We start from the raw sequence: 57671 nt of genomic DNA, 5'->3' as shown, positions 1-57671 counted from the left end.
ATTATAAAATGTAATAAATGAGCAAGAAATTCGATCGTTTATTTTAAGCTTTGAAATCAGTAAATCGGCTTCATATAGACTTAAGTAATTTAAACTTAAACCGATAAGCGAAATAACGTATATTTCGCTTATTTTAAACTAAAAAAAGGGGGATAAATTGTCTTCTTTATCACTGTTAGACCATGAATGGATTCCTGTTGTTTATTTTGATGGTCATATTAGTAAAATTAAACCCAGTCAGTTAGTTGACGAAACCATTTCCGACTTAGCCTATTTTAGACCGGATTTTCAAGGTGCTGCTTATCAATTCCTTATAGGTTTACTGCAAACTACCTTTTCCCCTGAGGATAATGATGAATGGTTAGATTATTGGCATGAAGGTATAACTCAAGCACAACTCGACGAGGCATTTGAACAAGTTAAACCAGCAATGCAATTTGGTGCAGCTAAACCGGCCTTTATGCAAGACTTTACACCATTAAATGGTAATAAAGTGCCTATATCAGGTTTATTGGTTGAAGCACCGGGTGAAAATGCACTAAAGAAAAATACCGACCATTTTATTAAGCGGGATTTTGTTAACGCTATCTGTCCTCATTGTGCGGTTATAGCTCTGTTTACTTTACAAACTAATGCCCCATCAGGGGGACAAGGACATCGAGTGAGTTTGCGAGGTGGCGGACCAATTACCACTTTAATGATGCCAGAGTTAAACACCTCAACACCATTATGGAAAAAATTATGGTTAAATGTAGTGCCACTTGATGATGACGAAAAGCCACAATGCTATGATGAAACTGTCTTCCCTTGGTTAAACAAAACCATAACCAGTGAACCACCTAAAAATTTAAGTGTATTTCCTGAACAAGCTAATTGTTGTCAAGCATTTTGGGGTATGCCTCGTCGCATTGAGCTAGATTTTGAAAATACAACACAAGGCCATTGTGATCTTTGTGGCGAAGAGTCGTCTGAGCTTATTAGCCATTATCAAACTAAAAATTATGGTGTTCAATACCAAAACTGGCGCCATCCTTTATCGCCATATCGAACTGATAGCAAAACAAATGCACCCATTGCGATTAAAGGGCAACCTGGTGGGTTAATTTACCGCGATTGGCTAGGCATGGTTAGCACTAATGATGAAACCCAATCAGCTCAGGTGGTAGGTGTTCATTATAATCGAGGATTGAAATCTGCTGAAAAATATCACTTGTGGTGCTTTGGATACGATTTTGACAATATGAAGGCACGCTGTTGGTATGAACACACTTTTCCAGTATATCCTGCATTAGCTGATCCTGACAGCGATCTTAAAGAGCTGATTGAACAAGCATTAGAATTTAGCAAAGACGCTTTATCATTACAGCGTAAAGCCTTGACAGCTATCAATAAACAGTCCAGTTCAGTGGATATTGCTTATTGGAAAGAAACAGAAATGCCTTTTTACCAATTTGTGAAACAACTTATCAAAGAAAAAGAGAATCCTAATGGACGTTTTCATCTGTTGTTAGATTGGACAAATACCTTATTAAAATATATTACTCAAATCTACGATAAAGCGGCTTTTTCTGACCCAGATCAACAGATGATAAGTTCCGAAAAAATTACAACCAGAGAAAAATTACTTAAAGATTTTAACAAACTTAGAAATATCAAAAAGATTAAACTTAATAAAACGTCTTGATTGCATGTAGGGAGAACAACATGTCAGACACTATCCAAAAAAAGCTGATGATCTTAAATGATAGCCACAAAAAGATTATCGATGAATGGTTTTCTATATTGCAGCAACGGCAATGTAAATTTAATGGTATTAATTACAATGGACGAAAATTACGTGCTGAATTACGCCGGGTTTCATTGTCTGAATTAATAATTCTACAGGATGGCTATACGATTTTAGCTAATAAACTTCTTAATAACGACAGTAAGTTAGCGCAAACGGATATTCATTATCATGCATTACAGATATTGGTTAATGTGGCTGTTTTTGCAGAGTTAAATAATGATAAGGCACCATTTGCTGCGCAACTGAGTGAAAAAGTAAAAGGTGGAGAACGTAATTATTTATCTAAATTGCGATTTGAACGTCTTCTTGCCAGTGAAACTCCAGAAGAATTTTGTCAGCGTTTAATTCGTGCCGTTAAGTTACGCGGTGAAAAAGGCGTTAATCTAACTTCTCTTGCTGACGGCATCTTTCTATGGATGCAAGAGTGGTATGCTCGTGAACATAACTGGCCAGCTAATACTAATCCGTTTAAACGCTTTTCTACTCGTTGGGCTATGGACTATTTTTCAACTAAAAATAATACTAAGGAATAATCATCATGACTACATTTATTCAATTACATCTATTAACCGCTTATGCTCCTTCAAACTTAAACCGTGATGATTTAGGTCGACCAAAAACCGCTAAAATGGGAAATACTGACCGTTTGCGTATTTCGTCACAAAGCTTAAAAAGAGCGTGGCGTACTTCTGACTGTTTTTATCAATCATTAAGTGATCATATTGGTGTTCGTTCACGTCGTTTTGCTCGAGATTGGGTATACAAACCACTGATTGATAATGGTATATCTGAAAAAATAGCTAAAGAAAGTGCAATTAAAATAGCTAGTCAGTTTGGTAAAGTCAAAAATGAGAAATCACCAAAAGATCCATTGAGTAATTTAGAAATTGAACAATTAGTACATATTAGTAGCAATGAACAGCAAGCAATTAAACAATTAGTTGATGTACTAATTAGTGAAAAACGCGAACCTAGCGATGATGAAGTTAAATTATTACGTAAAGAAAATAGTAGTATTGATATCGCCTTATTTGGCAGAATGTTAGCAGATAGCCCGGCATTTAATATTGAAGCTGCCTGCCAAGTTTCTCATGCATTAGGCGTAAGTACAGTAACCATTGAGGATGATTTTTTTACTGCTGTTGATGATTTAAATAATAATGATGTTGATGCTGGTTCAGCGCATTTGGGCGAACGTGGATTTGCTTCGGCGCTGTTTTATACTTATGTATGTATTAGCCGAGATTTACTTCTCGAAAATTTAAATGGTGATGAAGCATTGGTTGAAAAAACCTTAAAAGCTTTAACTGAATCAGCCGCCAAAGTTGCACCAACAGGAATGCAAAATAGTTTCGCTTCACGAGCATATACTTCCTATCTTTTAATAGAAAAAGGAAGTCAACAACCGCGCTCTTTAGCGGTAGCTTATTTTAATCCAATTCGTAGTCAAGATATGGTAAATGATGCTATTAGTCGTTTGGAAGAGCAACGAGATAAATTTGATAAAGTTTATGGTCAATGTGCTGATAGTCGCTATGTTCTCAATAGTGAAACTGGAGAAGGAACCCTTAGTGCTGCATTAGATTTTGTTGCGCAAAAATAGGGGGGCGGACAAGATGATCAACCATCTTATTTTTCAGATTTATGCCCCATTTACCTCTTGGGGCGAACCTGCTGTTGGCGAAGTTCGCCACAGCAATATTATTCCCTCTCGCTCTGCTTTATTGGGATTAGTTTCGGCTGCACTCGGCATTCGTCGTGATGATAATCAGATTGATCATTTTAATCAGCATTATCATTTTGCGATTCGTCCTTTTATTGCTAACAATAGTTGGTTTCGAGATTTTCATACCGTCCAAGCTCCTCGGGCTAATAAAAAGCAAGTCTGGTATACACGCTTTGATGAAATACGACAAAACCCTCTTGAACTAGAGACGTTATTATCACAGCGTGAATATTATAATGACGTTTATTATCAAATAGTCATGACTGAGACTGAGAATGCACCTTATAGTTTAGAACAAATTCAGCAAGCATTACTTAAACCTGTTTTTCCTTTATACGCAGGAAGAAAAAACTCACCTTTATCGTTACCGTTATCGCCTATCTTGTATCAAGGAACATTGCGTGAGGCTTTTAGTTTTGCCGATAAACACTATCAAGAGTGTCATCGTCAAGATCCGGTTATTGATAAACTATTAAAAGGTATTGCTGATGAATATTATTGGGAACAGGCCAATCAAGAAGATCACTTTGAGGTAATTAAAATTCAGCGACGTCAAGATCAACCAATAAGCCGTCACCGTTGGCAATTTAGTGATCGTCAGCAGTTTTCCGGCCATTTGAAAGGGAGTGAATAGATGTATTTTTCTCGAGTTACTTTAAAATTAAATCGACTTCCTTATGTTATGCAACAGAAAATGCAAAATTCAGGACCTTATGCTATTCATCAATGGTTATGGCAACTCTTTCCTAATCAAGAAAAACGTTGCTTTTTATTTCGTGAAGAGAGAATTGGCAAAGGCTATCAATACTATCTATTATCGGAAATAGCACCGCTAACCAATCATGAGCTATTTTTAGTAGAAACTAAACCATACCAACCAAAATTAACCGTTGGTATGAAATTGATTTTTTCCCTGCGAGCAAATCCAGTGGTGTTTAAAAATGGTAAACGTAGTGATGTGATGATGAATGCTAAATATCTGGCTAAACAACAAGGTTTAGATAATGAGATAAAAATTCGTCAGAATGAAGCTGCCATAAATTGGTTAATTAAACAGAGTGAATCCAGAGGATTTTCATTATCAACAACTGATGGACAACAACTGGATTGCACAGTAATTAATTATACCCAAGAGCAATTTATTAAAAAAAGCAATTTTAAACCCATTACTTATAGCAGAGTTGATTATCAAGGGGTGTTAACCGTAACGGATGTTGACTTATTTTTAAATACCATCTATCAAGGAGTTGGCAAAAGTAAAGGATTTGGTTGTGGTTTATTTTTGCTAAAACATTATCAATAGGATGCGCGATTATGGTTTATGTTCCACTTAATCCGATTCCTTTAAAAAATAGAACGTCAATGATTTTTTTGCAATATGGACAAATTGACGTTCTAGATGGAGCGTTTGTATTAATTGATAAAACCGGCATCCGAACGCATATTCCAGTGGGCTCGATAGCTTGCATAATGTTAGAACCCGGAACTAGAGTTTCTCATGCCGCTATCAAACTAGCGGCAACGGTTGGCACTTTGCTCGTTTGGGTCGGTGAAGCTGGCGTCAGAATGTATTCATCGGGTCAACCAGGTGGGGCAAGATCAGATAAATTACTTTATCAAGCTAAATTGGCTTTAGATGATGATTTACGTTTAAAAGTGGTCAAAAAAATGTTTGAGTTACGATTTGGTGAACCGGCACCGAGTCGTCGCTCTATTGAACAGTTACGAGGCATTGAAGGATCACGAGTACGTGAAACTTATTCATTACTGGCTAAACGTTATCACGTTAAATGGCATGGAAGAAAATACGATCCCAAAGATTGGCAAAAAGGAGATACGGTTAATCAATGTATAAGTGCTGCCACGTCTTGCTTATATGGTATCACCGAAGCAGCTGTTTTGGCGGCTGGCTATGCTCCAGCAATCGGATTTGTGCATAGTGGAAAACCACTCTCATTTGTTTATGATATTGCTGATATTATTAAATTTGATACCGTTGTTCCTAAAGCTTTTGAAATAGCTGCAAAAAACAAAGCTGATCCCGATCGGGAAGTTCGTGTGGCCTGCCGTGAAATTTTTAGAAGCCAAAAAACATTAGCAATATTGATTCCGCTTATCGAAGAAGTTTTGTCTGCTGGTGGTATTGAACCGCCCCCAGCTCCAGATGATGCCCAACCACCAGCTATCCCAGAACCTCAATCTCTTGCTGACAGTGGCTTTAGGAGTCGCTAAAAATGAGTATGTGTGTTGTAGTAACTGAAAATGTCCCTCCAAGGTTACGAGGTCGTTTAGCAATTTGGTTACTTGAAATTAGAGCCGGGGTTTACATCGGTGATATATCAAGACCAATAAGAGAAATGCTATGGCAACAAATCACTAAACTTGCTGAGGAAGGCAATGTTGTCCTTGCTTGGGCGACTAATACTGAGTCAGGATTTGACTTTCAAACTTATGGTGCAAATAGAAGGGTTCCGGTAGATTTAGATGGACTAAGGTTGGTCTCTTTTTTACCTATTGAAAATCAATAGGTTAATGTTCTTTAAAAATTAGAAAAATTTGGTAGATTTTAACTAACTAAAAAATATTATATAAAACAAATATCTATATTTAGAGAGTTCCCTGTAGGTACAGGGATATACCGGTTTAAAATTTCATTTTTTGGGTTTTTTACCAGAGTTCCCTGTAGGTACAGGGATATACCGCTGGTTGTGCAGCGATGTGTATTTCATCAAAAGAGTTCCCTGTAGGTACAGGGATATACCGCTTGAAGAAATAAAACGACGATTTGGTTTTAGGAGTTCCCTGTAGGTACAGGGATATACCGCGACATCTGCGGCAACTACTGCGACTCAAATCGAGTTCCCTGTAGGTACAGGGATATACCGAAGTTTGTATAGGGAATTTAATTTAAGTTGTAGAGTTCCCTGTAGGTACAGGGATATACCGATAAAATAATTGTTGACTAATGACGCGCGCCAGAGTTCCCTGTAGGTACAGGGATATACCGGTTAATAGCTCTAATTTTATTGAAATCTCATCGAGTTCCCTGTAGGTACAGGGATATACCGACCTTCAATCTCAGGTTAAGAGCCAAAAGGATGAGTTCCCTGTAGGTACAGGGATATACCGAAAATTGGGAATCATATGTTGGTACCGCTGTTGAGTTCCCTGTAGGTACAGGGATATACCGTCAGTCAAAACAATTATCCCGACATTGTCAGGGAGTTCCCTGTAGGTACAGGGATATACCGCCTTTTTTTAGATCGTCGATCTCGTTATCTGTGAGTTCCCTGTAGGTACAGGGATATACCGAATTTAACAAATTCATTAATGAAAACATTTTTGAGTTCCCTGTAGGTACAGGGATATACCGATATTCGCCAGTGCAATATTTGGGCTCTGATTGAGTTCCCTGTAGGTACAGGGATATACCGCAAGTGGTAATTCCCGCACGTCCTTGGCTTGGGAGTTCCCTGTAGGTACAGGGATATACCGGCAAATTATAACGTCGATGTGTATAGCAATTAGAGTTCCCTGTAGGTACAGGGATATACCGAAACAGACCTAACACCTGATTTTCTGAAACAAGAGTTCCCTGTAGGTACAGGGATATAACTTTATTAGCTAATAAAATTACATCCAAATGGTTTTAAATTATCTACCTTTATGTGAGTAGATGGTATACACTCCTCAATATTTTTTACAAGGCTGTAATGATAGCGTTTTATAAAAATAAAAACTAATAATCATATGTATAGATAATATGAAATAGAGGTTTTTTAGTTAAACTAAAATAATTATTAAAAATAGCGTACAATACTCAACATTAATCATCAATTCATTATCAATCATTTAGGAATTTTGTATGACAGGTAAATTTATTGTCATCGAAGGTTTAGAAGGTGCAGGCAAAACAACAGCCATCAATACTGTTGCTCGTATTTTAAAACAACATCATATTTCTGATTTACAATTTACTCGCGAACCTGGCGGTACTCCAATTGCAGAAGCATTACGAAATATTATTAAAAATGGTTTAGATAATGAGCCGCTAACTGATAAAGCGGAATTGCTAATGCTTTATGCTGCTCGTATTCAATTGGTTGATAATGTAATTAAACCGGCATTAAAAATGGGGAAATGGGTTATTGGCGATCGACATGATTTATCAACTCAAGCTTATCAAGGTGGTGGGCGACAGATCGACAAGGTTTTTATTGAAACATTACAAGCTCAGGTTTTGGGTGATTTTAAACCTGATTTAACATTGTACTTAGATATTGCGCCAGAACTCGGTTTAATGCGGGCCAGATCGCGCGGGCAGCTTGATCGCATTGAACAACAATCATTACCTTTCTTTGAGCGTATTCGTCAGCGTTATTTACAATTAGCTGAGCGTGATAATACTATTGTTACCATTGATGCCAATAAATCTATAGAAGAAGTGACAACTCAAATTGAAACTATTTTGAATTCATGGCTAATAAATTAGGTTTTAGTTTTATGATTTTTAATAAATATCCTTGGCTTGCATTACCTTTTCAGCAACTTGCTGATACGATTGTTAATAATCGGGCGCATCATGCCTTGTTAATTAATTATATTCAGGGAAGTGGTGAAGAAGAATTGATAAATCTATTGATTAATCGATTAATTTGTCAATCTTCACAACAATTAGAGCCTTGTGGTAATTGTCATAATTGCCAGTTGTTTTTATCTCAGCATCATCCTGATTATTACGTTATTACACATGAGCAAGGTAAACAATCAATTGGTATTGATCAAATACGTAGTATTTCGACTAAAGTTTATGAAAAATCACAACAAGGTGGTAATAAAATAATTTGGATCAAACATGCGGCTTCAATGACCGAGGCGGCAGCTAATGCACTGCTAAAAACTTTAGAAGAGCCACCCGAAAATACCTATTTTATTTTGAGCGATGAGCATAATAGCCAATTTTTACCCACGATTCACAGCCGTTGTTTTTGTTATTTTTTGCCTATCCCAAAATTAGAAGAATCTATTGTTTGGTTAAAAAAGCAACACAATCATTTATACAGTGATAATGAACTTGCCACTGCATTATTATTGAGCGAAAATGCGCCAATAAATGCAGCAACATTACTACAACCTGAAAAATGGCAGCAGAGAAAATCATTTTGTGAAAATTTAACAGAAGTCTTACCACGAAATAATTTTTGGCAATTAGCGAAAACTTTTAATCATGAAGGTTTTTTTGAGCACATTACTTGGTTTTGTGCATTATTAAGCGATGCATTAAAAGCCAAACAAAAAGTAGGTCGATACATAATTAATCGTGATCAAGTGCCTTTAGTCAGGCTACTTGCGACAAAAAATAATGATGAATTAGCTTCGTTGTATCAAATTTGGTTACAAGCGAGGAATTTATTGTTATCGGTGACTGGATTAAATAAAGAATTGATTATCTATAATGTTTTAGCTCAATCGCAACTAATAAGCTATCAGCAGCAGAATTAATATAGTGATAATGTAGTAATAAAGTTTTTGGTCAACGATATATTTACAGATGAAAGGATTGCAGTGAGTTATTTATCGATTGAATTTGGTCTAATTTTTGTGGTTTTCTTTGCGATATATTGGGCTTTTAGATTATTACCAAAATTTCAGAATAAATTACTTTTGATTTCAAGTTATCTTATTGTTGGTAGCTATAGTTTACAGTTTGCTGTTATTCTTTTTATTTATACCTGTGCGATATATTTCTTTTCCTTGATGATTGCTGCCTCCAAACATCATGCCAATCGATGGTTGATTTTAGGATTGGTTGCTTCAATCATCAATTTAGCATTATTTAAATATTTTGATTTTTTTCGATATGAGTTACAGTCATTATGTAATTATTTAAACTTATCAATTTTAATACCTGTTGTTACTGTTCTTATTCCAATAGGCATTTCATTTTATACCTTCCATTCAGTAAGTTATTTGGTATCAATTAAAAAGAGAGAATTACCCGTAGCGAAATTTTGGGATTTCGCCTTATTTTTAGCTTTTTTTCCTAGTTTAATTGCTGGGCCAATCAATCGAGCAAAAACGTTTCTGCCGCAAATTGCGGTAAGTCAACCTAGAGATATTTTAGAACCTTTCCGAGCTTTTACATTAATTATTCTAGCAGTCATAAAAGTTTATTGTCTGGGCGGATTAATTAGTGAAAATTGGGTAACACCAATTTTTTCAAACCCTTTAGAATATAGCTTTATTGATTTATTAGTTGGCCTATATGCTTATGCTATGCAAATTTATCTTAACTTCTCTGGTTATACTGACTTAGTGACTGGGATTGCGCTTTTATTAGGTTTCCGGCTGCCGATTAACTTCAATTTTCCTTATTTAGCTTCTAATTTACGTGAGTTTTGGGATCGCTGGCATATTAGTTTATCTCATTGGATTAGAGATTATATTTATATTCCATTAGGTGGAAGTCGTCGTGGATTTGTTCGCACTCAAATTAATGTGATGTTAGCTATGTTACTGTCTGGATTATGGCATGGAGCAGGGATTAATTTTATTATTTGGGGCGCTTGTCACGGTATAGGCATTGTCTTTCTTAATATTTTAGACCGTTATATAGGTCGAGGATGGATAACAGAACGTTCGCCAATTGTTGCTCGATTATTAACTTGGCACTATATCTGTTTTACTTGGCTATTTTTCTGTTGTGAGAGTTTAGCGGATGCGTTAGATTATCTAAATGCACTATGCCATAATTTTACAGTCGAACCACATTATATGGCGGCATTTATAAGTATATGTGTCATATTTTTTATATATCCATTATGTAAAAATATTCCTACTTGGTGTACGGTACAGCTTAGTAGAATAAATAGTATTTACCTGCCAGTTTTATTTATCTTTATACTATGGCTAACAATCTATTTAGCACCTTCTGGTGTACCAAACTTTATTTATGCTAATTTTTGATTATGATGAAAAATTAAAATGACATACAAAAAAACATTTTCGAAAAATAGAAGAAATAGGTCCAGAAAAAATGGACAGCAAAATAGAGTATTAAAAAATAATACTTCTAATAATAACAAAAGAACTAAAAACAATTTTAAAAAATCAGATTGTTTACTAAATAATCATGATACGCTTTCTGCAAAAAAAATTTTTTTCCTATTATTTATTACCGGTATTGCATTAATTGCAATTTATCACAGATCAATTTTAATCTATTGGCAACAAACTTATCATTCCGATCTTTTTAATTCAGGAGGTGTTACTCAAGACTTCATAAAAGAAGATTCTGACGAAGCTATAGATGAAATTTTGTTAGGATCACAAGCAACAATTATCGATCATGATGACGATGTGGAAGATACCAATATTCATTTAATTAAAGATATTCTAATTATTCCACAGCCAGATATTGTTAAAAAAAATCAAACGAATAAACCAGAAAACAATCAAGCATCTTTATTAACTGACCTTGAAACACCTAAGATACCAAAGCATGATATCCCATTAATTCATGAACCATTACCAATAGTATTAACCGAAAATGATAAGGTTTTTTTTGCCGGTGATTCATTAATGCAAGGCGTTGCACCATATGTTAAAAAAATGTTATTCAAACAATATAAAATAGAAAGTATTGATCTTAGTAAACAAAGTACGGGACTTGCTTATCCAAAAGCCTTTAATTGGCCAAAAACAATTAGTGATAACTTAATTACCGATCCTTCTATTAAATTACTTGTGGTATTTCTAGGGCCTAATGATCCGTGGGATTTTCCCGTAAAAGGATACCCTAAATACGTTAAATTCAAATCACCTATATGGGAAGAAGAATACCGTTTGCGTATAGCTGCTATTTTAAATAGTGCTTATGAGCATGATGTACAAGTCCTTTGGCTAGCTGCACCTTGTATGCGTAAACCAAAACTCAATGATGGCATGGTATATTTAAATATGTTGTATCAATCTGAAATAGAAAAAGTACAACAACATTTTTTAACTACTAATCAGTTATTAGGTTGTACTTATGAGAACTTTACAAGTTTTGTTGAATCCGATAAAGGAAAAATAAAAGTAAGGGTTGATGATGGCGTCCATTTTACCTCCACCGGCCAGAAAATTTTAGCCACGGCTATTATGGAAAAAATTATCTTTAAACAATTAGAGGACAATGATAGTGATTAAACTTTTAAAGTATATTTTTACTGTAATGATTGTCACTGTTTCTGTTGGTTGCAGTGTTGCTGAAAGTAGAACAAGTACACTATCAAGTATTGTTGACTTTGGCGATCCCAATAGCAAACAATTTATCCAACATTTAAATTCATTGTCTAAAAATAGTAATCAAGTTGTGAATATTACTCAGCTTGGCGATTCTCACTCAGCGGCCGATTTTTTTACTGGTGAATTTCGAACATTGATGCAACAAAAATATGGTAACGCGGGGATTGGCTGGGTCACTCCGGTTGCGATAAAAGGTCAAAGCCATGCCGGGGTAAGTTGGAAAACAAAAAACTGGAATGTATTAAGTAGCCGTACATTAAGTAATTTAGATTTTCCAATGGGAGGATTTATTGCTAAGCCAACCAAAGATGTAGCGACTATTCAGCTGATGCCTAAAAATGCTGGCAATAAAAATTGGCAAATACAATTAACCGTTAAAGCTTTAAAAAATAATCCTAATTTGCTGAATATTTATGATGCTAATGATAAAAAAATAGATATTAATTATTCATCCAAAAGTAATGTCTGGCAGACAATATCTTTTATCACTAAAGCACCTTTTTCTATCAAAGCAACTAGCGATATTGAAATCGGTGGTATATGGTTAAATCGTTACCAACAATCTGGTGTTATTGTTTCTTCGATTGCAACTAATGGCGCCAAACAGACAATATGGCAGAAATGGGGCCCTAACTGGTTAAATGAATTATCGGCCTCAAAAAGCGATTTGATTATTCTTGAATATGGTACAAATGAAAGTTTTGATGAAACCTTAGATGCGAACGCTTATCGTAAAAACTTGGTGAAAAATATTCGTCAAATTCGCAAATCATCACCAAATTCGGTAATATTATTAATGACGCCACCAGATACGATGTTAAATGAAAAGAGTTTTCCAAAATCTTTTGCTAAAGTAATGAGTATCCAAAAACAAGTCGCTAAATCAGAGAAAACGCTATTTTGGGATTGGCAACTAGCTATGGGCGGCCCTCATTCTATTAAAGATTGGCGTAAACGAGGCCTTGCTCGTCCAGATTTAGTACATCAGACATTACAAGGCTATAAAGAAAGTGCTCGTATATTCTATGCTGATTTAAGTGAATTTATTAAAAAGAATAGTTAAAAAATTTATAATTAAAAGGAATAACTAAGTTATGTCATCTCCAATTATTGTTGCTGTTGATTTTTCTGATACAAAGTCCGCGTGGAATTTTATTGATAAAGTTGAACCTAAAGATTGCCGTCTTAAAATTGGTAAAGAATTATTTACTCATGCTGGCCCTGATTTTATTAAACAGATAAAACAAAAAGGTTTCGATATTTTTTTAGATCTCAAATTTCATGATATACCTAATACGGTAGCCAAAGCAGTAGCTGCTGCCGCTGAACTAGGTGTCTGGATGACAAATGTTCACGCCAGTGGTGGAATTCGTATGATGGAGGCGGCAAAAGATGCGCTTTACCCATTTGGAAAAGATGCACCTTTATTAATTGCGGTCACTGTACTAACGAGTATGGAATCTTCAGATCTTAAAGAAATTGGTATTGAGGTATCGCCATTAGAACAAGCAACTCGTTTAGCATTATTGGCCAAAAATTGTGGGCTTGATGGTGTAGTTTGTTCTGCCAAAGAAGTACAGAGTTTTAGAACACGGCTTGGTAGTGATTTCAAATTGGTTACACCTGGTATTCGTCCAGCAGGTTCTACTCCTGATGATCAGCGACGAATTATGACTCCACAGCGAGCGCAAGCAGCGGGTGCCGATTATTTAGTCATAGGCCGTCCTATAACGCAAGCGGAGGATCCAAGCAAAGCATTACAGACTATTTTATCAACTCTTGATTCATCTAAGAGCAATTAGTATGACAGATAATCCAATTGTTTATTCAACTGAGCATGGTCGAATAACGCCTGAAAAAGCCACTAAGCCTCGGCCTAAAGGTGATGGTATCATTCGTATTTCACGTCAGACATCGGGCCGAAAAGGGAAGGGTGTTTGTGTGATTGATGGTTTTGACTTAGATGATAGTCAATTACAGCAATTAGCTGCCGATCTTAAAAAACGTTGTGGTTGTGGTGGTTCGGTTAAGGATGGAAAAATTGAGATTCAAGGTGATAAACGCGATCTATTAAAATCACTAATAGAAGATAAAGGATTTAAAGTTAAACTTGCTGGAGGTTAGTTAACCAAAAAATAATACCCTTTTGAAAAGGGTATTATTTGAAAAAAAATTAATTAGAGCGGTAACCACGCATTTTTTTACTGATATCGCGACGTTCCTTAGAAATTTCAGCATTTTTGATGATGTAATCATCAACACGATCATCGTAATCGCTTTTCATGTTGGCAATAATAGCTTGAAGCTCTTCGTAAGTCATATCAGGTTTAATATAATCACTTAAATTTTCAAGTAATAATACGCGCTTTTGGTTGTCACGAATTTTTTTCTCGTTATCTGAGATTTCGCGTTTTAATTTGTTTAAACGGCGTGACAAACGAATGTATTCAAGAACATCTTGAAATGATGGTGCGGCTGATTTTTCCTTGTCCATCTATAACCCCTTATTTCTGAAAAGATGAAAAACAATTATTCTTTAATTATATACTAATAATTTTTTGTGGTCATATTAAATATAGTTTCATTTGTTAAATGATAAATTTAACAATTAACATAGATGGTTATTTTTGTTTTATCTGAACTTTTTTAAAGTTTGGTTGTATATTATTTTTGTGTAGTATCAAAAACGTTATCTAATTACGGATAAATTGGAATAAAAGCAAAAACAAGTATTAAGAATTATTGCAAAGTATTATACAATACGTTGTTAATTGTAAAGAGTACCGAATGAGAGAATCATAATGAGCTGGATTGAAAAAATTCTGAGTAAAAATAATATATCGTCAGATCATAAAAAGGCGAATATTCCAGGTGGTGTTTGGACTAAATGTAGCAATTGTGAGCAGGTCATTTATCAAGCTGAACTTGACCGAAATTTAGAGGTTTGTCCGAAATGTGATCACCACATGCATATTCCTGCCCGAGTTCGCTTATATCGTTTCTTAGATGAAGGATCTGATGTCGAAATTGGTGCTGAACTTGCTCCGAAAGATATTTTAAGATTTAAAGATACTAAAAAATATAAAGATCGTTTAACTGCTGCGCAAAAAGAAACTCACGAAAAAGAAGCTATGGTCGTTATGAAAGGAACACTACTAGGCATTCCGGTTGTCGTAGCTTGTTTTGAATTTGCTTTTATTGGTGGGTCAATGTCATCGGTGGTTGGTGCTTTATTTACTCGTGCTGCTGAGCAAGCAATTGCAGATAAATGTCCATTAATTTGTTTTTCAACCAGTGGTGGTGCTCGTATGCAAGAAGCATTATTCTCATTAATGCAAATGGCAAAAACGAGTGCTATTTTAGCCAAAATGCAAGATGAAGGGTTGCCATATATTTCAGTAATGACCGATCCAACAATGGGCGGTGTATCAGCAAGTTTAGCTATGCTAGGCGATATTAATATCGCAGAGCCTAAAGCATTAATCGGTTTTGCTGGCCCTAGAGTAATACAACAAACTGTGCGTGAAACCTTACCAGAAGGATTTCAACGTAGTGAGTTTTTACTTGAAAAAGGCGCAATTGATATGATTATTCATCGTCGAGATATGCGACCAAAAATTGCTGGTTTATTGGCTAAGTTAATGAAACTTCCTAACCCTTTTGATAATATCGCTAATGATGAGACAATTTAACTGATCATGCAAAATAAAATCCCAGATGCCATGTCAGATCTTAAGACATGGCTTTGTTATTTGGAACAGTTACACCCTTCAAGTATTGAACTAGGGCTGGAAAGGGTAAAGTCAGTTGCTGAGCGATTAGACCTATTACAACCAGCTCCTTATATTTTCACTGTAGCAGGAACTAATGGCAAAGGGACAACTTGTCGTACCTTAGAAATGATTTTACTTGCTGCTGATAAGCGTGTTGGTGTCTATAGTTCTCCACATTTATTACATTTTACTGAGCGAGTTAGAATCAATAATCAAGAGTCAACACCATCAGATACTGTTAAGGCATTTGCTGCGATTGAAAAGGCCAGAGGCGATATTTCATTAACTTATTTCGAATATGCAACACTGGCAGCTTTATATCAATTTAAGCAAGCCCAACTAGATGTTGTTATTTTGGAAGTTGGGCTAGGTGGTAGACTTGATGCCACCAATATTGTTGATGCTGATATAGCAATTATAACGACAATCGGTATTGATCATGTTGAATATTTGGGAAATACAAGAGAAAGTATTGGTCGAGAAAAAGCCGGTATTTTTAAACCGAAAAGTATTGCTGTTGTTGGTGAACCTGAAATACCATCGACCATTTTAGATGTTGCTCATGCCGTAAATTGCCCGCTCTTTGCTGTAAACAAAGATTGGTCTTATCAACAAATTGATAAATTAACATGGCAATTTAATTCTTCAATAAAGCAATATCAAAATCTGCCGATTCCGCAAGTCCCTCTAGCTAATGCCGCAACAGCAATTGCTGCCCTTAGTCATTCACCATTTTCTATCACTCAAAAACAAATAGACAGTGCTCTTGAAAAAACTAGTTTAATAGGACGTTTTCAAATTATCCAAGCATCACCAACTGTAATCGTTGATGTTGCGCATAACCCTCATGCGGCCAGTTATTTAGTCAAGCAAATTGAGTTATTAAAACAGCAACAATCAAAAGTTGGAAAAGTGAGATTTGTGATAGGGATGCTTAAGGATAAAGATATTAAAAGTACTTTATCTATATTTAATGCTGATCAGTGGTATTGTGCTTCACTTTATGGTGAGCGCGGATGTAATGCTGATATATTAAAGCAGTTTTTACAAGAGGGAAATGTAGAGAATATCGCAACATTTGATTCGGTGAATGAAGCATATCAAAAGGCTATGCAAGAAGCAAAAGAAGATGATATTATTGTCGTTTGTGGCTCATTTCATACCGTTTCTGCCGTTTTGGATATAGTAGGCAACTAGGTAAATGTGAACATGGATAATAATCAAGAGAAAATTAAATGTAGCTCAAATAAAGTTAGAAATCAACTTGTTGGTTTTGCTACATTTTTGTTAATAATTGCTATTATTGCCCCTAATATAATCACTGATAAATCTAATTCGCAAACATCAACAGTTCCTATATTACAATCAGGTGTAATAGATGGACAAAACCAAGATGTTGCAGTGAAAAATGAATCTTCTTATACACCTGATTCAGATCAATATCCTAGCCCTTTAGCTTCACCTGATATTATTGATGATAGTGTTGATTCTCAAATAACGACATCTTCTGAACAAACTGATAAACCCTATATGATTCAGCTTGGTGCATTAAAAAATAAGAAAAAAATTGAGGAACTAGTTGCCTTATTAAGGCTGAATAACTATAACGTTAGAGTGATACCAAATAATCCAGGACCAAATCAACTAATAAAATTACAAGTAGGTCCTTATGCGAAAAGAGAACAAGCTGAACAGTTGATTAGTAATTTAAATAATTTAACTAAGTTAAAAGGTGTAATTGTTGTCAATTAATAATCATTTTATGATTTATCAAAATTAAAAAATATTAATGTAAAAATTGTGAGTTATTATGATGAATTGGGTTGATTTTACGATTATCGGTGTGATTATTTTATCTGCACTGATTAGTATTATTAGAGGCTTTGTCAAAGAAGCGCTATCTTTAATTAGTTGGGTGTTAGCTTTCTTTATAGCTAGTCGTTTTTATATGTACATCACTAGTTATTTGACTTATTTTGATAGTGATGTCATTCGGATTGCAGTTGCTATTGCGATACTTTTTATTTCGACATTAATTGTTTGTGCAATCGTCTCTTATCTTATAGGACAATTAGTTCAAAAAACGGGACTATCAAGCACCGATCGAGTATTGGGAATTTGTTTTGGGGTATTAAGAGGTATTTTAGTTGTTGCAGCAGTGCTCTTTTTTGTTGATACCTTTACGCCTTTATCCCAATCTCCGTATTGGGTGCAATCACAACTTATCCCGCATTTCCATTTTATCATTCGCTGGTTTTTTGATTTTATACAGCAGTCGTCTTCATTTTTAGTTCAATAAGTTTGAGGTAATCATTGTATGTGTGGTGTTGTTGGTATTGTAGGATGTAGTACTGTTAATCAATCTATTTATGATGCTTTAACTGTTTTGCAACATCGTGGACAAGATGCAGCTGGGATTGTAACCATTGATGAACAAAATCGCTTTCGTTTACGTAAAGCAAATGGTTTGGTGAAAGATGTATTTCAAGAACATCATATGCAACGATTACAAGGTAACCTAGGTATAGGTCATATTCGTTATCCAACCGCGGGTAGTTCAAGCCCTTCAGAAGCTCAACCTTTCTATGTAAATTCGCCATATGGTATCGCACTGGCTCATAATGGCAATTTAACTAATACTGATCAGTTACGAGATAAAGTGTTTGAATTAGCAAGACGTCACATAAATACTAGCTCAGATTCAGAAGTGTTACTTAATATTTTTGCTAGTGAGTTGGATAAATTTCCGACTTATCCTTTAACTGCAGATAATATCTTTAGTGCAGTTCATCAAGTTCATCAAATTATTAAAGGGGCTTATGCTTGTGTTGCTATGATTATTGGGCATGGACTGGTTGCTTTTCGTGATCCATTTGGTATTCGACCATTGGTTATTGGCAAAAAAGTCATTGATGAGCAAAAAACAGAATATATGGTTGCCTCTGAAAGTGTCGCTTTAGATATCCTCGATTTTGAATTTATGCGAGATGTCGAGCCTGGTGAAGCTATTTATATTACTCAAGATGGCCAGCTTTATTCTAAGCAGTGTTCTGATAATCCTCAATATTATCCATGTATTTTTGAATATGTCTATTTTGCCAGACCTGATTCGTTTATGAATGGTGTATCTGTTTATCAGTCACGGATATTAATGGGGCAAAAACTGGGACAAAAAATAGCCAGAGAGTGGAACGATATTGATATTGATGTCGTCATTCCTATTCCAGAAACATCCTGTGATGCTGCTCTTGAGATTGCTCGTATTTTAGGAAAACCTTATAGACAAGGATTTGTTAAAAATCGTTATGTAGGGCGTACCTTTATTATGCCAGGACAAAATGCCAGAAAACTCTCAGTAAGAAGAAAACTTAATGCTAACCGTATTGAGTTTGAAGGCAAAAATGTGCTTCTTGTTGATGATTCTATTGTACGAGGGACGACTTCTGAAAAAATTCTTGAAATGGTACGTTCTGTTGGCGCTAAAAAAGTTTATTTGGCTTCGGCAGCGCCAGAAATTAGACATCCTAATGTTTATGGAATCGATATGCCTGTTGCGAGTGAATTAATTGCTTATAATCGATCAGTTGATGAGATTGCAAAAGAAATTGGAGCAGATAAATTAATATTTCAAGATCTTTCTGATTTAATTGATTCTATTCGAGAACAAAATCCCAAAATTCACCATTTAGAATGTTCTGTATTTAATGGCAACTATATTACAGAAGATGTTGATGATAATTATTTTAATCAATTAGAGAATAATAGAGCTGAAACGAAAACATCTTTATCAATTAAAGAATCTGAAAATCTTGAAATTTATAACGAAGAACAATAGCAATTATTTAATCTTGTAAAATTATGACAAGATTATAATAAATAAATCTGAAATATTTTTTCAGATTTATTTATTGAAAAACTAACCAATTTTATTAGTTTAAAATTTGAATATATCTATTAATAAAAAACAGTATTTTTCAATAAATTAATTAAAAAGCTAATTTACCTTCAAAATCGCATCAATATAACCTAATGAAAAATAATAATAAAAATATTCTTTACAAAAAAAATCAAAAAATAAAATAAAATATTTTGATAAATTACTTTTTTGTAATAAAATCCTTGTAAATTTGGTTATTTTGTAAAGAAATATTAATTTTGTAAAAAGTGATTTAAAAATATATATAAAAAACCAATAAATAATCACAACTATTAATGACAATGCAGTAATGCTAGAAAACAGAAAAAACATTGTAATATTGTCAGAGGAATATAAGGAATAATTAAGATGACTAAGAGTCTTAATTTAAAAATTATCTCAGCTTTCGTGATTGCAACACTATCTTTACAGCCTGTTTACGCTACAGACTCGGAGACGTCTTCAAATGCAGTTGATAGTAACAAGATAATTGAATTGAAAAATGGCACTAAAGCTCGAGAGATGATAAATAATCAACAGCGCAGCCTATATCAGATTGCGTTGTTAAGTAGTATTTCGATTTCAGAGCTAAGAGCGATGAATGCCGGTCGATTTGACAAGAAAGACGTCGTTGATATTGGTGAGCGTCTAGTTCTGCCTGAAAATTCTCCTTTATTACCTGCTATAAAAATTAATGATGATAAAAAAGATAAATATTCGAATTTACCTAAATTAAGTTCTGACGATAATTATGATGTAAAACAAGATAAAGATGCTTTAGCTACTCAAGTGGCGTCTACATTACAAACGCTCGCTACTCAAGATTGGAAGCAAATTACTTCATCAGATAATGGTGGTATATCAGGCCATCTGAAAGACAAAGGTAAAGATTATGCTGAAAATTATGTTCGTAATGGCGTTAAAACGCAAATTGTTGACCCAGTTCGCAATGCAGCACAAGATTTCTTAGGTCGTTTTGGTACAGCTCAATTACAGTTTGATTTGAGTGATAAAGGCCAATTTAATAACGTTAATTTAAAATTATTTAGTCCTTGGATTGATACCGAGGATATGTTGATTTTTAGCCAAATTACATTCCAAGAATATGAACATAATCGCCGTATAGGTAATATTGGTATTGGCCAACGTTGGGATGTAGCCGATAAAAAATGGTTACTTGGTTATAATGTCTTTTTGGATCACGACTTTCAACGTGCACATAATCGTTTAGGTATCGGTGCCGAGGCATGGAGTGATTACATGAAATTCGCGGTGAACTATTATCATCCTCTCTCGGACTGGAAAGAGTCTAAAGATTTTGATGAATATTTAGAAAGAGCTGCTAAAGGTTTTGATATCCGTTTTCAAGGTTATTTGCCACAATATCCACATCTAGGTGGGTCGCTAATGTATGAACAATACTTTGGTGATAAAGTTGCATTGTTTGGTAAAGATAATTTACAAAAAGATCCACGAGCGATAACAATTGGATTAGATTATACTCCTGTTCCGCTTTTCACGATAAAAGCTCAACATAAACGCGGGCAAGATAATAAAAAAACTACTACAGCAGAATTAACCATGAATTATCGGATTGGTACGCCATTAAAAGATCAATTAGATCCAGATATGGTCCAATCAGCACGATCCTTAAAAGGCAGTCGATATGATTTAGTTGATCGTAACAACTATATCGTCCTTGAATATAAAGATAGAAAAATGACTGTCGATTTAGGATTAGAATCTATTCAAATAATCGAAGGTACAACATCTAACATCTTTATAGGTTTGCATAATGCTAAAGGTGTATCCAAGTTGGTATGGTCTGGTAATATGCAAGATATCGATGATGGTGGTGGTTTCTTATGTTCGGCAATCGGAACTTGTACCGCTTCTTCATGGTTTAATCCACCAGCAAGTGTTGATAATTGGAAAATAGTTGCTCCAAAGTACCTTGATAAAAATGGTCAACGCAACCCAGTTAGCACCAATGGTGTTTATTCTTTATCGGTAACAGTTACTGATGGAAAGGGGAAAAGATCAGCAACATCTAACTCAGTTTCTTTTGAAGTTCTACCTAATAATGAACTACGCAGAGTGGGCGTTTGGGCTATTGATGTTTATGGTAGAGCAAGTACTGCTCCTGTTCACAATCCTGCTAACGGTAGGGATACCGTTACGTTAATGGCTACGTTGGTCACACCAAAAGATGGCGTAGAAACTCGGGGCCTAACTGACTATGATGGATTTAGTGATACTATCTTAATGGATAGTATTGAAAATTCGTTTGAAGCTTCTGTTACCGATTTGTGGGTAGCAACTAGTAATGGTAATCCAATTAATTTTATTGATGGAACCACTGGAAATATAACGGCTTGTCCGACAGCAGATCCTTGTGTCATTGTTAAATCATTTGAAAAAATCAAGATGGGACATAAGATATCTAATAGAGATATAGAGGCAATTGGTGATACTTATGCTATCAATGTTGCTTCTAATATCACAGGTACAGTTGATTTCGTAGCTAAGCTGAATCAATATGGTCAATCTTTGAACCATGCGATTGTTTATTTTAATGGTGGTCAGGCTGGTAGACTTGAAGTTTATCGAAGTTCAGATAATGCATTAGTTGCAGCTACTGATGATAACCCTTATCTAGTATTTAATCCAAATGGTCCAAATGAGTGGAAAGTTCATAACGAATATTATGCAGTCGCTTATGATCTGGCTGACAACGTAATTCAGGATCCATTTATTGTCTGGTCACTTGTTGGATCAAATGATAGCGCATGCCCTGGAAATAGAGCGATTAATCTTAAAAATGCCTTGGGTAATCCTGACTATCGAAATGGACCATGGTTTAATGTGAGTATGGGTAAAAATGCACGTTATAAGATTCGAGGAATCAAATCGACAGTAAATGGCAGTAATATCGACGGTGAAGATAGCTATGCGTTTATTGGTACAAGTATTCCAAAAGTTGAAGGTGCACCTGAGCACGTGGATTGGCAGCAAGTATCTATTCCTGAAAGAGCATGTGCTGGAGACCAAGGTTTCTTATTACAAGTTATTGCTTATTAAAGTTAAGAAGTTTTTTAATTATCACAAATTACCGTTGATAATTCAAAAGGGAACACCAAAAAATGGTGTATTTATATAAATACAACATGTTAATTTATCAAAGAAAAATAGGAAGTTAAACATGAAAAATCTAACAATCAAAAAAGTCGCATTAGGCTTATTCTTAGCTGGTTATGCTGCTAGTAGTGCTTACGCAGTAGATATAGTGGGAGAAACCGTTAATCAAATACAAGGTAATGCACCGGTTATTTTCGCTAAAGATCATGACGTTGAACGCGCTATTACCATTCGTATTACCGCAAGTGAATCTGATACAACTGCTGCTGGTAACGATAGAAAAGCTCAAGTTGGTGATTTTATTCATATCTTTTATAATTTAAAAGATTCAGATGGCGATATTGATACAACAGGTGCAATCAAAGACACATTAAGAGTATGGATTAATAAAACTACTGATGATGTGTCATGGACAAATGTGACTAGTGATATTTCCAGTTCACTTACCTATAGTAATAATGGTGAAGAAGGTCATATATATTTTAGAATTACTGAAGCTATGGCTGGTGCGGTGAAAGTTGGTTTACAACTTCAAGAGAAAACTTCATTTGGTAATCCAAATGTAAATGAATGGTTAAACCTTGCTGATATTTGGAGTACTCAAGCTCCTCAACATCAAGAAACAATAGGTGATAACGAACAACCAGCTACTAATACTGGTTCTGGTGACCCTGATCCTAACAACCCAGTAGGACCGATCTTCTCTGATCAAAGTACAAAAATTGGTATTTTCAAATATAAAACTGATGGTACACTTGACATGAGTATAAATATAGCAACTACTTTACCAGCTCAACCAACTGGAGTTAGTGATGCAGACTGGGCGAAACGAACAGTTCCACAATATGGCGATCGTTTAGCTGCTGTTGTATGGCAAATAACGGATGGAAATACTACTGGAGATCATAGCTTACCAAATACTGCTGGTACTGATAGAATAATTACTGATTCATATAGATTCACATGGAAACTTTACGGTACCTCTAGTGATAATACAGGTAGTGTAGCTGCACCTGCAGATGCATTAACTACAGGTGTGTATAGTGTAGCTGCAGCTGATATTGGTGATTCAATTGCCTTAGGTGCGGTAGAAGCAGCTGGTGGCAATGTTGCTACGATAGCAAATACTAAACATAACTCATTATATAATACCTTAACAACGACTAGAGCAGGTATTCAAGGCTTCAAACTTCAAGTTATAGCAAGATAATTATCTATTTAGTTATGAAATTGATAAAAACCACTCTATTGAGTGGTTTTTTTTAATAAAATAAGCTTAATCAAATTAAATTAAATGGATAAAAAGTGTTACGTAATATAATATTTAATTGTGCACTTCTAAGTATTAAATTGATACAATAATTAATCGAATCGATAATTACAACCATGATTATTCCTTGGCAGACTCTTGACCCTCAAACATTAAATAATCTTATTGAATCTTTTGTTTTACGAGAAGGTACCGATTATGGTGTGCAGGAAAAAACACTTGCAGATAAAGTCAATGATGTAAAACTTCATTTAATTAATGGAACTGCCGCAATTTTTTGGTCTGAATTACATGAAACAATTGATATCAAAATTATTAAATAATGATTAAAATCGTTTTACTGAGTATATGATTTATTGTGTAACTTTGTTATAGTGTCATTGTAGTAATTGAATGGAGAGGACGGAATAATGATTGGTAAACAGCAATCAGATACAACATTAGAATGGTTTTTATCTCATTGCCATATTCATAAATATCCAGCTAAAAGTACCCTTATTCATCAAGGAGAAAAAGCCGAAACTCTCTATTATATTTTGAAAGGATCTGTTGCTGTATTAATTAAAGATGATGAAGGTAATGAGATGATTTTGTCTTATTTAAATCAAAATCAATTTTTAGGTGAATTAGGTCTTTTCGAAGAAGGAACAGAGCGTAGTGCTTGGGTAAAAGCGAAAACAAGTTGTGAAGTGGCTGAAATCTCTTATAAAAAATTTAAACAGCTTGTACAAGTTAATCCCGATATTTTAATGCGGCTCGCTAGTCAAATGGCAAGTCGATTACAAGTGACATCAGAAAAAGTAAGCAACTTAGCCTTTTTAGATGTTGCTGGACGAATTGCACAAACCTTATTGAATTTAACCAAACAGCCTGACGCAATGACCCATCCAGATGGCATGCAAATTAAAATTACCCGTCAGGAAATCGGTCAAATAGTTGGCTGTTCACGTGAAACAGTGGGTAGAATTTTAAAAATGCTTGAAGACCAACATTTGATTTCAGCACATGGCAAAACAATTGTGGTTTATGGTACCCGTTGATTATCGAAATTATGATAAAAATGATTGAGATATTACGAGATATTAAATGACACAACAAAGATACATCCCAAATCATGTTGCTATTATAATGGATGGTAATGGTCGTTGGGCTCAACAACGTAATCAATTAAGGGCGATTGGTCATCGAGCTGGTTTAAAAGCGGTTCGTAAAATTGTCACCCATGCAGCAAAACTAAATATCAACGTACTCACTTTATATGCATTTAGTAGTGAAAATTGGAAGCGACCATCTAATGAAGTTTCAGCTTTAATATCACTTTTTATTTATGCTTTAAATCGAGAAATCAAAAATTTAAATAAACATAACGTTCGTTTAAATATTATTGGTGATATATCAAAGTTTAATGAACATCTTCAAAAACTGATTATTGATGCTCAATGCCTAACACAAAATAATACCGGCCTTATTCTCAATATTGCGGCTAATTACGGTGGTCGCTGGGATATTGTACAATCAGCACAAAAAATGACGACTAAAGTTTTGCAAGGAGAGATAAAACTTGAAGATATTAATGAGGATAGTTTTGCCACAACCATTTGCATGAGTGATTTGCCTGAAGTTGAATTAGTTATACGTACTGGTGGTGAGTATCGAATTAGTAACTTTTTATTATGGCAAAGTGCCTATGCAGAATTCTATTTTACCGACACACTTTGGCCTGACTTTAACTCAATATCCTTCGATGAAGCGATAGACGTATTTAATACTAGAGAACGACGTTTCGGCGGTGTTCAAAATGAGGAAATTTAATGTTAATTCACCGTATTCTAACTGCACTAATACTTATTCCAATGGTAATTATTGCCTTGTTTTTTGCGCCATTATCAATATTTTCTTATCTAGTTATCGCTGTTTGTGGAATAGCTGCATGGGAATGGACTAATTTTCTAGCTATGACTAAACCATTACATAAAATTGTTTTTACATTTTCTGTTGTAATGTTATTAAGTTTAGTTTATCTAATTCCAAATACAGAATTAATAAAATATAGATTATTTAATTATATAATTTGTTTCTCGATTATTTGGTGGTTAGTTGCATTTTTATTGGTTATTGGTTATCCAAAGTCAGTAAAATACTGGTCTAATTCACTGATTATTAAATTATTATTTGCTTTTTTTACACTGTTTCCTTTCTTTGTCGGTATGATTGAGCTTAGGTCAATTAATTATATATTTAATACTTATACAGGTGCTGTTTGGCTGCTATATGTATTTGTGTTAGTATGGGCAACCGACACCGGTGCATATTTCGTTGGTAGAGCGATAGGTAAACGAAAATTGGCAGCAAAAGTATCACCAGGGAAAACAATAGAGGGCTTTTTAGGTGGGATTAGCTCAGCCATTTTGATTAGTGTGTTTGTTTATTTAACCGGTTATTTCCAAATTAGTTTCATTACTTTTATATTGAGTTCTTTGTTAGCTATTTTAGTTTCAGTATTAGGTGATTTAACTGAAAGTATGTTTAAACGAGAAGCAGGCATTAAAGATAGTGGTAATATTATTCCTGGACATGGCGGTATTTTAGATCGGATTGATAGTTTAACTGCTGCAGTTCCAATATTTGCAGCACTATCTTTACATTTACTTTAAAAGGTTATTGATTTTGCTCTGGTCACTGTTATTATTTCTCATTACTATCAGTATATTAGTCACTGTACATGAGTTTGGACATTTCTATGTGGCTAGGTTATGCAAGGTCCATGTTGAATGTTTTTCGATTGGGTTTGGAAAAAAAATATGGGCGCATAAGTTTTCAAGTGGAACAGAGTTAGTTATTGCTATGATTCCACTAGGTGGCTATGTTAGAATGCTTGATAGTCGAGCTAGCGAATTAGCTCCCAATTTTGAAAAATTTGCCTATGACAAAAAGAAACTATGGCAAAGAGCAGCAATTATTTTTGCTGGTCCATTTGCCAATTTTGTTTTAGCAGTGCTTATTTATTGGATTATTTTTTTGATGGGAGTCATTGAGTACCCCGTTAAAGTAAAAAATGTTATACCTTTAACTCCGGCTGCAACATTGAATATTCCAGCTAATTCAGAGTTAAAAATGATAGATAATACAAAAATTTATAGTTGGAATGATGTAAATATTGCATTAATTACTGCGTTAGGCAATCAAAACGTTAATATTACATATATAGATAGTTCTAATGGTGATAGTAACCAAAAAGAAATCATTAAAAATGTTAATATTAACGATTGGTATTTTGATATTGAGAAAGATTCTGCTATAACAGCTTTTGGTTTTATACCTAAACAGTTGGAAATTTATCCAATTGTGAGTAAAATTGTGACAGATTCGGCTGCTGAACAAGCTGGTTTGCAAGTTGGTGATAAAATTATCAGTTATAATGATCACTTATATACAAATTGGAGTGATTTTGCGAATACAATAAAAAAAGCCGAAATCATGGTATTGAAAGTGGATCGTAATGGTAAAGATATCAATCTGACGCTAACACCCAAAATAAATCAAAATGGAGAGAGGGTTGCGGGATTTTATCCGACATCTGATTCGGTAATTAAGCAGTATAGTTTTTTAAATGGATTTGACAAGGCGATGGAACAAACTATATTAACAACAAAGTTAACAGTTCGATCTCTTTATCAATTAGTAACAGGTGTTATTGGTCTTAAGCACTTATCAGGACCGATAACAATAGCAAAAAGCGCAGGGCAAACAGCAAGTTATGGTTTTACTCCTTACTTATATTTTCTGGCTTTTATTAGTATAAGCTTAGGTGTAATCAATCTTGTTCCATTACCAATGTTAGATGGCGGGCAGCTTCTTTTTTTATTATTTGAAGGAATAAAAGGAAATGCCTTATCAAATAAAGCACAAGAGCGTTTTTTTCGTATCGGATTTGTTTTATTAATGGTAATAATGGGAATTGCACTATTTAATGATATTTTACGATTGTAATGGGATGAGGTTATAAATATATACGATGAAAATAAAAAACTTACTTATAGCATCTTTGCTGTTTAGTACTACAGCAGTATATAGTTCCAATGCATTTTGTGTTGATGATTTTGTAGTTAAAGATATCAAGTTTGAGGGGCTACAGCGTGTAACTGTTGGCGCAGCTATGCTTGAAATGCCAATCCAAGTTGGTGACTATGTCAATGAAGCTGACTTAGGCCGTATTATTAAATCTCTTTACTCAAGTGGTAATTTTGATGATATAACCGTATCAAGAGATGGTGATAGATTGATTGTACATGTGCAAGAACGTCCTACTATTGCAAGCATTACTTTCTCTGGCAATAAATCTGTTAAAGATGATATGTTGAAGAAGAATTTAGATAGTACTGGTATTCGAGAAGGTGATGCATTAGATCGCACTATGCTTTCTGGTATTGAAAAAGGTTTAGAGGATTTTTATTACAGTGTTGGTAAATATAATGCTCAAATTAAAGCTGTAGTTACGCCATTATCTCGTAATCGTGTTGATCTAAAATTAGTTATTGCTGAAGGTAAATCGGCGTTAATTGATCAAATCAATATTGTTGGTGCAAAAGCATTTTCATCAGAAGAACTGATTTCTCGTTTTACATTACGTGATGAGGTTCCTTGGTGGAATATGTTAGGTGATCGTAAATATCAAAAACAAAAATTAGCATCTGACTTAGATGAATTGCAAAGCTTTTATCTAAATCGAGGTTATGCACGTTTCAACATTGAATCTACACAAGTTAGTTTAACACCAGATAAAAAAGGTATTTATGTAACTATTAACATCCATGAAGGTGAACAATATAAATTATCAGAATTGGATTTTAAAGGTAACTTTGCTGGTCATAAAGAGGCAATAACCAAAATAGCCAAAGAAAAACTGACTGTTGGGGACCTTTATAATGGTAAAAAAATTACTGATATTGAAGATAATGTTAAACGTTTGTTAGCTAATTTTGGTTATGCTTACCCACAAGTAGCTATTCAACCTGAAATGGATGATGCATCACATACCGTTAAATTAATAGTATTAGTTGATGTTGGACAACGTTTCTATGTCCGTAATATTAAGATTGTCGGAAATACAATTACTAGTGAAAGTGTCGTTCGTCGTGAACTTCGTCAGATGGAAGGCTCATGGTTAAGTAATGGTTTGGTTGAACTAGGTAAAGATCGTTTAAATCGACTTGGATTTTTTGATTCGGTAGAAGCAAATACTGAACGTGTTCCGGGAGTAGATGATCAAGTTGATATTATTTATAAAGTTTCCGAGCGAAATACAGGTAGTATTAAATTTGGTATTGGTGTTGGTTCTGATAGTGGTGTCAGTTTTAATGCAGGTATTTCACAAGATAACTGGTTAGGCACAGGTAACAGTGTTTCTTTTGATATTAATACTACTAGCAATGATAAGACAGCATCGATATCGATTGTAGACCCATATTTTACAGTTGATGGTGTCAGTTTAGGTGGTAGTGTTTATTACAATACTTATAAAACTGATAGCGATGATGATGAATCAGAATATTCAAGTAAAACCTGGGGGGCAACAGCTAATTTAGGTTTCCCTATAAGTGAAAATAATTTCCTCCGTTTTGGCGCTGAATATGCTAACCATAATTTAACTGATATGCAGGCACAGTATAATATGTGGCGCTATTTTGAATCCATGGGTGAAAATATGAAAAACAAAGATAAATCGTTTTCATATGATACCAACGATTTATTGTTGAATGCTTATTGGACATATAATTCATTGGACCGAGGATACTTTCCTACTGATGGTCTAAAATTAACAGCAAATATAAAAGCGACTGCGCCAGTCTTTGATAATCGATACTATAAGATGGTTACTGATGCATCTTATTACTATCCAATTGACGGAGATCATAATTGGGTGTTCTTAGCTCGTGGTCGTTTAGGCTATGGTGGTGGATTTGGTGGTAAAGAGTTACCATTTTATGAAAACTTCTATGCTGGTGGTTCAACTGTTTTACGTGGTTTTAAATCGAACACTGTGGGTCCTAAAGCGGTATATTTTAACAAAAACGGTTGTCGTACGTTAAATGATACATCTGGATGTGAAAAATCTAAAGATGCGATCGGGGGTAATGCTCTAGCATTTGCTAGCACAGAATTGGTTGTTCCAACACCATTTGCCAGTGAAAAATATTCCGATAGTATTAGAACTTCAGTATTTTTTGATGCCGGTACTGTTTGGGATACAGAATGGGATCTAAAAGGAAAAAATGTTCCTGATTATAGTTCCCCATCAGATATTAGAATGTCAGCTGGTCTTGCTGTTCAATGGATGTCTCCATTAGGTCCATTGGTATTTTCTTATGCACAACCACTTAAGAAATATAATGGCGATTCAGCGCAACAATTTCAATTTAATATAGGTTCAACATGGTAATACCAAGTTGTGAATAACTAAAATATATAGGTGAATAAAGTGAAAAAAATTATATCTGTTCTTGGTCTTAGTGTTGCATTACTTTTTACTGGCACAGCGAATGCCGAAATTAAAATTGGTGTTATTGATGTTATGTCAGTATTACAACAAATGCCGCAACGAGAAACAGTTGGAAAAGCTTTAGATAAAGAATTTGAAGCTAGAGCGAAAACACTACAGCAAGAAGAGAAGAAAGCTAATGATGCGGCAGCACGTTTGAAGAAAGATGGTTTAACTTTATCTTCTTCTGAAAAAACAAAACTGAATAAAACTATTTCTGATTTTGAAAATAAAGCAAAAGCTTTCTCAAATGATTATCGTAAACGAGAAACTGAAGAAGCAAGTAAATTATTAACTAAAATTCAAGAAGCTGTTAAAAAAATTGTTGAAGAAGAAAAATATGATTTAATATTAAAAGCTGAAGCAACTTTATCGGCTTCAGATGCTGTTGATATTACAAATAAAGTTTTGGAAAAGGTTAAAAATTAATGTTTGCTTTTCGTTTAGAGCAATTAGCTGAACAGTTGGGTGCTACGTTACACGGTGATGGTGAATTAATCATCACTGGTGTGGCATCAATGAAAAGCGCCACCGAAGGCCAAATAACTTTTTTGGCCGATAAGAAATTCCAAAATAATTTATCTAGCTGTAATGCATCTGCTGTTGTCATGACTGAAGAAAGTCTTAAGTATTGGAATGGGGCAGCTTTAATAGTAAAAGATCCCTACCTATGTTATGCAAAATTAGCCCAAATTTTGGATACAACTCCTTTACCCGCTAAAGAAATTGCTGATTCAGCAGTTATCGATCCTACAGTGCAATTAGGTAACAATGTTGCTGTTGGAGCTAATGCTGTTATTGAAAGTGGTGTAGTTCTTGGTGATAATTGTATTATCGGTGCCGGTTGCTTTATTGGTAAGGATACAGTTATTGGAGCAGGCACTAAACTATGGGCTAATATATCTATATATCATAACTGTGTTATTGGTGAAAATTGCTTAATCCAATCAGGAACTGTAATTGGCGCAGATGGATTTGGTTATGCTAATGATAAAGGTAAATGGATAAAAATTCCTCAACTAGGTCGAGTAGTAATAGGTAATAATGTTGAAATTGGTGCATCAACAACCATAGATCGTGGTGCTCTAGATGATACTGTTATCGGCAATGGTGTTATTATTGATAATCAATGCCAAATAGCTCATAACGATATTATTGGTGATCATACTGCTGTTGCCGGTGGTGTAATCATGGCTGGAAGTTTAACTATTGGTCGTCATTGTTTGATTGGTGGTGCTAGCGTTATTAATGGGCATATGGAAATTTGCGATCAAGTTACAGTGACAGGAATGGGAATGGTAATGCGCCCAATTACCGAGCCGGGTGTATATTCATCAGGAATCCCATTACAACAAAATAAAGTATGGCGTAAAACAGCTTCATTAGTATTACATATTGATGAAATGAATAAACGTTTGAAAGCACTTGAGAAGAAGCAGTTAAATATCTCGACGTAGTCGATTACGGTCGGTATAATGCTTTCCTATTTTGTAAAATTAATTAGCTCAATTATTGTTTATAATATGATTATGAGCAAATATATTTAATAATTTCGAGGTATAAAGATGCAAGTTTCGGTAGAAACAACACAAGGTTTAGGTCGTCGTTTATCAATTACTATTAAATCAGAAGATATCACTAAAGCGGTTAATAAAGAACTTTTAAATACTGCAAAAAAAGTTCGTATCGATGGATTTCGTAAAGGAAAGGTTCCTTTAAAAATTGTTGAACAACGCTATGGTGCTTCTATTTTACAGGATGCTTTAAGCGATTTAATGCAACGTAATTTTGTCGATGCTATTATTCAAGAAAAATTAAACCCAGCTGGTGCACCTGTATATACTCCAAAAGAATATAAAGATGGTGAAGATTATACATTTACTGTTGAGTTTGAAGTTTATCCTGAAATCAAAATTAAAGATTTAGATAAGATCGAAGTTGAAAAACCGATTGCCGAAATTGTTGATGCAGATGTTGACACAATGATTGAAACTTTGCGTAAACAACAGGGAGCTTGGAAAGTTGTTGAACAAGAAGCTAAAGAACAAAACCGTGTTACTCTCGACTTTTTAGGTAAAGTTGACGGTGATGAATTTGAAGGTGGTAAAGCTGATGATTTTGCACTTGTTTTAGGACAAGGTCGTATGATTCCTGGTTTTGAAGATGCAATTATTGGTCATAAAGCAGGTGATCAATTTGATATCAATGTTACTTTCCCAGAAGATTATCATGCTGAAAATTTAAAAGGTAAACCTGCGGTATTTGCTGCTACACTTAAGAAAGTTGAAGAACTTGAACTTCCAGAACTTACTGAAGATGTGGTTAAAAGATTTGGTATTGCTGATGGAACTGTTGATAGTTTACGTGCAGAAGTGCGCAAAAATATGTTACGTGAACTTAATGCTACAATTCGTAATAAAATTAAATCACAAGCTATTGATGGTTTAGTTAAAAATAACGATATTGAAGTGCCAGCGGCTTTAATTGATCGTGAAGTTGATGTGTTACGTCAACAAGCGGTAACTCGTTTTGGTGGTAATGCTAAACAAGCAATGGATCTTCCTAAAGAGTTATTTGAAGCAGAAGCAAAACGTCGAGTATTAGTTGGATTGCTATTTAGTGAAATTATTGAAAGCAATAAATTACAAGCTGATGATACTAAAGTTCAATCATTAATCGATGAAATTGCAACAGCTTATGAAGATCCAAAAGAAGTAGTAGATTATTACCACAAAGATAAGAAAGCAATGGATAATATCCGTTCTGTTGCGCTAGAAGATCAAGTAGTTGATTTATTATTAGCTAGTGCTAAAGTAACAGAGAAAACCTATTCGTTTTCTGAATTAATGAATCAGCAAGTTGCATAAGCAATTTGTTATTTTATTTAATTAAAAATTTCTATAAAGCCCAAATAAGGATTAACTGTTTGGGCTATTTTGTTTAATTAGGAGATGAAAATGCCTTTAGAACCATGCATGAGTGTGATTCCAATGGTTGTTGAGCAAAGCTCTCGAGGAGAAAGAGCTTATGACATTTACTCACGACTATTAAAAGAAAGAATTATATTTTTGACTGGACAAGTTGAAGATAATATGGCGAATCTAATAATAGCTCAAATGCTTTTTCTTGAAGCAGAAAATCCTGAAAAAGATATTTACTTATATATTAATTCTCCTGGTGGAGTTGTAACTGCTGGTATGGCTATATATGACACAATGCAGTTTATAAAACCAGATGTAAGTACTATCTGTTTAGGACAAGCATGCTCAATGGGATCTCTACTTTTGACCGCAGGAACTAAAGGTAAGCGTTACTGTTTACCGAATGCACGTGTTATGATTCATCAACCTTTGGGTGGTTTTCAAGGCCAAGCATCTGATATTCAAATTCATGCTCAAGAAATATTACAGGTAAAAAGTCGATTAAATAATATTTTGGCAAAACATACCGGACAAGATATTAGTGTAATTGAGAAGGATACAGATCGTGATAATTTCATGTCAGCTGAGAAAGCAGTTGAATATGGATTGGTTGACGCCATATACAGTAAACGATCTTAAAACTAAATAGGTGGAAAAAAGTGGATAAAGAAAACTCAGAAAAATTACTCTATTGTACTTTTTGTGGTAAAAGTGAGCATGAAGTCCGTAAACTAATTGCTGGGCCATCATCTATTTATATTTGTAATGAATGTATTGGTTTGTGTAATGATATTTTAAAAGAAGAGACCAAAAATTTTCTTTCTCATGAAGAATTTATAAGTAAACCATTGCCAACTCCTCATGAAATACGTGACCATCTTGATGAATATGTCATTGGTCAAGAACGAGCAAAAAAAGTATTATCTGTGGCTGTTTATAATCATTATAAACGCTTGCGTAGTTATTCTACACGTAGTGATGTAGAGTTAGGTAAAAGTAATATTTTATTAATAGGTCCAACTGGTAGTGGTAAAACATTATTAGCTGAAACATTAGCGCGCTTTTTAGATGTTCCTTTTGCTATGGCGGATGCAACAACTTTAACCGAAGCAGGTTATGTTGGTGAAGATGTTGAAAATATTATTCAAAAATTATTACAAAGTTGTGATTATGATGTAGAAAAAGCTCAACGAGGAATTATCTATGTTGATGAAATAGATAAAATCTCAAGAAAATCAGATAATCCATCTATCACGCGAGATGTATCTGGTGAAGGGGTACAGCAAGCATTGTTAAAAATAATTGAAGGAACAGTAGCATCGGTTCCTCCTAAAGGTGGGCGTAAGCATCCACAACAAGAGTTTTTACAAGTGGATACATCAAAGATTCTCTTTATTTGTGGCGGTGCTTTTAGTGGCTTAGATAAAGTTATTGAAAATCGAGTTTCTACCAATACTGGTATTGGTTTTGGTGCAGATGTAAAAAGTAGCAAAAATAAAGCAACAGAGTCTGAATTACTAGCGCAAATTGAAGCAGAAGATTTAGTCAAATTTGGTTTAATTCCTGAATTTATTGGTAGATTACCTGTCATTGGAACTTTATCGGAACTAGATAAAGATGCTTTAGTCAATATATTGACTGAACCTAAAAATGCCTTAACTAAACAATTTAATACATTATTAGAATTAGACGGTGTAGAACTAGAATTCACACAAGAGGCTTTAGAGGCAATTGCCATAAAAGCGATGAAACGCAAAACAGGTGCTAGAGGATTACGCTCAATCGTGGAAAATATATTGTTAGATACAATGTATGACTTACCATCAATGGATAATGTAAAAAAAGTCCTTGTTGATAAAGAAACTGTTGAACAGTTGCAATCACCTAAATTAATTTATAGTGGAAATACAGAATTGTCAGCTTAATAGATAAACCAATATGTCTTTTTAAGCAGACAAATCGCAGTTAATGTTCAGTTCGCTAAGATACGGATGTGCTTTGAAAGAGCACTTACCGTATTTAAAACATCAAAGGATAAGCTTGAATATCTTAAAATGGCCCCAATATAAGACAGATAAGTTTGTACTACCGAGAGAATAAAATGAAGACAAAACAAACTAAACAAATGATTATGCCTATTTTACCATTACGTGATGTTGTTGTATTTCCTCATATGGTGATTCCTCTCTTTGTCGGTCGAAATAAATCAATTCGTTGCTTAGAAAGTGCGATGGAAATGGATAAGCAAGTTTTTCTTGTTACGCAAAAGCATCCTTCTCAAGATGAACCAAATGTTGAAGATTTATATGAAGTGGGGACAGTAGCTAATGTCTTACAATTACTTCAATTACCAGATGGAACTGTGAAAGTACTGGTTGAAGGGGTTACTCGAGCTAAGATTGGTGATATAGTTGAACGAAAAGAGGATGACTATTTAATAGCTGATATCAAACCATTAAAAGAGTCGAAAAAAACAGATAAAATCAATCAAGCAATGACAAGAGTACTATTGTCAAACTTTGATGATTATGCCAAACTTAATAAAAAAGTAACACAAGAAGTTGTTGATTCTATCCATCTTATAAAAGAACCATCACAACTTGCGGATTCCATCGCCGCAACCTTATTTATAAAAGTTGAGCAAAAACAAGATATTTTGGTTACTGCTGATTTAGAAAAACGTTTTGAATTACTTATTTCATTAATGGAAGCTGAAATAGACTTGTTGCAAGTAGAAAAGAATATTCGTCAGCGAGTTAAACAACAGATGGAAAAGGCTCAAAAAGAGTATTATCTGAATGAGCAAATTAAAGCAATCCATAAAGAACTAGGTGATATAGATAATAAACCTGATGAATTTGAAGAGTTAAACTTAAAAATTTCTAAGGCAAAAATGCCTCAAGAGGCCAAGGAAAAAACGCTATCCGAACTTAATAAACTTAAAATGATGCCTGCTATGTCAGCTGAAGCAACTGTCGTTCGAGGTTATATCGATTGGATGCTACAGTTGCCTTGGCATAAACGTAGTAAAGTAAAAAAAGATATCCAAGCTGCACAAAAGGTTTTAGATAAAGATCATTATGGGCTTGAGCGTGTAAAAGACAGAATATTGGAATATTTAGCTGTACAGGGGCGAGTTAATAAGGTAAAAGGTCCAATTTTATGCTTAGTTGGACCTCCAGGGGTTGGTAAAACATCTCTAGGCCAATCTATTGCAAAAGCAACTGGTCGACAATATGTGCGTATGGCTTTAGGTGGTGTTCGTGATGAAGCGGAAATTCGTGGCCATAGAAGAACTTATATTGGATCCATGCCAGGTAAATTAATCCAACGTATGGTTAAAGTTGGAGTTAAAAATCCACTATTTTTGTTAGATGAAATCGACAAAATGGCTTCTGATATGCGAGGTGATCCAGCGTCTGCATTGCTTGAAGTACTAGATCCAGAACAAAATAATGCCTTTAATGATCATTATTTAGAAGTAGACTATGATTTATCTGACGTAATGTTTGTGGCAACGGCTAATTCAATGAATATCCCTGCCCCGTTACTTGATAGGATGGAAGTCATTAGACTGTCTGGTTATACTGAAGATGAAAAATTAAATATAGCTAAACAACATTTAATATCTAAACAGATCGCTAACAGTGGCTTAAAAGCCAAAGAAATAGATATTGATGACTCTGCTATTATTGGTATTATTCGCTATTATACTCGTGAAGCTGGTGTGCGTAGTTTAGAAAGAGAAATAGCTAAAATTTGCCGTAAAGTAGTTAAACAATTGGCTTTAAATAGTAAATTACATAAAGTGAATATTAGCCAAGACAATCTAAAAGACTTTTTAGGTGTACAACGTTTTGATTATGGCAAATCAGAAAGTGAAAATCGAATCGGTCAAGTTACTGGTTTAGCTTGGACTGAAGTTGGCGGCGATTTATTGACAATTGAATCGGTAAGTGTAGTTGGGAAAGGGAAATTAACTTACACCGGCTCTCTTGGTGATGTGATGCAAGAATCAATTCAGACAGCACTGACTGTTGTTCGTTCACGAGCAGAAAAACTTGGTATCAATAACGATTTTTATGAAAAACGTGATATACATGTGCATGTTCCTGATGGAGCTACACCTAAAGATGGTCCAAGTGCTGGTATTGCTATGTGTACCTCGTTGGTTTCGACCTTAACAGGTAATCCTGTTCGTTCTGATGTTGCAATGACCGGTGAAATAACCTTACGAGGTGAAGTATTACCAATTGGTGGATTAAAAGAAAAATTATTAGCTGCGCATAGAGGTGGTATAAAAACAGCATTGATTCCTATTGATAATGTCAAAGATCTTGAAGATATTCCAGATAATGTGAAATCTGAAATCGAAATTAAACCAGTAAAATGGATTGATGAAGTATTAACTATCGCCTTACAAAACAATCCATTTGGTATTGAACCTGTAATAGGAAAAGCTAAAAGAAGAAAAGCTAGCGTAAAATCTAGCAAAAATATAAATAAATTATAAACCTATTAGCTAATGTTTTTGAGTTTTATGAATGAAAAAGTCAACCGTGTGTTGACTTTTTTTATCGACTTTTAATTGAATAATAGCCTATTTTAGCAAATATGCTATACTTGCGAAATTAAAATTCAGGTGTATGGAGAATAGCCAGTTATGATGGAAACAATTAGAACAGCAGCAAATAGTGTTGTTGTTAAAATAATCTTTGCAATCATTATTTTATGTTTTATTTTTACCGGCGTAGGATTTTTAGGTTTTGGTGGTAGTGGTAATAGTGCCAACGATGAACAATTATATATTGCTAAAGTTGATGGTGAAGGTATCAGTCGTGCAGGATTTGAAGATCAAGTCAAACAATCCTTAGCAAAAACTACTGGTGATGCATCTTTTATCAAAATCTTGCGTCGTAATATTTTAGCTCAGCAAATAGATAATTATTTAGCTTATCAGTTTGCAGATAAAATTAATACCGCCATCAGTAATGAGAATATAAAGAATTATATTAAACAACAAAAAGTTTTCTTTATAGACGGTAAATTTGATAATCAGAACTATTTAGATTTACTGGCTGAAAATGGTTTCACTCCTGATAGTTATGCTGAAATATTAAAAACGTCATTACAACAACAACAAGTTATGGATGCATTAGTACAATCGAGTTTTGTTTTACCATCTGATTCAGAAATAGGATTATTAAAAAATCAAACGAGAAATATTTATGCGACGGTAATTGATTCATCAATTGATGATAATAAAGATATAAATATTTCTGAAGCTGACGAACAAAAATATTATGATGAGCATAAAAATAATTTTCACAAAAAAGAACGTGTAAAAATTAAATATATTTATAATTCTAAAGATCTTATTGCTCAATCAATTAAAATCAGTGAAGATGAAGTTAAAGCAGAGTATAATAAAAATATTCATAAATATAGTTATCCAGCGCAAAAAGCTTTTAGTGTAATTTTTGTAACTGATAAAGCACAAGCATATAAAATTACTAAAGAATTGGCTACAGGTGCTAATTTTGAACAAATTGCGCAAACGCTGAATACAAATAATGATATGTCAGCTTATGGTAAGAATGGTTCATTAGGTTGGTTTGCTGAAGATAATTCTTTACCTGAATTATTTAAAAAAGCAAATTTAAAAAAAATTAACCAAATTTCAACACCAATCCCTACAGATGAAGGGTTTGCAATAATTAAGTTAGATGGTATACAACCAAGCAAAAGCATGGATCTTGATTTAGTTGGAACTAGGATTGAAGCAAGCATAGCTAATCAGAAAATACAAAAAGAATTCAATGCAATTGAAGATAAAATTAAAGTTGCATTAAGTGAATCACCGAAATCTCTTGAGGAGTTAGCTGAAAAAACAGGACTTACTGTAAATACGACGGATTGGACAACTTATCAAGATCCATTTTCAATCATGATTCATCCTGAAATAAGCGATTTAGTTTTTAGTGAAGAAATGATAGTTGATGGTCGGTTAACTCATAAAATATCTGATTTAATTCCAATTGAAAGAAAACAAGGTAGTTATGATTTTGTAATTCAAGTTACTGATAATCGTCCTGAAGGGATAGCACCATTTGATGAAGTTAAAGATACAATTAAACAACAGTTAACTAAGAATATATCTGATAATCGTTTTAAATCTAATGTTGAAAATTTATTAACTGAATTAAATACTACTGGTAAATCTGATAAAATTAGATTAAGTCAAAGGTATGAGTTAAATAGAGACTCAACCAATTTAGATAAACAGGTTGTCGATATGGTATTTAATTTAGAGCAACCGATTAAAGGTGTTAAATCTGTGACTTATGGAGCAGAATTTTTAGAAAATAATACCGCTTATATTGTTGCATTAACTAAAGTAGATACACCAACAGAGTATCAAGATATTTCATCAGAATTATTACCATTATTCGTTGATAATACTTATTATTATCTTCGTGATGATATTCGTTCTAAATCAAAAATTGAAATAATGCCTGATGTGAATATGTGATTGAGATCGAAATAAATTTATATTCGCTGTAATTAAAGTAAAGCCACTTAAGTGGCTTTTCGCATTTCTATTATTAGTAAAATTCATTTTATTAACTTAATGAGATAGTTAACTTGCAAATTTACTTGCATAATTATTTTGGAGTTAATCAAATGAAAATTTTTACAATATTATGTTTTTTATTCTCAAGCTTCTTTTTTTCAACTTTCAGTTTTGCGGAATCAAAATCAGAAACCACTACCACAGAGGTACAAAAACAAGTTGTTCAAGTTAATATCAACACAGCAACAGCTGAAGAGTTAACTAAAGGGTTAGTTGGTATTGGTATGAGTAAGGCTCAGAAGATTATTGAATATCGAGAAAAATTTGGTCCTTTTATTTCTATAGAGCAGTTAAAAGAGGTTTCAGGTATTGGTCAAGCAACACTAGATAAAAATATAGGAAAAATTACATTATAAATTTAATCTCTTCCAACAGATTACCTGTTGGAAGAGATGTTTAATTATCAATTGGATCAACATCAATACTCCATCTTACTTTTGATGTATCTTTCCACTGTTTAATAACTATAAGAAGGTTATCTAATATTTGCTGTAATACTTGTCGGTTGCTATGTTGCAAGAGTAATTGCCAACGATAATAGCCCGCTTTTTTCGGTTGGCTTGCAGGTATAGGCCCAAGTTGCCATAAATCTTGATTATAATTTGCTTTTAGCCAATCATGGATACGCTGTAAAAATTTTGGTGCTTGTAGATTATTACGATCAGCGGCACGAATTAGCACCTGATAACTAAATGGTGGTAGTAATGTTTGCTTACGTTCTTGTAAGGTTTGTTTGGCAAATGCTTGGTAACCTTGCGTTAGTAATATATTTAATAATGGATGTTCTGGATGATAAGTTTGTAGAATAACCTCGCCAGCTTTTGTTTCCCTACCTGCTCGTCCTGAAACCTGGGTATATATTTGTGCAAATCTTTCTGTGGCTCTAAAATCACTGGAAAATAGAGCGCCATCAACATCCACTATTCCAACTAATGTAACATCAGGGAAATGATGTCCTTTAGCCAGAATTTGCGTACCAACTAAAATATGAGCACCACCTTTTTGGATATCATGTAAATAAGCGTTTAATGCCTCTTTTTTGGTTATCGTATCACGATCAATACGAGTGATTTTTATATTCGGGAATAAAATATTAAGTTGTTTTTCCAGTTGCTCAGTTCCAAATCCAATCGGTAGTAATTGTGTCGAACCACATTTAGGACATTGTTGAGGGATATTTCTAGGTGTATCACAATAATGACAAATTAGTCTATTTTGTTTTTTATGAAAGGTATAAGGTTGATCACAACGTGGGCACTCGGCAATCCAACCGCAATCATGACAAATGATTAATGGCGCAAATCCCCTACGGTTAAGAAATAACATCACTTGATTATTATTATCTAAATGTTCTTTTATTCGGTCAATTAATGGCTGGGAAAGTCCAGAAGTTAGAGCCATACCGCGAATATCTAAAATAGATTGTTTGGCTAATTTTGCATTGCCTGCCCGTTGTGTAAGCTTTAGCTTTTGATACTTATGGCTTTGGGCATTATTAATGGTTTCAAGAGAGGGCGTAGCCGATCCTAAAATAATAGGTATATTTTCAATTTTTGCTCGGATGATTGCTAAGTCTCTGGCATTATAACGCCAGCCTTCTTGCTGTTTATAAGAACTATCATGTTCTTCATCAATAATAATAATACCTAAATCTTGAAATGGAGTAAAAAGTGCTGATCGTGTACCTACGACGATAGCATTGTCACCAGCTTTACTTCTTAACCAAACCTCTAAACGTTCCTTATCAGTAAGGCCTGAATGTAAAATATCAATTGGTGCATTAAAACGCTGTTTAAAACGTTTGATAGTTTGCGGTGTTAAACCAATTTCAGGTACTAATACTAAAGCTTGTTTTTCTTGAGCTAAAACATCAGAAATAATATTTAGATAAACTTCCGTCTTACCAGAACCAGTTATACCATCAAGCAAAAATACACCAAATTGTTTGTTTTGTTTATTAATAGTAGTGATTGCATTTAATTGTTCATGATTTAATTGGATCGGTGTTTTGTTGGTTGAATAATTTGTATGCCAACAAATTTTATCAGGTTGGCGATAAACAAGCTCGATAAGCTGTTTTTTCTGTAATTCTTGATAGATATTCGATTTAAATTCACTTTCATTCAAACAGTTGTTTCTGAGTGAAGATACTAATAATTTCTGTTTTGGTGTTCGTGATAGAAGGTTTAAATCAATTTGCTGCCCTTTTGGTGTTAATTGCCAATGTTTTATGCCATCTTTGATGGCTGGACGTCCTTGCCTTAATGGGATCGGCATAGCGTGAAATATTACTTCACCAATTGGAAAATGATAATAATTGGTTGCCCAATTTAATAATTGCCAAATTGGTTGAGGAAAGGGGTTTTTTGTATCAATAATTTCGGTAATAGGTTTTAAATTTTCGATATCAAAAGTTGTTTGTTGATCAATCTTAACGATGATTCCAATCATTTCCCGTTTACCAAATGGCACTTTAACTCGCATACCAATTTCAGCCTGCGTCGTAAGTGTGTAATCAAACAGTTGATAAAGGGGTACCGGTAAGGCTACATGGGCAATCAGCATTAACAATCACTATTACAGTTATAAAATTGCTATTGTACGCAGATTTTGTTTAACTCGCAAAAATTACGCAGGCAGACTAATTAATTATTTCTAAATTAAATATTAATACTTTATGTATATGCTAGTAGTATCGATAAACAAAATTTGTTATCTTGAGTGACAAATTAAAACATAATGTTTAAGGGTGTTCAAAAATGTCAGCGTCATTTTCACATATTAATCAGCGTGGTGATGCTCATATGGTGGATGTTTCAGAAAAACAGATAACCCATCGAGAGGCTAGGGCAGAATCAATAGTATTAATGAATGAAGAAACATTTAATATGATTATTGAAGGAAAACATCATAAAGGTGATGTGTTTGCAACTGCTCGAATTGCTGGAGTTCAAGCTGCGAAAAGGACATGGGAGTTAATACCACTTTGTCATCCATTACTACTTACTAAAATAGAGGTTAATATTGAACCGCTATTTGAAAATCATAGTGTAAGAATAGAGTCAGTTTGTAAGGTAACTGGTCAAACAGGCGTGGAAATGGAAGCGTTAGTTGCTGCTTCTGTAGCTGCATTAACGATATATGATATGTGCAAAGCTAGTCAGAAAGATATGATTATTAATCAGGTTCGATTATTAAATAAAATTGGTGGAAAATCTGGTGACTATAGTTTAATTAGAAAAGTGAAAGTATGAATAAAATTTATTTTTTTGCACAAATTAGAGAGCTACTAGGAATTGAATCTTTGGAATTAATGGTAGAGCAAATGTCAATAGCACAACTTTTAGATCAGCTGAGTTTACGTGGTGACAAATGGGCATTTGCTTTAAAAGAAAAGACTGTATTATGTGCGGTAAATCATGCGCTAGTTGATTATCATCATATAATTCAACATGGTGATGAAATTGCATTTTTTCCACCAGTAACGGGTGGATGACAATATGAATATTATTGAAGTCAACCAATCATATATTGATATAAATTCATTAATAACATGGCTCTATGAGTTACCTCAAGATGGATCAGTAGTCACTTTTATTGGGAAAGTACGTAGTTTAGAAAACCAAGTGATTAGTTTAACGTTGGAACATTATCCTCAAATGACAGAAAAAGTGTTGAGGAATATTATTCATCAAGCCAGAGATAGATGGTCAATTAATCGAGTTGCATTAGTGCATCGTGTGGGCAAAATTAATGTTAATGAGAGTATTGTTTTTGTTGGCGTTAGTTCGGCGCATCGAAGTGATGCTTTTGCGGCAACAGAATTTATTATGGATGTATTAAAAAACGAAGCACCATTTTGGAAGAAAGAACAAACTGGTAATGATGAAAACTGGGTAGAGGCAAAGCAATCTGATGTAAATGCCTTGAAAAAATGGTATTAATCTTTATTTAAGATATAATAAGGTATTATGTTACTTTTATGGGAGTTAAGATATATCAAGTTATACTCCTAACGGTTCAGTTAAAGAATAAGCGCCGTATACAACCATACATGAGTCAAGTGTATGGATGGTTGTTGGGTTACTTTTAAATGCTTTTGTTGCTTGGTTAGCATCAACTAATTATGAGTTTCTTACTCTGTTATCATGAGTAATGTGGGTGCTCTTGATTGTAGAGCTTCGATTAGGCTTTGTTATTTCAGGAATGATTAATCGTTTATCTGGTGTTACAGCAACTACTTTATTCAGTGGTAAATGTTTTAATTTTTTCTATATATTTTAAATATTATACGTCGTTTTCAATTGCCAGTGTCTTCTTTTCATTACTGTTTGAATGTTGAGTGTGTTCGTATTTTATGGCTATACGACTAAACGTCATTTGTCTGGTTTAGGAAGCTTTTATCCGTGGCATTAATTGATATTGTTATTTCTTTTTGTTAATAAATTTTTGGTAACGCCAACCGCTTATGATACGTAAAAATTTAAATAATTGAGCATTAATTTATCATAAGAAGATCAAAATATGTTTAGGCGTTATGTGATATTAGATGCATAAGAATGATATTGTGAGTTTAATAATTTATTTATCATGTTACTGCTAGTATTTGCTGAACGAAGGTAACCATTCATAATATTATAAGAAAACTCTATAAAGAATCATTTTTGTTAATTTTATATTAATCTCCATACATTTATTGTTTTTTTGTTAAAAATTTTGCGGAAAGCCCTAACTCAAAATAAAAAAAATATTATTATTAAAAAATTTCAGCCTGTTATTTAATGGATTTCTATGAAAAAACTTTATTGGTTTATGTTAGTAAATATTTTTATTTCGGCAATAATAGCAATCCGATATTTTTGGGTACCTGGTGCATCGTTTAATTGGGAGGGAAGCCTTTTTGCATTTATTGCAGTTTTAGGTCATTTTTTCTCAGCTTATTTATTAATTTTTGTTTTATCTATTCCTTTCCTTTGGATGAGTAAAAAATTAACTAATATCTGCTTGGCACTTATATTCAGTTTATTGCAAATTGTTTTATATATAGATACTATCGTTTTCGAACAATATCGATTTCATATCAATGAGTCGGTAGTATCTATGGTTTTGTCCGGTCAGGTCGTGGATTTTTCAATTCCGACTTATGTATTAATGTTTTTGTTAATATTCGGTTTTTGTGGAATAGAATATTTAATCCTTTATCTATTTGATAAAAAATTTAATCATAAAACTATTCAACCTAAAATATTAATTATACCAACAGTTTTTCTTGCTAGTTGCTTGGTTATCAGTCATTTGATACATATGATTGCTTTTTATTATGCCTATTCTCCGATTATGATTATAAAAGAATATATTCCTTTATATCGTCCATTTACCTCAAAAAAGATAATGGGATATTTTGATAAATCAGGGCAACGTAAAGAGCTTATTGAAATGGATAGTCAGCATGCAAGTATCTATTACCCTAAAAAAGATCTTATGATTAATCCAGATAATCTAGCAACACCTAATATTATGTTTATTGTGTTAGATTCTTGGCGTTATGATACTTTTAGTCCAGATATTTCCCCCAACACTTATCGTTTTGTTCAACAGAATAATGGTATAATTTTTAATAATCATTACTCAACAGGTAATGCTACTCGAACCGGTATTTTTGGTCTTTTCTACGGTATTCCTGGTACATATTGGGATTCATTTATAAGAAACCGTATTCCATCGTTATTTATAACTACTCTACAAAAAGAAAACTATAATATTGGAATTTTTACTTCAGCTAAAATCACCTCACCTGAATTTGATCGTACTGCTTTTTTAACTATCAAAAATTTAAGAATCAGTAGTAAAGATGGTCTAGCGTCAAGTCGTGATAAACAGATAACGGATGACTGGCTAAATTGGTATGAATCTAGGGACAAATCTAATCCTAGTTTTTCCTTTTTATTTTTTGATGCGCCACATGCTTATGATTTCCCAAATGATTTTGATGTGAAATTTAAACCAGTTGGTGATCTCAATTATATGACATTAAATAATAATACAGATCCCATTCCAATTTTTAATCGTTATAAACAGAGTGTCTATTATGATGATTATTTGTTGCAGAAAGTTTATGATGAACTTAAACAATCTGGTTCATTAGATAATACATTGATTATTATTACTGGTGATCATTCACAAGAAATGAATGATAATAAATTAGGTTTTTGGGGGCATAATGGCAATTATACGGATGCTCAAACCAAAGTACCTTTTATTATTGTTGGCGCAAAAGATCTCCAGTATATAAGTGATAATATAAATAAATTTACCAGTCATGAGGATGTAGTGCCTTCGATAATGCGTAATTATTTACATGTAAAAAATGATATTACTGACTATTCGACCGGTTATGATTTGTTTAGTCCAATAATGGATAGAAATTGGTTACTTATGTCTAATTATAGCTCATATGCGGTACGGACTAAAGACAACATTTATTTTGTTAATCGTCTCGGTATTAGTCATTATTTCGATGTTTACAATAATGAAGTAAATGACACACCTAATTATAATCTCATCCATTCTGCAATGGATGAAATGCATTATTTTTTCCAAGCAGACAAATAATAGTAAAAAAAATCCACCTTATAGGTGGATTTTTTATTATCTAATATCTGCACAATTTAGGCAGTAAATATAACGGTTTTGCCCATCTTGGAATTTGTCCCAGAATGAAACTTGTTGTTTGAGCTGTTTTACTTCAGGTATTTGTTCGAACAATACTTCTGCTGTTGATTTAGGCATCATTGCAATCATATCTGAATAAAAAGCATTGAGCCAATTACCTTCTTGTTTTTGCCAATCTATTTGATAATCTGAAATATTAGCTAATGTGGCGGCCATTTCGATTGCATCATCAAAATCACCTAACTTATCAACTAAACCGTTTTTACTTCCTTCTGAACCCAGCCACACTTGTCCTTGGGCTATATTATCTACTTGTTCGGTAGTCATATTTCGTGCTTTTGCTACTAAAGAAATAAAAGTGTGATAACCATTATCAATATTCATTTGGATAAATTGGTTCATTTCACTTGATAGATTTTGAGTTAGGCTTCTATTTGCTAATGGTGATGTTGATACTCCATCATTATAGACTCCGATATGAGAAAGTGAATTTTCAAAAGTTGGTACTATACCGAAGATGCCAATGGATCCAGTAATAGTATTTGGGCTGGCAACAATATAGTCCGATGCAGTTGATATCCAATAACCACCTGAAGCGGCCATACCACCCATGGAGACAACAACTGGAATTTGGTAACTACGTAAAGCTTCTAATTCATTGCGAATCGCTTCTGAAGCATCAACACTTCCTCCAGGGCTATTTACTCTAAGTATGACCGCTTGTATATTATTTTTATTTAAATTTTTACGAATGTTTCTTAATTGCTCAACAATATCTTGGCTTCCAGCGACATTGCTGCTATTTTCACCGTTGGTAATTGTTCCATTGACAAAAACAACGGCTATTTTTGGTTCTTCAGTTGCTGGTTTAGCAGTTTCTTTCAGCTGGTAATCATAAATACTTACTCTATTTTTTATATTGATTTCAAGTTCGAACTCGTGATTAGTCGCTATTGCATCAATCAAACCATTTGCTAAAGCGTATTGTGCCATGTTGCCATTAGCGGCTTTTAATTCTGATAACATTTCTTCAGGTAATGGTACTAATTGTGTCGGCGCTTTTTTTCGTTCTTCTGAAATATCACCAAGGTAGTTATTCCACATTAGATTTAACCATCGAGAGGTGTTGCTTCTGGCTTCATCCGACATATTGTCTCGAATGAACGGTTCAATAGCAGATTTATAAGTACCAACACGAAAAACATGAGTATTTATCTTTAAATTATCTAATAATGTTTTGTAATATAAGTTATTGGCTGATAATCCAAATACACTTACAGCGCCTAATGGCGTTAAGTATATTTTATTAGCATAACTGGCTAAATAATATTGACTTTGATTAAAGTTTGAGCCGATGGCATAAATAGGTTTATTGGCTGCTTTGAATTTCGTTAAATATTTTCCAATATACTGTAAGGAGCTCATATCAGCTCCGACAAAATTATCTAATTTTAACACCAAATTTTTAATATTTGGATCTGATGTGGCTTGGGATATCTTTTGCACTAAATCAAATAAGCTATTTTCGCGAGATAGATTTACTTTTTTGCCATAGATCTTATCTTGTATTTCATAAATTTCATCACTATAAAGTGAGTTATCAACGACAACTCCCTCAAGATCCATAATTAAAGTGCCAGATTGAGGAATGACATCTTGCTTGTTTACTTCTTTTATTAATGCGATACCACTAAAAATCAATAGAATAATGATTAAGAAAACGAGATTAAGAAATATTTCTCTGATTAAATTGATAATTTTCCAGATTGATTTTATAACAGATAGTGCAGACATAATAAAATAGCCTTTTTCTAATTTAATTGGTTTCGGTATTTTTCTTTTTGAAGTATTTTTTGTCTTCAAATCGCAAACAAGTTAATTTACCGCCCCAGCAACATCCAGTATCAAGCGCGTAAATATTCTCAGGAGTCCCTTTTCCATTCAGTGCTGCCCAATGACCAAAAGCTATACTATAATCTGAGGGGATTTTTCTTGGCAGAACAAACCAAGGTTTAAGCTTTGAGGGAGCTTGATCCGGTTGGTTTTTGTAATAAAAATCGAGTCGGCCATCTTCGTAGCAATAACGCATTCGCGTTAATGCATTGGCAATATATCGTAATCGATCTAATCCTTGTAGATCTATTGACCATTCATCGGGAAAATTACCATACATTTTGTCAAGGAAAAGGGGATAGGAATCACTGCTTAAAATGACATTTAGATCATGGGCACATTTTTTTAATGTTTCCATATCCCATTGTGGTGATATTCCAGCATGAGTCATAATGAGTTTTAGTTTTTCATCTATTTGGACTAGTGGTTGTTTACGTAACCAGTTCATTAATTCATCAAAATCATCTGCATGAATTAATTCATCAAGGTTATCCTTCTTTTTAGGAGGGGTAACATTGGCATGGATTGATAACAGATGTAAATCATGATTACCTAACACTAATCTAATTTGTTCGCTATTTTGTTTAACAAATCTAATAACTTCCAGTGATTTAGGCCCCCTAGCAACTAAATCACCAGTTAACCATAACGTATCCGATGATGAAAAACCTGCTTTTTCAAGTAAACGCATAAATTCATCATAACACCCATGAATATCACCAATTATTAGATTTGCCATAAGGTTATTTCCAAGCGTTTGCCAATAGACAATATTGTTTTACCGTCAAATTTTCCGCCCGTAAATTAGGGTCAATATCTAATTCAAGCATTTGTTCTGCCGTAAATAAATTACCTAAGCTGTTGCGTATGGTTTTACGTCTTTGATTAAATGCTTCTGTAGTAATCCGTGAGAGTACTTTGACATCATTAACTAAATAAGGTTTTTGCTTATAAGGTATTAGTTTTACTACAGCTGAATCAACTTTAGGGGCGGGTTTAAAAGAAGTTGGTGGTACTTCTAAAACAGGGATAATTTGGCAGTAATATTGTGCCATCACACTTAAGCGTCCATAATCTTTACTATTTGGAGCTGCAACTAAACGAGTAACTACCTCTTTTTGTAACATAAAATGCATATCAGCAATAATTGGCGCGTATTCAAATAAATGAAACATTAAGGGCGTCGAAATATTGTAAGGTAAGTTACCAAATACTCTTAATTGCTGACCTAATTGATCAAATAATAGATTAAAATCAAATGTTAATGCATCTTGTTTAATCACACTAATTTTATTTTGTAAAAAAGGATTTTCGACCAATCGACTAGCTAAATCCCTATCAATTTCAATCACAGTCAGATGATCAACATATTTACTTACCGGTATTGTCAATGCAGCAAGTCCTGGGCCTATTTCGACTAAAGCTTGCCCTTGTTTAGGTTGTATCGCTGCAACAATACTTTCAATAATATAATCATCATGTAGAAAGTTTTGACCAAATCGCTTGCGAGCAAAATGCCCTTGATGAACACGACTATTCATTCTTTCCTTCACCTGTAATTTTAATATAAGCATCACCTTTTAGTTCTTGAATCCAAACTTGTGCTTCTTCGGCAAATTTTCGGTTAAAAATAAGTCGGTAAGCTTGATCTTTCTTAACCATATTGGTGCCGTCAGTCTGTCTGGTATCAATTAGTTGAATTAAATGCCAACCGAAAGATGATCTTATTGGCTGACTGATTTCACCTTTTTTCAGTTGTAATAGTGCACTTTTAAAGCCATTATCATAAATTTCAGGTCTATTCCAACCTAAATTACCGCCATTGTCTTTAGAACCAGTGTCTTCAGAATTAGCTTTTGCTGCAGCAGCGAATGTGGTTGCTCCACTAGTAATGGCTTTACGGATATCAGTTAATTTTTGTTTAGCAATTTGATCGGTAACTAATACGTTAGTTTTAATTAATATGTGTCGAGCATTCACTTCTTGAAGGGTAATTTTTTTCGGCGCTTCAGAACGAGTATCATCAACTTTTATTATATGAATACCGACACCTGAACGGATAGGACCGACTACACTACCTTTTGCTGCACGAATCAAACGTTCTTCGAATATAGTCGGTAGTTCATTGAGCTTTCGCCATCCCATAGAGCCACCTTTTAGTGCGAGGTCATCATTAGAGTATGATGTGGCTAATTTAGCAAAATTTTCCCCTTTTTTAGCTCGATTAATAATGTCCATGGCTTTATTTGTGGCACTATCAACTTGTTGTTTAGATGCTTTTTCTGGAATGGAAATTAAAATATGACTAATTTTGACATCAATATTATTAGTCGGTTGATTAGTCATTGTTTTAGTTAGATTTTCAACTTCTCGAGGCGATACTTTGATTCTCGGCTTAACCTCATTTATACGGGCTTGCTCAATCAACATATCATTATGAATACGTTCTCGATAAGTGCTATAACTAATTCCCATTGCAGATAATTTACTTCGTAACTGATCGATTGTCATACCATTTTCAGCTGCAATACTATCAATCGCGCCGGTTACTTCATCATCACTTATGGTAATTTTAGCTTTAGCTGCTTTTTGTAAAATCAAATTTTCAACGATTAAGCGCTCGATGATTTGCTTTCGGAGTACTTTATCGCTAGGTAAAGTTCTTGGATCGGCACTTGCTTTAATGGTTTTTAGCATATCATTAACGTCACTTTCTAAAATGACATTATTATTAACCACCGCAGCAACTTGTTCTATAACTTTGGGAGCTGCATGAGCTGAAAGTGGGGTAAAGAGTGCTACATTAATACTTAAGTTTAATGCAATAAAAAGTTTTAATAATTTCATAGTTATTTAACTCATTATATTGTTGTGATATTAATTTTATCACTATAAATTTATTTGTTAGTTTATTAAAATGTTGATGTATAAGGTAACTTACCAAAGTCTAACATTTTAGCTTTGTAATCACTATTGTTACCTAAACCTTGTAATTCAAAGTTAATTGAAAGTTTATTTTTATATTTACTCACATGGGTTTTGTCGTCCCAATCGGTTAGCTTTCGGCCATATTGCATGGTTACTCCCCAGCAACAATCACTATAATGTAGGCCAACAAAGCTATCTGCAGTTTGATTCTGTTTCATATCAAAATAATATGATCCGACAGCACTTACAGTTGCAGATAATGGCCAACTAGCCATGATACCGGCTTGAGACAGATCTTGCTTATAGCGTTTTTCTGATGAATCTTTATATCTGTCATCTACAGTAGTAATATAATTATGGTTTGCATATCGATAAGATAATTGCATTAATTTATCACTGTTAGGTCGATACTCAAAGGTAGTGTTAGCTAAGGCAATGGTGTCAATTCGGGTATCATATTGGATGCCACTACGAAAAACAATATCATTACTTATACGCCAAAAATTATCTGTTGCCCATGTAATACTGCCCGTATCTGAATTTTTATCTAATTCATTATTATGCTCACTAGTTTTAGATTTAGTGAAATAAGTAATTTGACCAAGAGATAAGTTGAATTTTTCAATTTTATTACTATTATAAATACGTGTGGTTACCCCTGTAGCAAGTTTGTTAGTCGAGGCTATCCGATCTAAACCGCTGTATGCCAAATCTCTAAATAATCCAACGTAATCAGTCTGTAAATAACTTGAGTCATAGTTATCGATATTGGATTGATCGCGATAGGGAATATAAGTATATTTAATTCGTGGTTCAAGTGTTTGGGTATAACCATTCTTAAACTCAATGTCACGTTCGAAAATAACTTTACCATCCAGACTAAATTTAGGAATAAAACGATTTACATTATTATCTAATTTTTTATATAACTTTTTATCTAGATCTTTGTTTAGGCGATTATATCTTTTAAGATTTTGTTGTTTGTAATGAGTCGCCATAAAGCCTGTTTCTGTTGCTAATGAGGCCCAAGAATTAGTTACTGTATAATTCAGTGTTGGTTCAATATGGGCTCGCCATGCATTAGGTTTATCTTTTGTGGCATTTATAAAATGATATACTTGTGCAAATGTTTTGAATTTTAGTGGGCCCAGGTCGTAATTATAATAATTAATATCGAATTGGGGCTGAGTTTGATAAAGGTTATTCTTATAAAATGTTTGAAAATGGTTGTAACCTAAAGCTACATCCCAACTTTCATCATTATAGGCTAACTTATAGAATTGCGTTAAATATCCATCTGTCTGAAAGGCATATTTAGAGCTAAGATCGGTTAAATATTGATTATCACTAATCCGTGTAACATTAGTATATAAGCGCCAATTATAATTTATTAATTCGTCATTTTTCCAATGGAATAACCAGCGATTATTATTATCATCATAATTATTGCCATTTAATAATGCCTTTCTATCTTCATTGTATTGACTATCATGTTGCAACCAGTCAAAAGCGATAGTTCCTAATCCTAACTGATTTAAATAGCGAAATTCGGTTTGTAATTGTATACCACGATGTTGTAATACTCTTGGTGTTAATGTTGCATCATAATTTGGTGCTATATTCCAATAAAAAGGTAAAGCGAAGTCAACACCATCAATACTATCATAACCAAAAGTGGGTATTAATAAACCAGAACGTCTTTTATTACCGGTTGGTAATTGTAAATAAGGCGAATATAGAACAGGTACTTTGCCGATGCTAAATACTGCATTCCAGGCTTCAAGCAATTGTTCTTCGTTATCATGAATTATTGTAGTACCTTTAATATTCCAAGTACTATCATCTACTGGACAGGAAGTAAAACTACCATTTTTTAGAATGATATAGCGGTTTTTTTCTAGCTTCATTTCATCGGCTTTACCACGCCCAAGCCGATCAACTAAATGATACTCACTGGGATGCATATCCGAATCATTATTGTTGAGATTTATCGCCGCATGATCACCTTTCATTTTTATTAAATTATCTTGATAAGTGATGTTTCCATCCAATATTGCCATGCGGTTATTTGTATCTTTAGAATCAATAGTTACTTTATCTGCTAGAACGGTGCGATTACCTTGTTCAACATACACGTCGCCACTATAAATAGCTAAATCTGGATAAATTGCTTCGAATTCATTAGATTCTGCATTAACCGGTAATGTATTTATATCACCATTTACAATTGGTCGCTCAAATTTTGGTACATTAATAAGACACTTAGGATTATTAGTATCATTTTTAGGTAAGCCAATTGCATAGCTAGGACTATTATAATTATACAAAGAAAATGTAACAGCTATAGCAATAAGAGAGAGTGATAATTTTTTCATCAATGATTAGAGTGTAATTATGATTATTTTAATTAAAACATTATAGCGGTTATTTATAAAAGTGCGAATGAAAATTAACGTTTAGTTCGTCGTTTATTACTTTTGCCTAATTGTTTAACCATAAATATTTTTCTTTCGGTGGATACATGTTGAAATTCATCCCACCATTTAGCTAAATCTAACAATTCACCTTTTTCAATAGATGATCGCATTTCTAACAAATCATAGGCAGCACGAAATTTAGGATGTTCTAAAATCACAAAGGCACGTTTCCCTTCTCGTTTCTTCATTCTTAATTGTAAACGCCATATATCACTCATTATATTTGTTAATCGTTTGGGTATTGCGATAATTCGACACTGTTCGCTTAACACATCATTAATGGCCATAGAAAAAGAATCATAATACTGAAGGCCGCTTTCAATACAATTGATCTGAGTCTGTTCTATAATTGGATACCAAAAAAAGGCTGCGTATAAAAAAGCAGGATTGACACGTTGCTCGTTTGCTATTCGATAATCAGTATTTTTTAATACGTGAGCAATAATTTTCTCCAAATTGCCATTATTATTGTGTACAAATAAATGTTCAACTACCGGGAAAAGTTGTTCAAATAATTGGTATTGTTTTAATAAGATATAAGTATTGTAACCATGACCAGATTGTAATAATTTTAAAGATTCATCGAAAAGTCGTGCCGATGGAATATTTTTTAGCAACGGGGCTAGCGTTTTAATGGGATCAGCCGTTGCTTGATCTATTTTCATGTTAAGTTTGGCGGCAAAACGAATTGTTCTTAACATTCTAACCGGATCTTCACGATACCTTGTTTGTGGATCGCCAATTAATCGAATAACGCCATTTTTTAAATCGTTTAATCCGCCACAATAATCACGGATAGTAAAGTCTTTAACATTGTAATAAAGGGCATTCATCGTGAAGTCCCGTCGGATAGCATCTTGTTCAATCGTACCGTATACATTGTCACGTAATAGCATGCCAGATTGTGATCTTTTAGATATATTGGTATGTTCACTTTGACCATCATGATCACCACGAAAAGTGGCGACTTCAATTATCTCTTTACCGAACATAATGTGTGCTAAACGAAAACGTCTTCCGATCAGGCGACAATTCCGAAACACCTTTAGAATTTGTTCCGGAGTAGCATTTGTGGCAATATCAAAGTCCTTAGGTTTTTTACCTAAGAGAAGATCTCTAATACATCCACCAACTAGATAAGCTTCATATCCTTGTTTATTTAAGCGGTAAAGAACTTTTAGGGCATTTTCGCTTATATTTTTACGAGAAATATTATGTTCATTGCGAGAAATGGATACATAGTGCGATTTTTGCTGTTCTTCATGCTGAAACATTTTACGATAAAAGCGAGAAACTTGTTTAAAAATAGCACACCTCAAATTAATAATAGTCTATATAGCAATCTAGCGCGCGATTATATCGCAATTACTTTTAACTTTCCATTTTTCTTAATATGGCTATGGTAAGTAGAATGATGGGATTTAGTTTATAATCATCAAAGATTCTATTTGATTTTTTAAACATAATTATCAACAATAGTAATTTATATAGTACAATTAATAAAGTTAGCCTATTAAGCATCAAGAAATTATGCATAACAACAGATTTTATCTGTATTTAAATGACTAATTAATTTTACTGAATTTGATACTCTTATTTTATAAATGATTTTTATACAAAAAACAGTAGTATTTTATATCTATTTATTATATTCCTGAGTATATAACCATTAACTGATAATTTTTTGGGGACACTATGAATATTCGTGATTTGGAATATTTTGTATCGTTAGCTGAATTTCGGCACTTTCGTAAAGCAGCAGATGCTTGTAATGTTAGTCAACCAACATTAAGTGGTCAAATCAGAAAACTTGAAGACGAATTAGGTGTAATGTTACTTGAGCGAACTAGTCGCAAAGTGTTATTTACCCAAACCGGTATGATGCTTGTTGAGCAAGCCAAAGAAATTTTACGTAATATACAAATTTTAAAAGAGATGGCTAGTCGTCAAGGTGAAGAAATGTCTGGTCCGATGCATATAGGTTTGATCCCAACTATTGCACCCTATTTATTACCGCATGTAATTACCGTTTTACACGAATCTTTTCCTCAATTAGAACTTTATTTGCATGAAGCTCAAACTGCCAATATTGTTGCTCAACTTGAGAGTGGAAAACTGGATTGTGCGATTATTGCTCAAGTAAAAGAAACAGCACAATTTATTGAATTACCACTGTTTAATGAACCTATGTTTTTAGCGGTTCCAGCAAGTGACGAATTAGCAACTAAACAAACAGTTAAGCTTTCTAATTTAAAAGGGCAAAAATTTTTAATGTTAGAAGATGGTCACTGTTTGCGTGAACATGCGATGGGATATTGTTTTCAAGTCGGAATTGATGAAGACAAACAATTTAAAGCAACGAGTTTAGAAACATTACGAAGTATGATATCTGCTGGGCGTGGTATTACCTTATTTCCAGAGCTTGCTGCACCGAATGAACGTACTCGTGATAATATTTGTTATATTCCTTGTAGTGATCCTATACCAATGCGAAGTATTGCTTTGATTTATCGACCAGGCTCTCCACTAAGAGCACGTTATGAAACTATAGCTAAAACTATTCGCGATCATATGCCAAAAGTTTTTGCAGAAAAAGAGCGGTTATTGGGGCAAACAAACTGATAACTTACATTTGTATCATGCTGAATTTTGAAAATGAAAAACATTAAAACCGGTGGTATCAGAGCGCAGCAAAAGGAAAGAACGCGTCGAAGTTTGATTGATGCTGCGTTTAATCAACTTAATGCTGAACAAGGTTTTGCAAGTTTAAGTTTGCGTGAAGTTGCTCGTGAAGCAGGTATTGCCGCTACCTCATTTTATCGACATTTTCGTGATATGGATGAATTAGGTTTAGCGATGGTTGATGAAAGTGGTTTAACTCTTCGTCAATTATTAAGACAAGCTCGAAAACGTATCGAAAAAGGTGGTAGTGTGCTTCGGACTTCTGTAACCACCTTTATTGAATTTGTAGATAAAAATCCTAAAGTATTTCTATTATTACTGCGTGAAAAAGCTGGAACTTCTTCTGCTTTTCGTTCGGCAATTGCACGTGAAATTCAGCATTTCATTGTCGAGCTTGTTGACTATTTAGATAATGCTAATCAAATGCCACATCATTATAATGAAGCTCAAGCAGAAGCGATGGTTACTATTGCTTTTAATGCTGGTGCGGAAGCGCTTGATTTTGATACTATTCAACGTCAAAAATTAATAGAAGATCTTATTTTTCAACTTCGAATGGTTTCTCGAGGGGCTTATTACCTTTATCATAAAGAACAAGTAAAACTTGAAAATCATTGATCATTTTTTCATTTTATATTTATTCCCAAATTGTAATTTAGATTTCAATAGTAATTGCCATAAATAAACTTTATTACATCATTTTATAATTATTTTAATTTATTTCCTATTTACAAACATTTCTAGCTAAATCTTCCGCAATTTATATAATTAATCCAGATGTAATACATTTCTGTTTTATGCAAATTTGTAAATCTACAGCAAAAGATATCTTAAATCAAGAAAAATAAGGTTAGGGTATTCATTGTAAAGATGGTAGTTATCATACAAAAGGTGAGAAACATCGTGAAGTTATAGATCTCATTATTGGTTTTTTATCTAAAACATTCAAAAAATGAAAATTGTCATTAAAAAAACTGCGACATTAAGTCGCAGTTTGTTGTGATTTATAATGGTAACATCATTAT

50 protein-coding genes and 1 CRISPR repeat array (1 of these 51 only partly in view) are annotated in these 57671 nt (G+C 33.7%); of the genes, 41 read left to right on the top strand and 9 right to left on the bottom strand.

The window, feature by feature from the left end; translation table 11 throughout:
- Positions 1-157: 157 nt before the first annotated feature.
- The 14 genes from casA to yciH all read left to right on the top strand — a co-directional run bounded on the left by casA (position 158) and on the right by yciH (position 13928).
- Entirely contained in the window at positions 158-1684 is a 1527-nt protein-coding gene (casA, locus tag H3T56_RS02610) for a type I-E CRISPR-associated protein Cse1/CasA (RefSeq protein WP_198191923.1), read from the top strand.
- A gap of 20 nt (positions 1685-1704) precedes the next feature.
- A complete protein-coding gene (casB, locus tag H3T56_RS02605) occupies positions 1705-2322 on the top strand; it encodes a type I-E CRISPR-associated protein Cse2/CasB (protein WP_198191922.1) in 618 nt (205 codons plus the stop codon).
- A gap of 5 nt (positions 2323-2327) precedes the next feature.
- Entirely contained in the window at positions 2328-3392 is a 1065-nt protein-coding gene (gene cas7e / locus H3T56_RS02600) for a type I-E CRISPR-associated protein Cas7/Cse4/CasC (protein WP_086320423.1), read from the top strand.
- A gap of 13 nt (positions 3393-3405) precedes the next feature.
- Positions 3406-4149 (top strand): type I-E CRISPR-associated protein Cas5/CasD, encoded by a 744-nt coding sequence (gene cas5e / locus H3T56_RS02595; RefSeq protein ID WP_086320422.1) that lies wholly within the window; start codon positions 3406-3408, stop codon positions 4147-4149.
- The gene (gene cas6e / locus H3T56_RS02590; RefSeq protein WP_198191921.1) at positions 4150-4818 is read left to right on the top strand and encodes a type I-E CRISPR-associated protein Cas6/Cse3/CasE; all 669 of its coding nucleotides are present in this window, start codon (positions 4150-4152) and stop codon (positions 4816-4818) included.
- 11 nt (positions 4819-4829) lie between these two features.
- Entirely contained in the window at positions 4830-5747 is a 918-nt protein-coding gene (gene cas1e, locus H3T56_RS02585; RefSeq protein WP_086361100.1) for a type I-E CRISPR-associated endonuclease Cas1e, read from the top strand.
- A 2-nt stretch (positions 5748-5749) separates the two neighbouring features.
- Positions 5750-6043: a type I-E CRISPR-associated endoribonuclease Cas2e gene (cas2e, locus tag H3T56_RS02580; RefSeq protein WP_065577731.1), complete on the top strand. Its 294-nt coding sequence runs from the start codon at positions 5750-5752 to the stop codon at positions 6041-6043.
- An 84-nt stretch (positions 6044-6127) separates the two neighbouring features.
- Positions 6128-7132: direct repeats of the CRISPR family, unit length 29 nt; unit sequence GAGTTCCCTGTAGGTACAGGGATATACCG.
- A 248-nt stretch (positions 7133-7380) separates the two neighbouring features.
- Positions 7381-8007, top strand: coding sequence for a dTMP kinase (tmk, locus tag H3T56_RS02575; RefSeq protein ID WP_065577730.1), 627 nt, complete (start codon positions 7381-7383; stop codon positions 8005-8007).
- An 11-nt stretch (positions 8008-8018) separates the two neighbouring features.
- Positions 8019-9017 carry a DNA polymerase III subunit delta' gene (holB, locus tag H3T56_RS02570; protein ID WP_198191920.1) on the top strand — a complete coding sequence of 333 codons (999 nt, stop codon included), beginning with the start codon at positions 8019-8021 and terminating at the stop codon, positions 9015-9017.
- Between the two features lie 63 nt (positions 9018-9080).
- Positions 9081-10481: an MBOAT family protein gene (locus H3T56_RS02565; RefSeq protein WP_198191919.1), complete on the top strand. Its 1401-nt coding sequence runs from the start codon at positions 9081-9083 to the stop codon at positions 10479-10481.
- A gap of 18 nt (positions 10482-10499) precedes the next feature.
- Positions 10500-11705, top strand: coding sequence for an SGNH family hydrolase (locus H3T56_RS02560; protein WP_198191918.1), 1206 nt, complete (start codon positions 10500-10502; stop codon positions 11703-11705).
- Positions 11698-12867: a GDSL-type esterase/lipase family protein gene (locus tag H3T56_RS11720; RefSeq protein ID WP_198191917.1), complete on the top strand. Its 1170-nt coding sequence runs from the start codon at positions 11698-11700 to the stop codon at positions 12865-12867. Before H3T56_RS02560 ends, H3T56_RS11720 begins: the two co-directional genes overlap by 8 nt.
- A gap of 31 nt (positions 12868-12898) precedes the next feature.
- Positions 12899-13606, top strand: coding sequence for an orotidine-5'-phosphate decarboxylase (gene pyrF, locus H3T56_RS02550; RefSeq protein ID WP_086320417.1), 708 nt, complete (start codon positions 12899-12901; stop codon positions 13604-13606).
- Position 13607: 1 nt separating this feature from the next.
- A complete protein-coding gene (gene yciH, locus H3T56_RS02545; protein ID WP_232351383.1) occupies positions 13608-13928 on the top strand; it encodes a stress response translation initiation inhibitor YciH in 321 nt (106 codons plus the stop codon).
- A gap of 49 nt (positions 13929-13977) precedes the next feature.
- On the opposite strand, the gene tmaR is transcribed toward yciH, so the two are convergent.
- Positions 13978-14298: a PTS system regulator TmaR gene (gene tmaR / locus H3T56_RS02540; RefSeq protein WP_065577725.1), complete on the bottom strand. Its 321-nt coding sequence runs from the start codon at positions 14296-14298 to the stop codon at positions 13978-13980.
- A 307-nt stretch (positions 14299-14605) separates the two neighbouring features.
- On the opposite strand from tmaR, the gene accD reads away from it, so the two are divergent.
- The 21 genes from accD to H3T56_RS02435 all read left to right on the top strand — a co-directional run bounded on the left by accD (position 14606) and on the right by H3T56_RS02435 (position 40350).
- A complete protein-coding gene (gene accD / locus H3T56_RS02535; RefSeq protein WP_065577724.1) occupies positions 14606-15496 on the top strand; it encodes an acetyl-CoA carboxylase, carboxyltransferase subunit beta in 891 nt (296 codons plus the stop codon).
- Between the two features lie 6 nt (positions 15497-15502).
- The gene (folC, locus tag H3T56_RS02530) at positions 15503-16774 is read left to right on the top strand and encodes a bifunctional tetrahydrofolate synthase/dihydrofolate synthase (protein ID WP_086361091.1); all 1272 of its coding nucleotides are present in this window, start codon (positions 15503-15505) and stop codon (positions 16772-16774) included.
- Between the two features lie 12 nt (positions 16775-16786).
- Entirely contained in the window at positions 16787-17329 is a 543-nt protein-coding gene (locus H3T56_RS02525; protein WP_086357355.1) for an SPOR domain-containing protein, read from the top strand.
- A gap of 61 nt (positions 17330-17390) precedes the next feature.
- The gene (locus H3T56_RS02520) at positions 17391-17876 is read left to right on the top strand and encodes a CvpA family protein (protein WP_034903542.1); all 486 of its coding nucleotides are present in this window, start codon (positions 17391-17393) and stop codon (positions 17874-17876) included.
- An 18-nt stretch (positions 17877-17894) separates the two neighbouring features.
- Positions 17895-19412 carry an amidophosphoribosyltransferase gene (purF, locus tag H3T56_RS02515; RefSeq protein ID WP_086361090.1) on the top strand — a complete coding sequence of 506 codons (1518 nt, stop codon included), beginning with the start codon at positions 17895-17897 and terminating at the stop codon, positions 19410-19412.
- Between the two features lie 450 nt (positions 19413-19862).
- Positions 19863-22574, top strand: coding sequence for an inverse autotransporter beta domain-containing protein (locus H3T56_RS02510; RefSeq protein ID WP_065577720.1), 2712 nt, complete (start codon positions 19863-19865; stop codon positions 22572-22574).
- A 121-nt stretch (positions 22575-22695) separates the two neighbouring features.
- Positions 22696-23841: a hypothetical protein gene (locus tag H3T56_RS02505; RefSeq protein ID WP_086360942.1), complete on the top strand. Its 1146-nt coding sequence runs from the start codon at positions 22696-22698 to the stop codon at positions 23839-23841.
- Positions 23842-24017: 176 nt separating this feature from the next.
- Entirely contained in the window at positions 24018-24224 is a 207-nt protein-coding gene (locus H3T56_RS02500) for a YheU family protein (RefSeq protein WP_034903307.1), read from the top strand.
- 84 nt (positions 24225-24308) lie between these two features.
- Positions 24309-24941 (top strand): cAMP-activated global transcriptional regulator CRP, encoded by a 633-nt coding sequence (crp, locus tag H3T56_RS02495; RefSeq protein WP_034903327.1) that lies wholly within the window; start codon positions 24309-24311, stop codon positions 24939-24941.
- A 46-nt stretch (positions 24942-24987) separates the two neighbouring features.
- Entirely contained in the window at positions 24988-25713 is a 726-nt protein-coding gene (locus tag H3T56_RS02490; protein WP_065577718.1) for an isoprenyl transferase, read from the top strand.
- Positions 25713-26555: a phosphatidate cytidylyltransferase gene (locus H3T56_RS02485; RefSeq protein WP_086360943.1), complete on the top strand. Its 843-nt coding sequence runs from the start codon at positions 25713-25715 to the stop codon at positions 26553-26555. Before H3T56_RS02490 ends, H3T56_RS02485 begins: the two co-directional genes overlap by 1 nt.
- On the top strand, positions 26527-27891 hold the full coding sequence (rseP, locus tag H3T56_RS02480; protein ID WP_370545471.1) for an RIP metalloprotease RseP: 1365 nt from the start codon (positions 26527-26529) through the stop codon (positions 27889-27891). The genes H3T56_RS02485 and rseP overlap by 29 nt, the downstream gene beginning before the upstream one ends.
- Positions 27892-27916: 25 nt before the next feature.
- Positions 27917-30340, top strand: a complete 2424-nt coding sequence (gene bamA, locus H3T56_RS02475) for an outer membrane protein assembly factor BamA (RefSeq protein WP_065577716.1) — start codon at positions 27917-27919, stop codon at positions 30338-30340.
- A gap of 39 nt (positions 30341-30379) precedes the next feature.
- Positions 30380-30868 (top strand): OmpH family outer membrane protein, encoded by a 489-nt coding sequence (locus H3T56_RS02470; RefSeq protein WP_165755099.1) that lies wholly within the window; start codon positions 30380-30382, stop codon positions 30866-30868.
- Positions 30868-31896 carry a UDP-3-O-(3-hydroxymyristoyl)glucosamine N-acyltransferase gene (lpxD, locus tag H3T56_RS02465; protein ID WP_086360945.1) on the top strand — a complete coding sequence of 343 codons (1029 nt, stop codon included), beginning with the start codon at positions 30868-30870 and terminating at the stop codon, positions 31894-31896. The genes H3T56_RS02470 and lpxD overlap by 1 nt, the downstream gene beginning before the upstream one ends.
- Positions 31897-32004: 108 nt before the next feature.
- Positions 32005-33306, top strand: a complete 1302-nt coding sequence (gene tig / locus H3T56_RS02460) for a trigger factor (protein WP_034903424.1) — start codon at positions 32005-32007, stop codon at positions 33304-33306.
- Between the two features lie 90 nt (positions 33307-33396).
- Positions 33397-33999 (top strand): ATP-dependent Clp endopeptidase proteolytic subunit ClpP, encoded by a 603-nt coding sequence (clpP, locus tag H3T56_RS02455; RefSeq protein ID WP_174565253.1) that lies wholly within the window; start codon positions 33397-33399, stop codon positions 33997-33999.
- A gap of 20 nt (positions 34000-34019) precedes the next feature.
- Positions 34020-35285: an ATP-dependent protease ATP-binding subunit ClpX gene (gene clpX / locus H3T56_RS02450; protein ID WP_198191915.1), complete on the top strand. Its 1266-nt coding sequence runs from the start codon at positions 34020-34022 to the stop codon at positions 35283-35285.
- A 176-nt stretch (positions 35286-35461) separates the two neighbouring features.
- Entirely contained in the window at positions 35462-37873 is a 2412-nt protein-coding gene (gene lon / locus H3T56_RS02445; RefSeq protein WP_198191914.1) for an endopeptidase La, read from the top strand.
- 150 nt (positions 37874-38023) lie between these two features.
- The gene (locus tag H3T56_RS02440) at positions 38024-39892 is read left to right on the top strand and encodes a SurA N-terminal domain-containing protein (protein ID WP_198191913.1); all 1869 of its coding nucleotides are present in this window, start codon (positions 38024-38026) and stop codon (positions 39890-39892) included.
- A gap of 152 nt (positions 39893-40044) precedes the next feature.
- Complete coding sequence (locus H3T56_RS02435; RefSeq protein WP_065577709.1) at positions 40045-40350, top strand: helix-hairpin-helix domain-containing protein; 306 nt, start codon at positions 40045-40047, stop codon at positions 40348-40350.
- Between the two features lie 40 nt (positions 40351-40390).
- Here H3T56_RS02435 and priA read toward each other — a convergent pair whose 3' ends face one another.
- The gene (gene priA / locus H3T56_RS02430) at positions 40391-42559 is read right to left on the bottom strand and encodes a primosomal protein N' (protein WP_065577708.1); all 2169 of its coding nucleotides are present in this window, start codon (positions 42557-42559) and stop codon (positions 40391-40393) included.
- 194 nt (positions 42560-42753) lie between these two features.
- Here priA and moaC point away from each other — a divergent pair, with 194 nt between their 5' ends.
- The 4 genes from moaC to H3T56_RS02410 all read left to right on the top strand — a co-directional run bounded on the left by moaC (position 42754) and on the right by H3T56_RS02410 (position 46606).
- Positions 42754-43248: a cyclic pyranopterin monophosphate synthase MoaC gene (moaC, locus tag H3T56_RS02425; protein ID WP_065577707.1), complete on the top strand. Its 495-nt coding sequence runs from the start codon at positions 42754-42756 to the stop codon at positions 43246-43248.
- Positions 43245-43490: a molybdopterin synthase sulfur carrier subunit gene (gene moaD, locus H3T56_RS02420; protein ID WP_065577706.1), complete on the top strand. Its 246-nt coding sequence runs from the start codon at positions 43245-43247 to the stop codon at positions 43488-43490. The genes moaC and moaD overlap by 4 nt, the downstream gene beginning before the upstream one ends.
- A gap of 4 nt (positions 43491-43494) precedes the next feature.
- Positions 43495-43938 (top strand): molybdopterin synthase catalytic subunit MoaE, encoded by a 444-nt coding sequence (moaE, locus tag H3T56_RS02415; RefSeq protein WP_198191912.1) that lies wholly within the window; start codon positions 43495-43497, stop codon positions 43936-43938.
- A gap of 847 nt (positions 43939-44785) precedes the next feature.
- Entirely contained in the window at positions 44786-46606 is a 1821-nt protein-coding gene (locus H3T56_RS02410) for a sulfatase-like hydrolase/transferase (protein ID WP_198191911.1), read from the top strand.
- A 36-nt stretch (positions 46607-46642) separates the two neighbouring features.
- On the opposite strand, the gene sppA is transcribed toward H3T56_RS02410, so the two are convergent.
- The 6 genes from sppA to pcnB form a co-directional block, all read right to left on the bottom strand.
- Positions 46643-48460, bottom strand: coding sequence for a signal peptide peptidase SppA (sppA, locus tag H3T56_RS02405; RefSeq protein WP_065577703.1), 1818 nt, complete (start codon positions 48458-48460; stop codon positions 46643-46645).
- A gap of 22 nt (positions 48461-48482) precedes the next feature.
- Positions 48483-49298, bottom strand: a complete 816-nt coding sequence (gene apaH / locus H3T56_RS02400) for a bis(5'-nucleosyl)-tetraphosphatase (symmetrical) ApaH (RefSeq protein WP_198191910.1) — start codon at positions 49296-49298, stop codon at positions 48483-48485.
- 4 nt (positions 49299-49302) lie between these two features.
- Positions 49303-50100: a 16S rRNA (adenine(1518)-N(6)/adenine(1519)-N(6))-dimethyltransferase RsmA gene (gene rsmA, locus H3T56_RS02395; protein ID WP_065577702.1), complete on the bottom strand. Its 798-nt coding sequence runs from the start codon at positions 50098-50100 to the stop codon at positions 49303-49305.
- Complete coding sequence (gene surA, locus H3T56_RS02390) at positions 50093-51406, bottom strand: peptidylprolyl isomerase SurA (protein WP_065577701.1); 1314 nt, start codon at positions 51404-51406, stop codon at positions 50093-50095. The genes rsmA and surA overlap by 8 nt, the downstream gene beginning before the upstream one ends.
- Positions 51407-51471: 65 nt before the next feature.
- Positions 51472-53862: an LPS assembly protein LptD gene (gene lptD, locus H3T56_RS02385; RefSeq protein WP_198191909.1), complete on the bottom strand. Its 2391-nt coding sequence runs from the start codon at positions 53860-53862 to the stop codon at positions 51472-51474.
- A 74-nt stretch (positions 53863-53936) separates the two neighbouring features.
- The gene (gene pcnB / locus H3T56_RS02380; RefSeq protein WP_065577699.1) at positions 53937-55238 is read right to left on the bottom strand and encodes a polynucleotide adenylyltransferase PcnB; all 1302 of its coding nucleotides are present in this window, start codon (positions 55236-55238) and stop codon (positions 53937-53939) included.
- Positions 55239-55659: 421 nt separating this feature from the next.
- On the opposite strand from pcnB, the gene oxyR reads away from it, so the two are divergent.
- Both oxyR and fabR read left to right on the top strand, forming a co-directional pair.
- Positions 55660-56586 carry a DNA-binding transcriptional regulator OxyR gene (gene oxyR / locus H3T56_RS02375; protein ID WP_034902295.1) on the top strand — a complete coding sequence of 309 codons (927 nt, stop codon included), beginning with the start codon at positions 55660-55662 and terminating at the stop codon, positions 56584-56586.
- 33 nt (positions 56587-56619) lie between these two features.
- Positions 56620-57264 carry an HTH-type transcriptional repressor FabR gene (fabR, locus tag H3T56_RS02370; protein WP_034902293.1) on the top strand — a complete coding sequence of 215 codons (645 nt, stop codon included), beginning with the start codon at positions 56620-56622 and terminating at the stop codon, positions 57262-57264.
- Between the two features lie 403 nt (positions 57265-57667).
- Here fabR and pntB read toward each other — a convergent pair whose 3' ends face one another.
- Positions 57668-57671, bottom strand: partial view of a Re/Si-specific NAD(P)(+) transhydrogenase subunit beta gene (gene pntB, locus H3T56_RS02365; protein WP_198191908.1) — the 3' portion only. 1388 nt of this gene lie beyond the right edge of the window; the window shows 4 of its 1392 coding nt (coding positions 1389-1392); its start codon lies off the right edge, out of view — the gene reads right to left on this strand; its stop codon occupies positions 57668-57670.

The sequence above is a fragment of the Gilliamella sp. W8123 genome (assembly GCF_016101085.1).
In the GTDB taxonomy this organism is placed as follows: Bacteria; Pseudomonadota; Gammaproteobacteria; order Enterobacterales; family Orbaceae; genus Gilliamella; species Gilliamella apis.
The sequence above is the reverse complement of the archived record's forward strand: the minus strand, read 5'-3'. Positions and strand labels throughout refer to the sequence as shown.

Coding starts and splice junctions, on each gene's coding strand:
- cas7e (WP_086320423.1), top strand. CDS start 2,328: ATGACTACATTTATTCAATTACATCTATTAACCGCTTATGCTCCTTCA.
- H3T56_RS02500 (WP_034903307.1), top strand. CDS start 24,018: ATGATTATTCCTTGGCAGACTCTTGACCCTCAAACATTAAATAATCTT.
- tmk (WP_065577730.1), top strand. CDS start 7,381: ATGACAGGTAAATTTATTGTCATCGAAGGTTTAGAAGGTGCAGGCAAA.
- moaD (WP_065577706.1), top strand. CDS start 43,245: ATGAATAAAATTTATTTTTTTGCACAAATTAGAGAGCTACTAGGAATT.
- H3T56_RS02520 (WP_034903542.1), top strand. CDS start 17,391: ATGAATTGGGTTGATTTTACGATTATCGGTGTGATTATTTTATCTGCA.
- H3T56_RS02525 (WP_086357355.1), top strand. CDS start 16,787: ATGGATAATAATCAAGAGAAAATTAAATGTAGCTCAAATAAAGTTAGA.
- tig (WP_034903424.1), top strand. CDS start 32,005: ATGCAAGTTTCGGTAGAAACAACACAAGGTTTAGGTCGTCGTTTATCA.
- cas2e (WP_065577731.1), top strand. CDS start 5,750: ATGAGTATGTGTGTTGTAGTAACTGAAAATGTCCCTCCAAGGTTACGA.
- oxyR (WP_034902295.1), top strand. CDS start 55,660: ATGAATATTCGTGATTTGGAATATTTTGTATCGTTAGCTGAATTTCGG.
- pyrF (WP_086320417.1), top strand. CDS start 12,899: ATGTCATCTCCAATTATTGTTGCTGTTGATTTTTCTGATACAAAGTCC.
- apaH (WP_198191910.1), bottom strand. CDS start 49,298: ATGGCAAATCTAATAATTGGTGATATTCATGGGTGTTATGATGAATTT.
- casB (WP_198191922.1), top strand. CDS start 1,705: ATGTCAGACACTATCCAAAAAAAGCTGATGATCTTAAATGATAGCCAC.
- bamA (WP_065577716.1), top strand. CDS start 27,917: ATGAAAATAAAAAACTTACTTATAGCATCTTTGCTGTTTAGTACTACA.
- H3T56_RS02410 (WP_198191911.1), top strand. CDS start 44,786: ATGAAAAAACTTTATTGGTTTATGTTAGTAAATATTTTTATTTCGGCA.
- lpxD (WP_086360945.1), top strand. CDS start 30,868: ATGTTTGCTTTTCGTTTAGAGCAATTAGCTGAACAGTTGGGTGCTACG.
- purF (WP_086361090.1), top strand. CDS start 17,895: ATGTGTGGTGTTGTTGGTATTGTAGGATGTAGTACTGTTAATCAATCT.
- cas1e (WP_086361100.1), top strand. CDS start 4,830: ATGGTTTATGTTCCACTTAATCCGATTCCTTTAAAAAATAGAACGTCA.
- rsmA (WP_065577702.1), bottom strand. CDS start 50,100: ATGAATAGTCGTGTTCATCAAGGGCATTTTGCTCGCAAGCGATTTGGT.
- folC (WP_086361091.1), top strand. CDS start 15,503: ATGCAAAATAAAATCCCAGATGCCATGTCAGATCTTAAGACATGGCTT.
- H3T56_RS02440 (WP_198191913.1), top strand. CDS start 38,024: ATGATGGAAACAATTAGAACAGCAGCAAATAGTGTTGTTGTTAAAATA.
- H3T56_RS02490 (WP_065577718.1), top strand. CDS start 24,988: ATGACACAACAAAGATACATCCCAAATCATGTTGCTATTATAATGGAT.
- H3T56_RS02485 (WP_086360943.1), top strand. CDS start 25,713: ATGTTAATTCACCGTATTCTAACTGCACTAATACTTATTCCAATGGTA.
- cas5e (WP_086320422.1), top strand. CDS start 3,406: ATGATCAACCATCTTATTTTTCAGATTTATGCCCCATTTACCTCTTGG.
- pcnB (WP_065577699.1), bottom strand. CDS start 55,238: ATGTTTCAGCATGAAGAACAGCAAAAATCGCACTATGTATCCATTTCT.
- yciH (WP_232351383.1), top strand. CDS start 13,608: ATGACAGATAATCCAATTGTTTATTCAACTGAGCATGGTCGAATAACG.
- fabR (WP_034902293.1), top strand. CDS start 56,620: ATGAAAAACATTAAAACCGGTGGTATCAGAGCGCAGCAAAAGGAAAGA.
- H3T56_RS02510 (WP_065577720.1), top strand. CDS start 19,863: ATGACTAAGAGTCTTAATTTAAAAATTATCTCAGCTTTCGTGATTGCA.
- H3T56_RS02435 (WP_065577709.1), top strand. CDS start 40,045: ATGAAAATTTTTACAATATTATGTTTTTTATTCTCAAGCTTCTTTTTT.
- lptD (WP_198191909.1), bottom strand. CDS start 53,862: ATGAAAAAATTATCACTCTCTCTTATTGCTATAGCTGTTACATTTTCT.
- tmaR (WP_065577725.1), bottom strand. CDS start 14,298: ATGGACAAGGAAAAATCAGCCGCACCATCATTTCAAGATGTTCTTGAA.
- accD (WP_065577724.1), top strand. CDS start 14,606: ATGAGCTGGATTGAAAAAATTCTGAGTAAAAATAATATATCGTCAGAT.
- moaC (WP_065577707.1), top strand. CDS start 42,754: ATGTCAGCGTCATTTTCACATATTAATCAGCGTGGTGATGCTCATATG.
- H3T56_RS02560 (WP_198191918.1), top strand. CDS start 10,500: ATGACATACAAAAAAACATTTTCGAAAAATAGAAGAAATAGGTCCAGA.
- lon (WP_198191914.1), top strand. CDS start 35,462: ATGAAGACAAAACAAACTAAACAAATGATTATGCCTATTTTACCATTA.
- holB (WP_198191920.1), top strand. CDS start 8,019: ATGATTTTTAATAAATATCCTTGGCTTGCATTACCTTTTCAGCAACTT.
- H3T56_RS02505 (WP_086360942.1), top strand. CDS start 22,696: ATGAAAAATCTAACAATCAAAAAAGTCGCATTAGGCTTATTCTTAGCT.
- sppA (WP_065577703.1), bottom strand. CDS start 48,460: ATGTCTGCACTATCTGTTATAAAATCAATCTGGAAAATTATCAATTTA.
- clpP (WP_174565253.1), top strand. CDS start 33,397: ATGCCTTTAGAACCATGCATGAGTGTGATTCCAATGGTTGTTGAGCAA.
- priA (WP_065577708.1), bottom strand. CDS start 42,559: ATGCTGATTGCCCATGTAGCCTTACCGGTACCCCTTTATCAACTGTTT.
- surA (WP_065577701.1), bottom strand. CDS start 51,406: ATGAAATTATTAAAACTTTTTATTGCATTAAACTTAAGTATTAATGTA.
- cas6e (WP_198191921.1), top strand. CDS start 4,150: ATGTATTTTTCTCGAGTTACTTTAAAATTAAATCGACTTCCTTATGTT.
- moaE (WP_198191912.1), top strand. CDS start 43,495: ATGAATATTATTGAAGTCAACCAATCATATATTGATATAAATTCATTA.